The 40,514-nt window shown below is 58.5% G+C and carries 39 protein-coding genes, 1 tRNA gene and 2 pseudogenes; 14 read left to right on the top strand and 28 right to left on the bottom strand.

Annotated features, from left to right (window positions below; all coding sequences use genetic code 11):
• Positions 1 to 79 precede the first annotated feature (79 nt).
• The 4 genes and pseudogenes from EII23_RS07690 to EII23_RS13630 all read left to right on the top strand — a co-directional run.
• A complete protein-coding gene (locus EII23_RS07690; protein ID WP_221620376.1) occupies positions 80 to 286 on the top strand; it encodes a hypothetical protein in 207 nt (68 codons plus the stop codon).
• Positions 287 to 402: 116 nt separating this feature from the next.
• Positions 403 to 741, top strand: a complete 339-nt coding sequence (locus EII23_RS07695) for an N-acetyltransferase (RefSeq protein WP_124792809.1) — start codon at positions 403 to 405, stop codon at positions 739 to 741.
• Positions 742 to 763: 22 nt separating this feature from the next.
• Positions 764 to 1,414, top strand: coding sequence for an NAD(P)-dependent oxidoreductase (locus EII23_RS07700; protein ID WP_124792810.1), 651 nt, complete (start codon positions 764 to 766; stop codon positions 1,412 to 1,414).
• Between the two features lie 168 nt (positions 1,415 to 1,582).
• Positions 1,583 to 1,682: pseudogene (locus EII23_RS13630) on the top strand (IS5/IS1182 family transposase); the annotation flags it as partial.
• 56 nt (positions 1,683 to 1,738) lie between these two features.
• Here EII23_RS13630 and EII23_RS07705 read toward each other — a convergent pair.
• The 4 genes from EII23_RS07705 to rimI all read right to left on the bottom strand — a co-directional run bounded on the left by EII23_RS07705 (position 1,739) and on the right by rimI (position 4,530).
• Entirely contained in the window at positions 1,739 to 2,662 is a 924-nt protein-coding gene (locus EII23_RS07705; protein WP_124792811.1) for a Smr/MutS family protein, read from the bottom strand.
• Between the two features lie 77 nt (positions 2,663 to 2,739).
• A complete protein-coding gene (gene secG, locus EII23_RS07710; RefSeq protein WP_124792812.1) occupies positions 2,740 to 3,084 on the bottom strand; it encodes a preprotein translocase subunit SecG in 345 nt (114 codons plus the stop codon).
• 143 nt (positions 3,085 to 3,227) lie between these two features.
• The gene (gene tpiA / locus EII23_RS07715; protein ID WP_124792813.1) at positions 3,228 to 3,986 is read right to left on the bottom strand and encodes a triose-phosphate isomerase; all 759 of its coding nucleotides are present in this window, start codon (positions 3,984 to 3,986) and stop codon (positions 3,228 to 3,230) included.
• A 103-nt stretch (positions 3,987 to 4,089) separates the two neighbouring features.
• Positions 4,090 to 4,530, bottom strand: coding sequence for a ribosomal protein S18-alanine N-acetyltransferase (gene rimI / locus EII23_RS07720; protein WP_260424640.1), 441 nt, complete (start codon positions 4,528 to 4,530; stop codon positions 4,090 to 4,092).
• Here rimI and EII23_RS07725 point away from each other — a divergent pair.
• Complete coding sequence (locus tag EII23_RS07725; RefSeq protein WP_124792814.1) at positions 4,529 to 5,053, top strand: NUDIX hydrolase; 525 nt, start codon at positions 4,529 to 4,531, stop codon at positions 5,051 to 5,053. The genes rimI and EII23_RS07725 overlap by 2 nt on opposite strands.
• Here EII23_RS07725 and EII23_RS07730 read toward each other — a convergent pair.
• The 4 genes from EII23_RS07730 to EII23_RS07745 form a co-directional block, all read right to left on the bottom strand.
• Positions 5,027 to 5,812, bottom strand: coding sequence for an inositol monophosphatase family protein (locus EII23_RS07730; RefSeq protein ID WP_124792815.1), 786 nt, complete (start codon positions 5,810 to 5,812; stop codon positions 5,027 to 5,029). The two genes, EII23_RS07725 and EII23_RS07730, sit on opposite strands and share 27 nt — an antisense overlap.
• A gap of 7 nt (positions 5,813 to 5,819) precedes the next feature.
• Positions 5,820 to 6,845 (bottom strand): rod shape-determining protein, encoded by a 1,026-nt coding sequence (locus tag EII23_RS07735; protein ID WP_124792816.1) that lies wholly within the window; start codon positions 6,843 to 6,845, stop codon positions 5,820 to 5,822.
• A 2-nt stretch (positions 6,846 to 6,847) separates the two neighbouring features.
• A complete protein-coding gene (locus EII23_RS07740) occupies positions 6,848 to 7,882 on the bottom strand; it encodes a GAF domain-containing protein (protein ID WP_124792817.1) in 1,035 nt (344 codons plus the stop codon).
• Between the two features lie 130 nt (positions 7,883 to 8,012).
• Positions 8,013 to 8,813, bottom strand: coding sequence for an undecaprenyl-diphosphate phosphatase (locus EII23_RS07745; protein ID WP_124792818.1), 801 nt, complete (start codon positions 8,811 to 8,813; stop codon positions 8,013 to 8,015).
• Between the two features lie 184 nt (positions 8,814 to 8,997).
• On the opposite strand from EII23_RS07745, the gene EII23_RS07750 reads away from it, so the two are divergent.
• Entirely contained in the window at positions 8,998 to 9,183 is a 186-nt protein-coding gene (locus tag EII23_RS07750; protein WP_124792819.1) for a hypothetical protein, read from the top strand.
• 12 nt (positions 9,184 to 9,195) lie between these two features.
• Here the strand turns inward: EII23_RS07750 and metG are convergent, their stop codons facing one another.
• Positions 9,196 to 11,160, bottom strand: coding sequence for a methionine--tRNA ligase (metG, locus tag EII23_RS07755; RefSeq protein ID WP_124792820.1), 1,965 nt, complete (start codon positions 11,158 to 11,160; stop codon positions 9,196 to 9,198).
• Between the two features lie 101 nt (positions 11,161 to 11,261).
• Positions 11,262 to 12,323, bottom strand: a complete 1,062-nt coding sequence (locus EII23_RS07760) for a regulatory iron-sulfur-containing complex subunit RicT (protein WP_260424641.1) — start codon at positions 12,321 to 12,323, stop codon at positions 11,262 to 11,264.
• A 129-nt stretch (positions 12,324 to 12,452) separates the two neighbouring features.
• On the opposite strand from EII23_RS07760, the gene EII23_RS07765 reads away from it, so the two are divergent.
• From EII23_RS07765 to EII23_RS07790, 6 genes are all read left to right on the top strand, one after another.
• Positions 12,453 to 13,016 carry an HDIG domain-containing metalloprotein gene (locus EII23_RS07765; RefSeq protein ID WP_124792821.1) on the top strand — a complete coding sequence of 188 codons (564 nt, stop codon included), beginning with the start codon at positions 12,453 to 12,455 and terminating at the stop codon, positions 13,014 to 13,016.
• Between the two features lie 11 nt (positions 13,017 to 13,027).
• Entirely contained in the window at positions 13,028 to 14,341 is a 1,314-nt protein-coding gene (locus EII23_RS07770) for an ATP-dependent 6-phosphofructokinase (RefSeq protein ID WP_124792822.1), read from the top strand.
• A gap of 90 nt (positions 14,342 to 14,431) precedes the next feature.
• The gene (locus EII23_RS07775) at positions 14,432 to 17,677 is read left to right on the top strand and encodes an exodeoxyribonuclease V subunit beta (protein ID WP_124792823.1); all 3,246 of its coding nucleotides are present in this window, start codon (positions 14,432 to 14,434) and stop codon (positions 17,675 to 17,677) included.
• Between the two features lie 41 nt (positions 17,678 to 17,718).
• Positions 17,719 to 20,622: a PD-(D/E)XK nuclease family protein gene (locus tag EII23_RS07780; RefSeq protein ID WP_260424642.1), complete on the top strand. Its 2,904-nt coding sequence runs from the start codon at positions 17,719 to 17,721 to the stop codon at positions 20,620 to 20,622.
• Between the two features lie 140 nt (positions 20,623 to 20,762).
• A tRNA-Leu gene (locus EII23_RS07785) sits at positions 20,763 to 20,849 on the top strand.
• Between the two features lie 342 nt (positions 20,850 to 21,191).
• Positions 21,192 to 21,815, top strand: coding sequence for a nucleotide exchange factor GrpE (locus EII23_RS07790; RefSeq protein WP_124792825.1), 624 nt, complete (start codon positions 21,192 to 21,194; stop codon positions 21,813 to 21,815).
• Positions 21,816 to 21,883: 68 nt separating this feature from the next.
• Here EII23_RS07790 and EII23_RS07795 read toward each other — a convergent pair whose 3' ends face one another.
• The 6 genes from EII23_RS07795 to efp all read right to left on the bottom strand — a co-directional run bounded on the left by EII23_RS07795 (position 21,884) and on the right by efp (position 28,944).
• Entirely contained in the window at positions 21,884 to 22,402 is a 519-nt protein-coding gene (locus EII23_RS07795) for a hypothetical protein (RefSeq protein WP_124792826.1), read from the bottom strand.
• 292 nt (positions 22,403 to 22,694) lie between these two features.
• Complete coding sequence (locus tag EII23_RS07800) at positions 22,695 to 23,171, bottom strand: chemotaxis protein CheW (protein WP_124792827.1); 477 nt, start codon at positions 23,169 to 23,171, stop codon at positions 22,695 to 22,697.
• A gap of 170 nt (positions 23,172 to 23,341) precedes the next feature.
• Positions 23,342 to 25,225, bottom strand: a complete 1,884-nt coding sequence (locus EII23_RS07805; RefSeq protein WP_124792828.1) for a cytochrome c biogenesis protein CcdA — start codon at positions 25,223 to 25,225, stop codon at positions 23,342 to 23,344.
• A gap of 50 nt (positions 25,226 to 25,275) precedes the next feature.
• Complete coding sequence (gene lolA, locus EII23_RS07810; protein WP_124792829.1) at positions 25,276 to 25,953, bottom strand: outer membrane lipoprotein chaperone LolA; 678 nt, start codon at positions 25,951 to 25,953, stop codon at positions 25,276 to 25,278.
• A gap of 57 nt (positions 25,954 to 26,010) precedes the next feature.
• Positions 26,011 to 28,383, bottom strand: a complete 2,373-nt coding sequence (locus tag EII23_RS07815) for a DNA translocase FtsK (RefSeq protein ID WP_124792830.1) — start codon at positions 28,381 to 28,383, stop codon at positions 26,011 to 26,013.
• Between the two features lie 3 nt (positions 28,384 to 28,386).
• Positions 28,387 to 28,944: an elongation factor P gene (gene efp, locus EII23_RS07820; RefSeq protein WP_124792831.1), complete on the bottom strand. Its 558-nt coding sequence runs from the start codon at positions 28,942 to 28,944 to the stop codon at positions 28,387 to 28,389.
• A 153-nt stretch (positions 28,945 to 29,097) separates the two neighbouring features.
• Here efp and yihA point away from each other — a divergent pair, with 153 nt between their 5' ends.
• Positions 29,098 to 29,697: a ribosome biogenesis GTP-binding protein YihA/YsxC gene (yihA, locus tag EII23_RS07825; protein WP_124792832.1), complete on the top strand. Its 600-nt coding sequence runs from the start codon at positions 29,098 to 29,100 to the stop codon at positions 29,695 to 29,697.
• Here the strand turns inward: yihA and EII23_RS07830 are convergent.
• Entirely contained in the window at positions 29,670 to 31,154 is a 1,485-nt protein-coding gene (locus tag EII23_RS07830) for a cation diffusion facilitator family transporter (protein WP_124792833.1), read from the bottom strand. The two genes, yihA and EII23_RS07830, sit on opposite strands and share 28 nt — an antisense overlap.
• Before the next feature lie 243 nt (positions 31,155 to 31,397).
• Between EII23_RS07830 and EII23_RS07835 the strand changes: the two genes are divergently transcribed.
• A complete protein-coding gene (locus tag EII23_RS07835) occupies positions 31,398 to 31,925 on the top strand; it encodes an N-acetyltransferase (protein WP_124792834.1) in 528 nt (175 codons plus the stop codon).
• Positions 31,926 to 32,002: 77 nt separating this feature from the next.
• On the opposite strand, the gene EII23_RS07840 is transcribed toward EII23_RS07835, so the two are convergent.
• The 11 genes and pseudogenes from EII23_RS07840 to EII23_RS07890 form a co-directional block, all read right to left on the bottom strand.
• On the bottom strand, positions 32,003 to 32,734 hold the full coding sequence (locus EII23_RS07840; protein WP_124792835.1) for an outer membrane protein assembly factor BamD: 732 nt from the start codon (positions 32,732 to 32,734) through the stop codon (positions 32,003 to 32,005).
• Positions 32,727 to 33,653, bottom strand: coding sequence for a thioredoxin-disulfide reductase (trxB, locus tag EII23_RS07845; RefSeq protein ID WP_124792836.1), 927 nt, complete (start codon positions 33,651 to 33,653; stop codon positions 32,727 to 32,729). Before trxB ends, EII23_RS07840 begins: the two co-directional genes overlap by 8 nt.
• A complete protein-coding gene (gene trxA, locus EII23_RS07850; RefSeq protein ID WP_124792837.1) occupies positions 33,650 to 33,973 on the bottom strand; it encodes a thioredoxin in 324 nt (107 codons plus the stop codon). The genes trxB and trxA overlap by 4 nt, the downstream gene beginning before the upstream one ends.
• Before the next feature lie 121 nt (positions 33,974 to 34,094).
• Positions 34,095 to 35,192: a tRNA (adenosine(37)-N6)-threonylcarbamoyltransferase complex transferase subunit TsaD gene (gene tsaD / locus EII23_RS07855; RefSeq protein WP_124792844.1), complete on the bottom strand. Its 1,098-nt coding sequence runs from the start codon at positions 35,190 to 35,192 to the stop codon at positions 34,095 to 34,097.
• 98 nt (positions 35,193 to 35,290) lie between these two features.
• The gene (gene fbp / locus EII23_RS07860) at positions 35,291 to 36,295 is read right to left on the bottom strand and encodes a class 1 fructose-bisphosphatase (protein ID WP_124792838.1); all 1,005 of its coding nucleotides are present in this window, start codon (positions 36,293 to 36,295) and stop codon (positions 35,291 to 35,293) included.
• A gap of 72 nt (positions 36,296 to 36,367) precedes the next feature.
• Positions 36,368 to 37,849 carry a hypothetical protein gene (locus EII23_RS07865; RefSeq protein WP_260424643.1) on the bottom strand — a complete coding sequence of 494 codons (1,482 nt, stop codon included), beginning with the start codon at positions 37,847 to 37,849 and terminating at the stop codon, positions 36,368 to 36,370.
• 64 nt (positions 37,850 to 37,913) lie between these two features.
• Entirely contained in the window at positions 37,914 to 38,837 is a 924-nt protein-coding gene (locus EII23_RS07870) for a hypothetical protein (RefSeq protein ID WP_124792839.1), read from the bottom strand.
• Entirely contained in the window at positions 38,834 to 39,142 is a 309-nt protein-coding gene (locus EII23_RS07875; protein WP_124792840.1) for a septum formation initiator family protein, read from the bottom strand. The genes EII23_RS07870 and EII23_RS07875 overlap by 4 nt, the downstream gene beginning before the upstream one ends.
• A complete protein-coding gene (locus EII23_RS07880; RefSeq protein WP_124792841.1) occupies positions 39,142 to 39,396 on the bottom strand; it encodes a hypothetical protein in 255 nt (84 codons plus the stop codon). The genes EII23_RS07875 and EII23_RS07880 overlap by 1 nt, the downstream gene beginning before the upstream one ends.
• Positions 39,393 to 39,950, bottom strand: a complete 558-nt coding sequence (gene pgsA / locus EII23_RS07885; RefSeq protein WP_124792846.1) for a CDP-diacylglycerol--glycerol-3-phosphate 3-phosphatidyltransferase — start codon at positions 39,948 to 39,950, stop codon at positions 39,393 to 39,395. Before pgsA ends, EII23_RS07880 begins: the two co-directional genes overlap by 4 nt.
• Before the next feature lie 126 nt (positions 39,951 to 40,076).
• A pseudogene (locus tag EII23_RS07890) lies at positions 40,077 to 40,295 on the bottom strand (IS5/IS1182 family transposase); the annotation flags it as partial.
• Between the last annotated feature and the right edge of the window lie 219 nt (positions 40,296 to 40,514).

The following is a 40,514-nucleotide window of genomic DNA, read 5'->3' on the forward strand; positions in this document are numbered from 1 at the left end:
TCACAAATATCGTGTCGTCGATGTGCGCGCATAGCTTCTCCTGTCATGCAGGAAGAGGTGTTATCATACTATTCATAGTTTGACGACACTATCTAGAGCACGTATTATTCGCAGCGCGGTTGAGGGCGATATCGTATGGCTGCACGTCCATTCGGTGAATGATGAAAAGGATCGCGGCGAGGCTGTTCTTGATGTTTTTCGCGTGAAAGATGGTAAAATTGTGGAACATTGGGATGTTATTCAGGCCGTGCCGGAAACGGCGGAAAACAGCAACACCATGTTCTAACGCCGGAACGGGCTGTATATGATAAGGCAAATCGGTGTTGCGCTCGCCCGCAAGCTGGCTGAGGTAAAAACTGCCGCATTCAACGGCCCCCTGGAATGACTGCTGAACTCTGACCGATGCTGAAAAAAGTCTTCGCCGATCTGTCGGCAACAATGGGTTTTACGGGCTGTGTGTTGAAGATGACGGGCAGGTGGCAGGAACGTGCTTGGGCGGTTAGAACTGTTTTGCGATGGGATGCACATTTCAATGTACAAGAGCTTTGCATCGCTCCGGCGTTTCAACGAAAAAGGTTCGGGGCGATGCTGCTTGAAGAACTGAAACGGCGCTTGCCCGAAAAGGGCATTGTCAAAATACTCCTGATAACCGTCAACAATCCGTCCATATTGGATTTTTACCGCAATAACGGTTTTGAACCACTAACGGACGTGACCATTCTCGGTATGGAAATATCGTGAAGGCACCCAACAAGGCGAATGTATGAAAATCGTCATCATAGGCGCTACCGGCTTTGTCGGTACGAATATAGTGAAAGAGGCTGTAGAGCGGGGGCACCAGGTTCTGGCTCTTGCCCGCAATCCGCAAAAAATCACGCCGTCCGAAGCCGTCACGGCTGCGCGCGTTGATGTAAACGACAGTCAGGCACTGGCCGAGGCTATACGCGGCTATGACGTGGTAGTACATACCTTTGCCGCTCCCCGTTCGGACTCCGTGGAAGAACCCATAGCCAGGCAGACGGACGGCACCAAAAGCATTATCAGGGCCGTCAAGCAGACAGGCATACAGCGGCTGATTGCCGTGGGTGGCGCCGGTACCGCCGAGGTCGCGCCCGGAGTGCCGCTGATGAACAGCTACCTCTTTCCGCCCGAATATGAGGGCGGCGCACGGTCAACGTCGGTGATAAAAGATTTGCTGCAAAAAGAGGATTCGTTTGACTGGGTGTTCATCTCCCCGCCGAACTTTCTCGAAGACGGGGAGCGTACCGGCAAATACCGCACCGGCAAGGACAATCTTGTCATTGAGCTTGCCACCGGGCGCAGCTACATGAGCGTTGCGGATTACGCCGTCGCCATGCTGGATGAAATCGAAACGCCCAGGCATCACCGGCAACGGTTTACCGTAGGAACATGATTGTGTTCAGGTCGTGCCGTCAATTGGCTATCTGTATTTGTACCTATTGTTATTCCCGCAATATAAGAAGAATGAACGGTACCAACACATAGACGCCATGACATATCAGACAGGTTGTGGGAATTGTTGAAACCTCATTTGCCAGAGTGTAAAGGGGAAAGAGGCAGCAGTCAGAACATGGGGCGCACAAAAGGGGGCCAACTCAAAGATACATCTTGCCGTGGATGCGCATGGTATGCCGGTCAGAATGGCTATCACGTCGGGTACCGTTACGAATCACAGGCTGGATGTGTATGGCGGGGTTTGGGTTTTTTGAGCGCCCGCTCAGGCAAGGTCTGCATCCGCAGGACGGCGCTCCCAGAAAATGCGCCCTTTCTTGCGATGTCTGCGCAGCAGAACGTATGCGCTGCCCAAGCCACCGTCATGCGGCCTTGCGGTGCAGAAGGCCAGCACCACACGCTTGCAGGGTTCCTGAGTCAGCCACATTTGCAGCTTGGTCCGCAAAATTCCCATACCGTCCGGCGAGTTTCGCCCACGGCCGGGCACAATGAGCACAGTACGCAAACCCTTGTGCCACGCGTGACGCATGAAATCCCTCAGCGCCTCAAAAGCCTGGGCAACTGTCAGACCGTGCAAATCCAGATGCGCCTCGGGACTCAAGGCTCCTGCCCGCAGCTTGTTCATGACCATCGGGTCAAGGCCCACCACATGCCCTTCAAAATATTCGTCGGAGCAGGAAAGAGCAAACTCCAGTTTGCCGTCCAGCAGTTCCTGCAATGACAGCGCCCCCTCACGGGGTGACGGCCGCTGCTCCGGAACAGGGGTGACATCCCTGCCCTTTCCGGCCAACGGCTGCACACGGCCCACGCTCCGGAAAAAAATTTCGGCATCGCGCTCCGCCGGGGCGACGGACGGCAAAGAATGGGTATTTTGTTTGTCGTTCAAGACGGCTCCCTCCCACCGTGCGGGCAAAGACCGTTTTTCGAACAAAAGCCGTGTGCTCCCAGAAATGATTTTTTTGTCCAGAGCACACTGCTCTCCCAGCAGAAATCCCGATGTTTTTCCGGGCTTTCTGCCGCCCATGCGCTCCACTACCTGGAAAAAAAGTTCCGCATCCCTGTCGGCATGCGGTTCCTTTTCAGGCAGACAATGCTCTGCCCGGATACCCTCTTTCGCCCGATTCTTCTGCCCGGAAAATCCGGCTCCGGCCAAAAGGCGAAAAGGAGCATTGTCGAAAAAATCAGCCATGACAGCACCAACTCAGGCCAGCCGTGCGCACGAAAAACGCCACAGCAATGCTGTGGCGCAGTCCGGCACTTGCAAGGTTATTGCGCGCCCGGTGAGGGCTTTTCCTGGCTGCTTTCGCCGCCGGGGGGTGTTACAGGCGGTATTGCAGGCATGGAGTCTTCAATCTTGACGTCCAAAATGGCGGACTCTCCCCCGGACCGGGAACTGGAAACATATGTATAGCTCAACGAGGTAATGACAAAAATAACCGCCATCAGTGTTGTCAGCTTGGCAAGGATGCCCCCGGCTCCACCACTGCCGAAAACGGAACTGTTGCCCCCGCCGAAGATCACGCCCATGCCTTCCTTGCCAGCCTGCAACAGGACAAGGATAACAAGCAGTACACATACAATGATATGCAGAGTGAGAATGAGTGTCTGCACAAATTCCTCCTTGCGGCCCTGTGCGGTCGGGCTGGCTCTTTCGTCGAGAGCGCTCTGCAAAAAGCTCCCCGGCAAAAAACAGTATGGTCAAGCCGACTTGCAGCCGTGTCGCGCGGGCACAAACCCTCCGACAGCGATCCAAGTCAGGCACTGACAATTTGCAAAAAACTTTGCGGGTCTAAAGACGCTCCCCCTACCAGAAGTCCGTCCACATTGTCAAGGTGAACAATCGCCCCGGCATTGGCGGGCTTTACACTGCCGCCATAGAGAACCGGAATACGGCTTTCCCCCGCAAAACTTTCGAGAAGGCGGCGCACTACCGCGTGGGCTTCCGCCACTTCGGCCGTCCCGGCTACCTTGCCTGTGCCGATGGCCCACACCGGTTCGTATGCCACCGCAAAACGTCCGGCCAGAGAAGCAGCGTCAAGCTTTCCGGCGGCGGAAAAAACTGCGCCCAACTGCCTCTCAAGCACTTCGGTCAGTTTTCCAGCCTCGCGCTCTTCAAGCGTTTCGCCAATGCACAGCATGACCCGCAGGCCATGCTCCAGGGCAAACAGAACCTTTTGCGCCACCAGAGCATCCGCTTCCCCCATGATGTGCCGCCGCTCGGAATGCCCCGCCAGCACCCATTGCGCACCGGCATCGCGCAGCATCTCCACGGAAATTTCTCCGGTAAACGCACCTTCTGTTCCAGGATAAAAATTCTGACCGCCGACAGAGAGGGAAGGGTGCCCGGAAAATACCTGCGCCACAGCGGCGATGGCCGTTGCCGGAGGAAACACCAGCACAGAGCGCCCGGACAATCCCTGAGGTGGCAGAGCCTGTATCATGCTGCGCGCCCAGCTTTCCGCCTGCTCGCGCGTTTTGTACATCTTCCAGTTGGCAGCAAGAAGTTTTTGCATCAGGAAAACCCTTTCTCCACCGTTGCAGTGCAATGCGCGCCACGCGCATTTTGCGGCCAGACGCCGCCGGGTACCAAAGCCTTTGCCGACACAGTCCTCCACCTTACCGGAGAGAGCACACATAGATGTGCGCGTCCGTACCGTCGGCGTAATACTTGCGACGTATGCCTTCATACCGGAATCCGCAGGCAAGATAAAGACTGACCGCGGGGACGTTGTCGCTGCGGACTTCCAGAAATGCCTTTTCCATACCCAGTTTGCGGGCCAAGCGCAAGACCACGCGGGTCAAACGTCGGCCATGCCCGCGACGGCGCTCTTGCGGCAATACGGCAAGATTGAGTATTTCTATCTCGCGCGCCACATGGTACAGCGAAATATATCCCGCCAGCGCAGAGCCCCGAAACACGCCAAAGGCCGCAAAAGACTCCTGCCCCAATGCGGCGGCGCACTGCTCTTCCGACCAAGGCAAGGAAAAACACCAACGCTCTACCTGATGCATGCGCGCGGCGTCAGCAGACACAAGGCGCGCAATGGAGACACACATGGCACTGAACCTCTACCCGGCGCTGAAGGAAAATATCCTGGAGGTGATGGACGACGACAATACCCCACTGTGCCTCATGCCCGATCAGACAGTCATGCGCCAGAAACTGCGCCACAGGCGTGTCGCCCTGCTCCTTGGGGAGCGCACGGGAAAATACCTTCTTACATACCGGAATGCTGACGGATGGGGCCTGTCGTCCGTGGATGTGCTGCCTGCCGGCCGCTCCTGCATCCACCGGGCGGAAGAGCTTCTCCTGCGTGACTGGAGCCATGAAGGACGCCTCCGGCGGTACGGAACCCTGCCCGCCTGCCCGGAAACCGGTTTTGCCATTGTCGAGGTCTTCGGGGCGAAGCTTCCCGCATCACTGACCGGTTTCGCCCTCCGCACACCGGACAGGCACATGCTGGCGGATCCGCAGGAGCTGCATGGGCTGGACGCCCACTTTGGCGACCTGCTTTCTCCGTTATTGCGCATGACCATCCAGACATTTCTGCATTCAGCGTGTGGGGGCAAGCAGAGCTAACGCCTCCGCGTGCAGCCGTCCGTTGGTCGCCAGAAGCGTTTCGCCAAACCGCACGGGGTTTCCGTCCAGATTGCTTGCCGTGCCGCCGGCTTCCTCCACAAGCAGCACGCCTGCGGTAAAATCCCAGGGTTTGAGCCCTTCCTCATAAAAAATGTCCAGCCTGCCGCACGCCACATAGGCCAAATCCACCGAGGCCGCGCCCATGCGGCGTACCCCCTGTGCTCTGGGCAGGACACGCTGCAATCTTTCAAGAATACGCTCAAGCTTTCCGGTAAAATCGTACGGAAATCCCGTTCCCACAAGAGCATTTTCCAGGGCGGCGGCTGTGCTCACCGCAAGGGGAAGGCCGTTGCAGTGCGCCCCCATGCCCCGCGCTGCGCTGTAACACTCGCCCATCAGGGGCACATTGACCACGCCCAGTTCCACACGCCCCCCGGCCCACAGGGCAACGGACGTGCCCACCAGCGGGATATGGTGGACAAAATTCGTTGTGCCGTCCACCGGGTCAATGATCCAGCACAGGCCTTGCGGCTCATCTGCCTCCTGGCTGCTCTCCTCTGCAAGAAAAGCGGCTTCCGGCAGCAAGGCTCCCAGTTTTTCCTTCAGAAAGGCCTCGACGGCAAGGTCTGTCCGGGTGACAAGATCAATACGCCCCTTGTACCGCACGTCAGGGGGCTGCTCCCAGTGTTCGCGCACAATGTCGCCGCTACGGCGCACAATATCCACGCACTCATGCAGAAGGGACGCGGGATCAAACATATTGTTCCTAATTGATGAAGACCGAATGATACAACTGCCGGTCAAGCATGGCACGGGCCGTCCCGCGCAGGACAGTCGTGAGCGGCTCCCTGTCCACAACGACCTTGAGGCCCGTTGCCTGGGAGATAAAAGTATCCAGGCCCTTGAGCAGCGCTCCTCCCCCGGCCATCAGCATGCCGTTGCGGTGGATGTCCGCCGCCAGTTCCGGCGGGGTTTTTTCCAAAGCCCGCAACACAACATCAAGGATCGCCTGAACCGGCTCCCGCAGGGCTTCGCGCACATGCCCTTCTGTAAGCTTGATGACGCGTGGCGCTCCGCGCACCCTGTCCTTGCCGGAAACCTCCAGCACAGGCGCATTGGGCTGGGGCACTGCGGAACCGAGAATTTTTTTCACGTTTTCCGCAGTATTGTCCCCCACTTCCAAACGGAAAACATCACGGATATACCGCTGGACGGCAAGATTCATGGCGTCCCCGGCAACACGCACGGATTGGGAGTTGGCAACCCCCGAAAGGGTGATGACAGCGACTTCACTGGTGCCGCCTCCGATATCCAGCACAAGATTGCCCAGCGGCTCGTGAATGGGCAGATCCGCACCAAGGGCCGCTGCCATGGGTTCCTCCACCATGGAAACGCTGGAGGCTCCGGCCAGGAGTGCAGAGTCGATGACCGCACGTTTTTCCACCTGCGTGATGCCTGTGGGAATACAAATGACCATGGACGGCTTGACCAGACGCAGCCCCGTGATGGCCTTGCGGACAAAATAGGCTATCATTTCACGGGTTACGTCAAAATCCGCAATAACGCCGTCTTTCATGGGCCGGACAGCCCGGATGCGCTGCGGGGTACGGCCAAGATATTCCTTGGCCGCTGTGCCTACGGCCAGTACGGCGTTTTTCTGGGTGTCGATGGCCACCACCGAGGGCTCGTTGATGGCAATGCCGTGGGCGCGCGTATACAAAAGCGTATTGGCAGTGCCAAGATCCATGGCAATGTCTTTGGAGAGAAAGCGGAAAAAACGCCGAAAAAACATGGTCAGCAGTCTTTTGCCGAAGGTACGGGTGTGGCCGCGTCAGGATCGTGCGGGTGCGGCCCGTCACGGTGGATGCGCGCCTTGGGGAGCATATTGCGCAAGCGCATTTTCAGATAAAGATTCTCCAGAAAAAGCGCCAGTTGCTCCACGGACTGTTGCACAAAGCTGCGCATGGACTCATCAATATGGCGCGGGCTGGTATGCGCAAGGCAAAGAACCCCTCTGGTGCTCTTGTTCACCACCACAGGCACACAGACCGCCGCCTGAAAATCGGCCATGTCGGGCAGCTTGCCAAAAAGCACGGGAGAAGGAGAACCGTCCTCCCCTTCTGCCCAGACCGGCTGGTCATTGCGGAAGACCCAGCCCGCAATGCCGCTCCCCATGGGCAAAACAAGGGGCGCATCGCCGGAAAGAAGAAGCTTTGTCGATTCGCTTTCGATACAGTAGCTTTCTCCGGGAGAGTCCACCGAGGCGAAGGCCGCATAGTCGAAACCTGTGGCATCCACCACAACGCGCAGATAGTCGTGCAAAAACTGGGGCCAGCGTTTGTAGCGCAGGCGCAATTCCTGCACCATGCCCAGAGCGACAAAATAGCGGGGGATATCTCCGGAAAATTCCTGGCGGCTCATGGCTCCCTGCTGGCGCGCCGCCAGGTCGGCAAACATTTGCAGGAGCTTGTGATCCTTGTCGGAAAAGGAATACTGGCGCTTGCTGTCCACGCACAGCGCCCCGCCCGTGGGCAGGGGATATCCCATGAAGGCCTTGATGTGCGTCTCTTCCCCCTCGGCATAGTACCCGAGATTGCGCTGACGCTGATCAACATTGGGCAGAAGCAACGGCTGCCGGTTGCTGATGATCCAGCCCACAAGGCTGCCCGGCGCAACAATGCCGGGCACAATCTCGTCGCCAAGGCTGAAAGAGGCGGCAAGCCGGTATTCATCATTTTTCCCCGTGGGCAAAAAAAGAACGGCGGAATACGCGTCGAAAACACTGCATACAATTTTAACCAGGTAATTTTCAATGAAATTTGTGGTCATAGCGCAGGGGGTTTACGGCTGAGGCCATACAGGGACGCCGCGTGCGGCACATGCTTTTGTACCAAAGCGGAAGATGCGCCGCAATGTTTTTTGCTTGCGGGCAGCAACAGGCGCGGACGCATGCCGGGCATCACGGGTACACCATGAAATAAAATACCAGAGGGGCGATGAGAAGCCGGTATACGGCAAAAGGAACCAGTGTCATGCGCCCCACAAGAGCGACAAAGGCCTTGACCGCCAGCAGGGCCGAAACAAACGAGCCTGCCATGCCCACCAGAAAAAAGGGAATGTCGGCGGAAGAAAAGAGAGTCCAGCTTTTCCACAGATCGTAGGCGGTGGCGGCCACCATGATGGGAACTGCGGCGACAAAAGAATATTCTGCTGCCAGGGGGCGCTTTGCGCCCAGCAGCATCCCCCCCATGATGGTGGCGGCCGAACGGGAAAATCCCGGCCACAGGGCAAGACACTGAAAGCAGCCGATGCCCAGCGCCAGGCGCGGAGTGATTTCATCAAGGCTCATGCAGGTGGCGCGCATCTTCCGGCGCTCCACAAAAATCATGCACACGGCCCCGACAACCAGGGCGATGAGAACCGTCATCGGCTGAAAAAGGTGATTTTTTATGAAGGAGTGCAGAACCAGCCCAAGAATGCAGGCGGGCAGGGACGTAAGAGCCAGAAGAAAAATGCCGCGCATCCCGGCAAAGCGGACATACGGTTGCGGCCGCAACAGGCCGTAAAATCTTTTCCGGTACAGCACAACCACAGCCAGGATGGCGCCCAGTTGGATGACAACTTCAAAGGATGCCGCTTTTTCTCCCACAAAACCAAGCAGGTTTCCCGCCAGAATCAGATGCCCCGAGGAAGAAACCGGCAGAAACTCCGTCAGCCCCTCCACAATGCTCAAAAGAAGGGCCACAAACAGATTGTCCATAACAGCCTCGCCGTTTGGCCCGGAGCGCGTGCACAACGTGCAGTGCCTGTGCTCCGGTTGCAAAAAAGTGGCGCAATGCCTATATCACAGGCATCCAACTTCTCCCGGCGTCCGGCGGAAGCAGGGCTGCGGCAGGCGCACAACCGCAGCCATCGATCCGCATGCCGGAATCAGGGTGAACCATATGTCGACAATCATGCCGCAAGGCGAACTCGTCCGCAAGGCTGTGGCCTTTATTGCCGAACAGAGAGAACAGCACTCCGAAAAAAGCCTTACCTGCCTGCTGGATGAAGCGGGCATGCGCTTTAACCTGCCCCCTCTGGATGCCGCAGCCATCGAGCGGCTGTTCCAGAAAAAAGACAGCGCATGACGCAGCATCCGGTCAGTTGACGCTGCTCCCGTTGGGCACACTGTCCACAGTCAAAATCTTCTGGCAGGTATCGTCCCCCGCAGTCAGCACCATCCCCTCCGAAACAAGACCACGAATCTTGCGGGGGGCAAAATTCAGCACCGCGCAGACCTGCCTGCCCACCAGGTCTTCCGGCGCATACCACGCGGCGATTCCGGAAAGAATCTGCCGGGGAGTCCCCTCACCGAAATCAATTTCCAGCCGCAAAATCCTGTCGGCTTGGGGATGCTTTCCTGCGGTCAGCACTGTCCCCACACGCACGTCCAGAGCAGAAAAATGGTCAAAGTCCGCCTGTGCCTTTGCGGGAACGGCAGGTACTTTCGCGTCATCCACGGCTTTTGCTTCCTTGCCCCTCTCCTTGTTGCCTGCAGAGTTTTTTTTCCTCTCCTCCTTTTTTACCTCAATACGCGGAAAGAGGTTGGAGGTCACAGCCAGAGACGCTCCCGGTTCAAGCCCTGAAAAGGTTTCCGCTTCAACGGAAAAATCCACAAAACGGAGAAAGCCTTCTTCCGCCGACTGCCCCAGTTGTTCAAGCATTGTTTGCGCAGTAGCGGGCATGACGGGCCAGAGGCACAGGGCAACTTTGCGCATGGCCGTCAAAAGCACATGCAGCACGGTGGACAGACGCTCTGTATCTCCCTTCTTGTGCAGAGCCCAGGGGGCCTGTGCGTCCACATATTTGTTCAGCGCCCTCACCAGTTCCCACAGGGATTCAAGGCCTTGGGAAAACTGCACCGCAGCGAACGTCTGGGCAAAGTTGTGCATGACTGTGGCGCATAGTTCGGCAACAGATCTGTCGTCATCTTCCAGAACATGGGGCGAAGGAACACGGCTGTCACAGTACTTGGCGGCCATGGACAGCACACGGCTGAAAAGGTTGCCCAGATCATTGGCAAGGTCGGCATTGATGCGCACGACAAGCGCGTCTTCGGAAAAACCGGCGTCCGCCCCGAAGTGCATCTCGCGCAGCAAAAAATAACGGAAAGCGTCTGTGCCGAATCTCCGGCATATCTCACCGGGATCAATAACATTGCCCAGCGACTTGGACATTTTGGCATCCCGTACCAGCCAGTAGCCATGCACATCCAGATGCGTGAACAGCGGCAAACCCGCGGACTTGAGCATGGCAGGCCAGAATACCGCATGGGGCTTCAGAATGTCCTTGGCAACCAGATGCTCCCCTGGCCAAAAACGCCCAAAGTCTTCGCCATCGGGCCAGCCCAGGGCGCTGATGTAGTTGATGAGCGCGTCAAACCATACGTAGCAGACATAGTCGGCGTCAAAGGGCAGTTCGATGCCCCAGGACAGACGGGACTTGGGCCGGGAAATGCACAGATCCTCCAGAGCGCCGGATTCCAGCATGGCCAGAACTTCATTGCGATAACGCTCGGGACGGATGAAAGACGGATTTTTTTCAATATGCTCTGCAAGCCACGGCAGATATTTTGACATCCGGAAAAAATAGTTCTTCTCGCAGATAAATTCCGGCTTTGTCAGATGCTGTGGGCAAAGACCGTCGTCATTCAGCTCTTTTTCCGTATAAAAACGCTCGCATCCATAGCAATAGTGACCACCAAACTCGCCAAAGTAAATATCGCCCCGGTCATACACCCTTTGCAAAAAAGCCTGCACCGTCCTGACGTGTTGCAGATCGGTGGTGCGCACAAAGCGGTCATGGGCAACGCCGAGCACCGGCCAGAGATTCCGGAACCGGGCGCTGACTTCGTCCACAAAGGCTTGCGGGCTTTGGTTGTTTCCGGCAGCAGCCTGAACAATCTTGTCGCCGTGCTCGTCCGTTCCTGTCAGAAAAAACGTTTCTTCGCCAAGAAGCCTGTGGTAGCGGGCCAGAACATCGGCGACAATGGTGGTATAGGCATGCCCGAGATGCGGGCTGGCATTGACGTAATAAATGGGCGTGGTAACAAAAAAATTTTTCACACATGCTCCGTGAGTAGTCTTCTGATTCCGGCAAAGTGCCTTTCTGTCGCATGCGGGCGCACAGGCCCGGCTTCGGAGAAGCAGGCGGCCCGGAGCCGGAATCAGCCGCTTGCGGGCCTTTGCGGTTTTCGGCGTCCTTTCTTTCGGCTTCTGCCGGATCCGGTTTCCCTTTCCGGGCTGCCCCCCGGCTCTCTGGCTGCAAAAAGTGCACCCGAAGCCTGGGGCGTTTCCTCCTCCGCGCCTATCAGGTCAACCTGCTCCAAGGTATCCGGCGCAGCAAAAACGCAGAGCAGACCTTCTCCGGATGCCTGGGGAGCCTGCCGCACGGGCGCAGGCCCCGGTGGAGCTTCCGGCCTGTGTGGCGAGAGGGCCTGCCAGTCTTCAAGAGTCAGCTCCAGCATATCGCCGTTTTCGGCAAGCACCGAGAGGGAGTTGCGAAAAATATTGGCGCGCAGAACCTTCATCACCCCCCTGGTTGTCTGGTATTTTTTGCCCAAGCGGGGGCAGGAGCGGTGAAAATGGTCGTAGTTCTCCTGCTCGTAGGACAGGCAGCAGAGAAGACGCCCGCAAATTCCGGAAATTTTGGCAGGGTTGAGAAAAAGATTCTGTTCTTTGGCCATGCGGGTGGTGACCGGCACAAACTTCTGCAAATAGCGCCGACAGCAGCAGACCATGCCACAGTTTCCTACAGCCCCCACCATCTGTGTTTCGTGGCGTACCCCGATCTGGCGCAGTTCGATGCGGGCGCGGTATTCACGCACCAGATCCTTGACCAGATCACGAAAATCAATGCGTGACGGAGCGGTAAAATAGAAAACAAGCTTGCTGCGGTCAAAGTACACCTCGACATCAACCAACTTCATTTCCAGTTGCCGTTCAAGAATGCGATCCCGACAAAAATGGCGCGCCTCGTCCGCCAGACGCTCGTTGGCCTCACCCTGTTGCAGGGCCTGGGCATCAGCCTTGTGCAGAATGCACGGCAGATTGCCTCCCGCGTGCGCAGAGGATACAGGCATCGGCCCGGAAACGACCTCTGCCAGTGCTTTTCCCTGATCCTCCTCCACCAGCACCCTGTCGCCGGGAGCCAGACCAGGAGGCCCGGAGTGGAGCTTCGTCTGTCCGAACGGTTTGCGGCGAAGGCCATAGATGAATACTGATGTCACGACAGCACCCTGCTTGCGGTAAAGTTTTTCTTTTTGTCCATAAATCCCCGGCTGTCAATGGACGGGCAAAGCCGCCCTTGCCTTTGCTGCCGCGCTGCCGTACATTTGCGGCATGGGGAGGATACGGTCATGATCCAGCGTACAGAAGCCCTGCACCTGCTTGCGGAACAGGAAACTCCACCCGGCCTTTTGCAGCATGCTCTGGATACGGAAGCCGTCATGCGCGCCCTGGCCGGACATTTTGGCGAAGATCAAGACCTGTGGGGACTCACGGGGCTGCTGCACGATCTGGACTATCCGCAAACGGCAGAAAATCCTGCAATGCACGGGATTGAAGCGGCAAACGCGCTTTCCGGGCTTTTGCCCGAAGACGCGCTGTCCGCCATTCGGGCGCACAATGCGGAACATAACGGCTCCCTGCCCTCCACACGCCTTGACTACGCGCTTCGCTGCGGTGAAACGGTCACAGGGCTTGTCAGCGCCGCGGTTCTCGTCCGTCCCACGGGATTTGAAGGGCTGACCTCCAAAAGTATCAGAAAAAAAATGAAGGATAAAGCCTTCGCAGCCAGCGTGCAGCGGGACAACATCCGGCAATGCGCTGAAGCGGGGCTGGATTTGGACGCGTTTCTGGCTCTGACCATTGATGCCATGAAAACCAGGGCCGCAGATCATGGCCCGGTCAACCCGGAATAGGAATATTTTTCATGCAACAGTGTACTCTCCAGTCAGGCATACGCACCCTCGGCCCCTGCAAGCTCGACTCCGGCCTTCCCTACCGCACCTGGGCCGACAACAAGACCATACAGGTATTTGTTGACGAAGAAATCATGGAAGATGTCGAGGCGCCCTTCAGCCTCTGTTTCGAGGCCGCGGGGCCGCGCAGAAAACTCTATTTTGATTCTTCCCGCGCCAAATGCGCCATCGTGACCTGCGGCGGGCTGTGCCCGGGCATCAACGACGTGATCCGCGCCATTGTCATGGAGGCCTTTCATGCCTACAGGGTGCCCTGTATTCTGGGCATACCGTACGGTCTTGAAGGCTTCATTCCCCGTTACGGGCACAGCATCCGCGAGTTGACTCCCTCGACAGTGGCCGACATCCATCGCTTCGGCGGTACCGTGCTCGGCTCCTCACGCGGACCGCAGTCCGCAGAAGAAATCGTGGACACGCTGGAACGCAACAATGTCAATGTTCTTTTTGTGATCGGCGGCGACGGCACCATGAAAGCCGCTCTTGCCATCAGTGAGGAGGTGCAGACGCGCGGACTCAAGCTCTCCATTATCGGCATTCCCAAAACCATTGACAATGACATCAATTTCATTCCCCAGTCTTTCGGCTTCGAAACCGCGGTTTTCAAGGCCACCGAGGCCATTGAATGCGCCCACACGGAAGCCTGCGGCGCGCCCAACGGCATCGGTCTGGTAAAGCTCATGGGGCGGGAATCGGGCTTTATCGCGGCACGAGCCGCCCTTGCCCTCAAGGAAGTCAATTTTGTGCTCATTCCCGAAGCGCCCTTTGCCCTGGAGGGTCCGGGAGGCCTTCTGCCCGCCCTTGAGGAGCGCCTCCGGTCGCGGGGGCATGCCGTCATCGTGACTGCGGAGGGGGCCGGGCAACACCTGCTTGCCCAGCAAAGCGGCACGGACGCATCGGGCAATCCGGTGCTGGGCGATGTGGCTGATCTTTTGCGCACGTCGATAGCCGCTTACCTCAAGGGCAGAGGCATTGACCATTCCATCAAATATATCGACCCAAGCTATATCATCCGATCGGTGGCTGCCAACGCCAATGACAAGGTATACTGCGGTTTTCTGGGACAGTACGCGGTTCATGCCGCCATGGCTGGCCGTACAGACATGGTGGTGGGCAAAATACAGGACCGCTATGTGCACCTGCCGCTGGAAATGATTACCCGCAAACGGCGCAAGCTCAACATCTATTCGGACTTGTGGCGCGCGGTGCTGGAGTCCACCGGGCAGGGCATGCTTGCCGGCATGCTGCCCCCTGAGCCCGCCCGGTGATTGCGCTCGCCTGCACTGCCGTTCCTTGCCGGAGTGCGCGCAGCCAAGGCGGATATTGCGCTGTTGCAGATTTGTTCCGAAAGGCAAGCCATGTCTTCTCTTCTTCAGGTCAAAGCTTCGGCAGGTTCGGGAAAAACCTTTGAACTGACACGCCGTTTTTTGCAGCATATCGTGCGGTGCGAAGAACGCAGCCCCCGCTCGCCTGTCTGCCTGTCCTCCTCCGGAGGAGGACAGGCTTGGGGAGACATTCTGGCCATCACATTCACCAATGCCGCGGCCACAGAAATGCGGGATCGCGTTGTCGGGCAACTGAAGCGCGCCGCGCTGGGAAGCCCTGCACCCGGCCTTGATCTTTCCCCGGAGCACGGCAGGCTCTGGACAGACACCATTGTGCGCGACATGAGCGCGCTGAATATCCGCACCATCGACAGCCTGCTGCATCTTGTCGCGCGCACCGCCGCCCTGGATCTGGATCTGCCTCCGGACTTCCAACCGGTCTTTGCCACCGAAGAAGCCCTGACCCCCTATCTTGACCTTCTTTTTGAGCGCTCCCGGCATGACGAAAGCATGCGCACCGTGCTGCGCAGCGCCTTCACAGCCCTGGCCCACCGCGACACCGATACGGGATTTCTGGCAGGCGAAAAGCTGCTTGACCAGTTACGCCCTCTTTTTGATGCGGCCCTGCGGGAAGAGTTGGATGACCTCAGCTCTCCTGAAAAATTGCGCCAACGGCAGGAGGCCCTTTGCCGTCAGGCCATGCATGATGCCAACCATCTGCTGCGCATTGCAGAAAAACATGATCTTCCGTGGCAAAAAAAAGCTCTGGCGGCAGTGACCGCCGCCGCAAAGGGAGAGCACAAAAATTCCGCATATTTTTCCAAGGAAGCAGCTGAACAGCTGTTTCTGAAAAGGGCATCCATTCAAGACGATGTTCAGGAGGCTTTCCAAGCACTTGCGGCCTCCCAGCGGGACATGCAAAATGAAGTCCCCCTCCTGAAAAACGCACTGTGGCTTCACCCCTGCATACAACTCGCGCGGCTTCTGGCAGAGGCTTTCAAGGCCAATCGCCAGCAGGAGTCCGGCATTCCTGGGATGCTCGTTCCGCGCCTGGTCAGGCAGATTCTCGAAAGTGAGCACGGTGTGCCCACTGCCCTCTGCCGCATGGGCGTCCGGCTTACGCATTTTCTTGTAGACGAATTTCAGGACACCAGCCGCGAACACTGGACAGCCCTGCGCCCTCTTGTGGAGGAAGCTCTGGCTCACGGAGGTTCGCTGACCTGGGTCGGCGATGTGAAGCAGTCCATCTACAGTTGGCGTGGAGGGGATGCCGAACTTTTTGACAGCGTTTTTGATGACGCGCGCCTGACAGCCCTTGCTCCGCGTCCCCAGCGCCACGTGCTGCCCTCCAACTGGCGCAGCCGCCGTGAAATTGTGGAGTACAACAACCGCCTTTTCGGGCAACTGGACCAGAAAGACACAGCCCTGGCCGCCCTCACGGCCATGCTCCCCGGCCAGTTCCCGCAAGATCTTCTCCTGCAGGCTGCAAAAAGTCTGGCCCACGCCTTTTCCGAGGCGCGGCAAGGCTGCCCTGATACGACTCCGGACGGCGGCACTGTGCGCACAGAGCAGATTCGGGCCGAAAAAAGCACGGATCTGGGTGAGGCCGTTCTGGAGCGTCTTTGCGCCCTGCTACGCGACATTGCCCCGGAACGCCCGTGGGCGGACGTGCTCATTCTTGTGCGCAGCAACGCCAAGGCATCGCTGATCGCTTCACGACTGGCCGCAGAGCGCATCCCTGTGGTCACGGAAAACAGCCTGCGCCTTGCCGAGCATCCTCTGGTTGTGCAGACTGTGGCGCTGCTCTCTTTTCTGGACAATCCGGGGGACGACATCGCCTTTCTTGCCGTCATTGCGGGCTCCATTTTTCGCCAACATCCGGAAGCGCAGGAGCTTGCCGACACAAATCTGGAAGACTGGGCCGCAAGTCCGGGCACAGGCCCTCTGTTCCGGCGTTTCTGCCAACGCTGGCCTGCCGTCTGGCAGAGCCTGCTTGCCCCATTCCACAGCCATGCGGGACTCATGACGCCGTACGATATGGTTCTCGAATGGTTTTCCCGCCTTGATGTGGAGGCCCGCTTTCCCGAGGCGGACACGTTTTTGCGCCGGTTCATGGAAGTTCTGTACAGCGCCGAAGAAAAGGGGCAGGGCACTCTGGCCACATTCCTCGATCACTGGCACTCCAAAAGCAACGAAGAAAAAGTCCCCATGCCGGATCATATGGATGCCGTGCGCGTCATGACCATCCACAAGGCAAAAGGGTTGGAAGCCCCGGTTGTCATTGTGCCGTGGACGGACTTCCGCGCCCAGCCCTCCTCCTCTCCGGTCGTACTGGAGCGCGAAGGGCTGCGCATGGCTGTTCATAACAGAAAAGAAACCGGCACTGCCTATTTTGCAGAGATGATCCGGCAGGCTAAGGAATGCATCCACCTCCTCTATGTGGCATGCACCAGAGCCAGAGAAGCCCTGTATGTTTTTTGTACGGCAACGGACGGCAATAATGCCACAGCCAGCCAGGCTCTGGAACTGCTTTTGGAAAACGCCGAACTCCCCTTTGATCCAATGCCTCCTTCTGGTGGCAGAGAAGCACCCGATGCACCGGACGAACCAAAACCCCACCCCAAAGCGAACCCTGCCGCCCGGCCGTTTGACGCCTCTTGGCGTCCCATGGACTGGCTGCCGCGCCTGAAGATTTTTCGCAGCCCCCTGCGCGCCCTTGCCCGAGGCCGAACGCCACACGCATACGGAGCGCAGGGGCAAGAGCCATTTTTCAGCCCTGAAGAAAGGGGGCTTTTTTTCCACTTCTGCCTGGAGCATGTGCACTGCACAGGCGATGCCTGCGCGGATGCGCATGCTGCCGTGATCTTTGGCGTACGCCACTTTCCCCTGCCTGTGCCCGCAAGCGCGGCCGAAAGGTTGACCCGTTCTCTGGAATGGTTTCTTGCCCAGCCGCAAACCGCGCTCTGGCTGGAAAACGGCTGGCCCGAGCATCCGCTTCTGGATGCGGCGGGAAATCTGCTGCGCGTGGACATGCTTGTGCCGGAGCCTTGGGGCCCCCTCATTCTGGAATACAAGAGCGGTCAGCCAGACCCCGCCCACATTGCCCAGATCCGCAACTACCTTCTCTGCCATGACGCGGCCAAAAAAACGCTGTCCCCTCCGGCCAAGGGTCTGCTCGTCTATCTTGACCTGCAAAAATTCCAGATGGTGGACGCAGAGTCCGTTTCTGCGCTCTGCGACCACTGTTCCGTACCGCTGCCTCGGGAGGTGCGGCAATAATGCCTTCGCCTTTTCTGCTTTTTCCGTGGCAAAGAGACTTTTTGCCTGATCTGAAGGACTTTCTGAATATCCTGACCAGCGGCCAGCCGGGACGCGCTCTGGTGATTGTGCCCCACAACCGCCCGTGGCGCTATCTCAGCAAGCTCTACGCGGCAGACGGACATACGGGGCTGCTGCCGAAGCTCATGCCCCTTGACGCCCTGATCACAGCCTGGCGCGCCTGCACAGCGTCTGCAGCCGTGCAGACTGCCAACCAGCTTGACCGCATTGCCCTGCTGCGCCAGTGCGTCAGCGACCTGACGACAACAGATGCCGATCTGGCGGCGCGCTTTGCCGGTATGGACACCGCGCTTTTTCTGCCCTGGGGTTTTCGCCTGGCGTCCCTGCTGGAAGAAATGCTGACCCAGAATGTGCGGCCCACCGATATGCACCATGCGGAGCATGAGGTGGCAGCACCCGCCGCGGCTCTGCTGGGAGCTTTGGGGCGCATTGCCACCGCCTATCAGGAAGGTCTGCACCAGAAAGGCTGGACAACGCCCGGCCTGGACAGGCATGTGCTGGCCCACGATACCGCCCCCGTTCCCGCCCGCTTTCTCCCGACAGAAAACCGGCCTGTGGTGATTGCAGGCTTTTCTCTGGTCACCGGCAGCGAAGAGCTTATTCTGCGCCGCCTCTGGCAAGCAGGAGCGCATGTGTGCCTGCATACGGATCCGCAACTGGCGCAAGGAACAGGGCACTGGGCCTGTGACGGGCAGGCTGCCTGGATCCGCCGCTGGAAAGCCCGTGCACGCGCGGCCCTTGACCTTTCTGTGGCAGAGGCCGCGCACAGTCCGGAAATCTCCTTTTTTTCCGGCTACGACTGCCACTCGCAGCTCAAGGCCCTGCGCCGCGCCCTGTCTGAACCCGTGCCGTCCGGATCTTCCGCCAACCCTCCGTCTTCCGTAGTGGTACTGACAAACAATTCCCTGCTCATGCCGGTTCTGCACCACCTTCCCGACAGGGAGGTAAACGTCTCCATGGGCTACCCCCTGGCGCGGTCGCCCCTCAACCGGCTTCTGGAAGCCCTGCTGCAAATGCAGACCAACAGCGTGGAAGACGGACTGTACTACTGGCGCGATATTCTCCAATGCCTGCGACACCCTTACTGGGGCATGCTGCGTGTGGACACCGGGGGCGGAGAACCTGTTTTTCTGCGCCGGACGCTGCGCCGCCTGGAAAAAGCGATTCTTGCCGGAACGCGCTTTCAGGATCTGGATACGGTGCTTGAGCAAGTCCCGGACCTGCCTCTGCCGGAGCAAAAACTGCTACGTCGGACAATGGATGCCTTTGTCCGGAAGCCGGAGGCGGCCCGCACCCTGGACGACATGGCGGACTGCCTGAACGAAATATGTTCTGTCCTGTATGACCACGGAGCGGATATCTGGCGGCGCTTTCCGCTTGATGCCGAAGGCATATACCGGCTCGCGCTCCATATAACGCCCCAACTGCGGCAGAACAGCCTGGCCCGGATCCCCTTTCCCCGGCAGACGCTGTACGGCATTGTGCGCCATATCCTGCATGCGGAACGCATTCCCTTTGAAGCGGATCCCCTCACAGGCCTCCAAGTGCTCGGCATGCTGGAAACTCGCATGCTCCGCTTTGACCATGTGCATATTGTCGACGCCACTGACGACAACCTGCCCGGAAACGCCGCGCCGGATCCCCTCCTGCCCGATCCCCTCCGCCAGATGCTCGGCCTTCCCGATTCCCACAGCCGCGAACGCGCTGCGGCCCATACCCTGTACCGCCTGTGTGCAGGAGCCCAAAAGGTGCGCTTTTACTGGCAGGAGGGAATCCGGCGTTCCTCCCTGTTTGACGAAAAAAAATCTCGCAGCCGCTTTGTGGAACAGCTGATCTGGGAAGAAGAAAAAAAACAAGGAACACTGCTTGAACCCGGCAAAGGTTCTTTTGCAACCGCGGCCTGTACTGTTCACGCTTTTTCCCCGCCGACCGGAAACCTTGCCCGTGGACCGGGCCTGGCGCACAAAGTCCGCACATTTTTGCAAGGCGATCTTTCTGCCACAGCTCTCGACGTGTACCTGCAATGCCCCTTGCGTTTTGCCCGCCACTATCTCTGTGGCCTGCGCCAGCCAGGGGAGGTCAACGAGGGGGATGATCCGCCCGCTGTGGGCATATGCATTCACAAGACCCTGTATTCCCTCTATGCTCCCTACAAAGGCAAGACTGTCTGCCGGGGGAACATCAGTCCCCGTGATCTGCACACGGCTTTCCGAAAGGCCGTGCAGGAGCAGGAATTGCAAAAAAAACTGCCCCCCGCCAGTTTTCTCATGCTGGAAGAAGCCGCTCCCCTGCGCTTGCAGAATTTTCTGGACAAGCAGCCGGAAGGGGCGCTCATTCTTGACTTGGAAGCCCCCCTCACGGCTTCCCTGCTTCTGGCCGGTCGCCGCTATTCTTTCAAGGGCGTTATGGATCGATTGGATCAGCGCTCCGGTCGTGTGTACATTCTTGACTACAAGACCGGGCACATCAAGCCGTATGACCACACGCTCTGGACAGACCTGGATTTTTTTCAGCGGGTATCGGACTTGTGGAAACAGTGGGCACCCGACAGCATGCCGGATGCCGAAAAATATGCAGAACTGGAAGCTCTTTTTGACGCGCTGCGCCCCCGTCTGCCCAGCCTGCAACTGCCGTGTTACCTTGCCATGGCCGCTGCCGCAGGCATCGGCCCTCTGGAAGACGCCGCGCTGGTTGACCTGCGCTCTTCCGGCGAGGAAAAACTTCTCTTTGGCGGCCTTGTGGACAAAGACCTTGAAAAGGCGCTGGACTATTGCAATCTGGCGCTGGCGCTGGTGTTGCGACATATGGAGTTCGCGCCGTCCTTTCTTGCCAAGCGCGACAGGCATTGCACATGGTGCCCCTATGCCGCGCTGTGCGCTGTGTAGAGCAAGGAAGAATGCCTGCGCCGCAGGCAAAAACGCCTTTGACCGCGCATGCGGAACGGCATTTTTTTCTTGACGAAAAAGCACGGCATGCTCTACAAAGCATGCCGTGCCACACCAGGAAAAACGGGACTGGCAGGTGTGCCGGGATGGTGGAATTGGTAGACGCAGCGGACTCAAAATCCGCCGGGGGCAACCCCTTGCGAGTTCAAGTCTCGCTCCCGGTACCAGAATGATTTCAATCCCCTTGTGTCATTCCCGCAAAATCTGGAATGACACGGCATTTACATGACATGCGCAAGGCATTTGCCGGCTGGATGCGTATGTTGAGAATGTTCAAACCCCGCGCATGATTGATGACGATGCGCGGGGTTTTGCGTGTGTATGCGGTTGACCGCCACAAGAGAGCTGCCCATTTTGTCTTGACAGTACGGGGCTTGTGCTTATCTGGAAGCAGGGGAAACGCCGTGCCGCCCCAGCGAAGCACTTTCGCAAATCTCCGGCAGGCAGATTTGCCCGCGCGCAGACAGCCTGTGATACAGAAATTCCCGCAGGCCGCTTCAGGAGGAAACATGCACCGCCGCCATCCGTACCACCCGTATGAATCTGCAAACCTGCCCGGTGATGAAGAAGAAAATATTGTTTTCCGGGATGCGGAACCAGACGCTCCCGACCAGGCGCGAGCCGCAGAGGAGATGGCAGAACCCTTTCCTGAGGCGGAAGCGCAGGAACCGCTGTTTGGGCAGGACAGTCTGCGGGAGTTGGAAGAACGGCATCGGGCAGAAATGGCGGAACTGCATCTGCGCTCCGCTGCGGAAATGGACAATTTCAAAAAACGCCTGGCCCGCGAGCATGAAGAAAAAATGCGTTTTGCCGCAGAAAAGGTGCTCGGCGACCTCCTGCCCACGCTGGACAATTTTGATCTGGCCCTGCAGTACGGCAGCAAGGATGACGCCTGCAAAGACATGCTTCAGGGCTTGGCAGTAACCCGCAAGCTCATGCTTGAGGCTGTAGCCAGGCACGGGCTGAAGCCTGTGGGCGAAGAAGGTCAGGAGTTTGACCCCGCCGTCCATGAGGCAGTGGGGTTTGAGGCGCATTCGGACTATGCGCCGCAATCCGTGGCCCGCGTTCTCCAGTCCGGCTACAGGCTCAACGACCGTCTGCTGCGGCCCGCCAAGGTAATGGTGACGCCGTAAGCGCATGCGCTCACGGCGTCAGGAAGAAGTGCCCTTCGCACCGCACGGTCTGTTGCTGTGTTTTGGCCCTACTTGGGAATGTCCCCTCCGGGCACAAAGTGCCGTACGGCAAACTCCACAAACTTGTCATACTCCGCCCTGGCTTTGGCAGGATAGGTGAATTCCAGGGTATAGCATTCGCTGGGGCCGTAAAAGCATTTGATATAGCGGATCTTCCCATCCTCCGCATATCCGGAAAGCGCAAACCAGCATCCCTTGCGGTCAAGCTTTTCATACGTCACCTGCTTCAGAGATTCCCTGGCCTCGCTCATGGCATCCTCAATGGAGAGCTCGAAGGTGGCAGGGTCCATACCGCCATAGGCAAGCATGGTCAGCCCCTTGCCGTCCTTGACTGTGATACCGTCGCCATTGTCCGACTCCACAACGCTGTATTTGCCGGGAAGCCACTGGAGGGAAAACCCGTACCGGGAATTGGCGTAGGAAGGAGCCTTGGGATCATGGGGCACATCTTCCGCCCGGGGCACACTGGCACACAGCAGTATGAGGACAAGGCACAAGCCAAACGCCGCGCTTCTTCCTGTTTTCATCTTTTTCTCCCGAGATCTGGCACAGCGATCTTCACTGCGCCATCCCGCTTTTTGCTCATTGCAAAAAAAGCGTACACGCACCGCCATCCTGACCGCAGGCCGCATATACCTGTTTTGCCGAAAAGTGCACGGTCTTCAGCCCTTACAGGCGATCTTTCTCTGCGTGTCATTGCTCTGGGCGCGGGCAGGAAAATCCCGTCCGCGCCCAGACAACATCCGCCCTTGTGCGTCCGCACGGCAGACACGCATGCCAAACTTCCGAAGAAATCGAAAAAAATTCTTCGGGTTAGCTCTACATGGAGGTCAACAGTTCCATGTCATCGCTGGAAAGCAGCCGATCCAGATCAAGCATGATCAACAGGCGATCGGCCAGCTTGCCCACGCCGCTGATGTACTCGGAATCGACCCCGGCAACCACCGGCGGCGGCGGTTCCACCGTGCTGGCTGGTATGCGCAGAACCTCCGACACGGCATCCACCACAAATCCCACCACAATATTGGTGATTTCAATGACAATAATGCGCGTATTCTTGTCGTGCGCCTTGGGCTTCAGGCCAAAACGCCGCCGCAGGTCAATGATCGGGATCACCTTGCCGCGCAGATTGATGACGCCTTCCACAAACTCTGGGGCGCGCGGCACCTTGGTGATTTCCATACTGCGAATAATTTCCTGAACTTTCAGGATATTCACGCCGAATTCTTCGTCACCGATGCTGAACGTCACCAGTTGCAGCAGTTCGTCTTCCTGTTTTTTTTGACTCAAATCCATAAGCAGCTCTCCTTCCGGAACAGTGTGCGCCAACGCCCGGCAGATCCCCGTACGGCCACTACCGGCACGCGCGCGATCCCCCGCTGCAAAATCTTATCGGCGCCCCCCCCAAAAACCATAGGCCCGGTCTTTGCGTTGCAGGTGCATGCGCCCATATACCAGTGGGCACTTCATCTGGACGGAACAAACGCCTGCTCCAGTGCGCGCTCCAGAGTCTGCACGCTGTACACGTCACGCAGGACGAGCGGCTGCTGCGCTTCGTTTCCGGCAGGAAAAAGCGCTGTCAACGGAATGCTCTTGCTGCCGAGCCCCTCCAGAAGACGGGTCGCATAGGCATTGGCGCTGGTCATGTCCACCCGCAGAAAGGTTACGTTATACATGGCCTGCCATTTGCGCAAGCGTTCGTCCGTCAGCACCGTGGCTTCCACAAACTTGCAGTTGGGGCACCAGTCGGCAGTGAATTCCAGCAGCAGGGGCTTTTCGCCCAAGGAACGCGTGAACGTTTCCGGCGTAAAGTCCGCCCACCGGGGCAAGGGAGCCGCTGGACGCAAAATCCAGAAAACCGATCCCGCCAGCAACAGGACCACCAGCCCACCCACCAGGCGCCGCCGCAGAACAGGGGCGGCGATGCCGCAGTACTGCCCCCACAGCCAGACGCCCATAGCGGCCACAAGGAGGACGCACAGAACGTCCATGTGTTTTTGTGCCGGGAGGATGGAAAGCAGGTACAGGGCCGTTCCCAGCAGGCAGAAGCCTACAATGCGTTCAAAAGTGCGCATCCATGTGCCCGGCCTGGGCAGGATGCGGGCGAAATCGGGCCGGATGCTGAGCACCATGTACGGCAAGGCCATGCCCAGCCCCACGGCCCAGAAAACGATCACAATAATATACAGCGGCTGCGTGAAGGCCCACCCCAGAACCCCGCCCAGCAGAGGCCCGCTGCACGGCGTTGCCAGAAAGGTGGAAATGAGACCGGTAGCGTAGGCCTGCAAACGCGGACGTGAAGAATGGCTGCCCGCCTTGAGATCAATGACCGGAAGAGTGAAAACGCCCAGCATGGACAGTCCCATCAGAAAAACCACAAGCAGCATGACCAGAAGCACTGCCTGACTCTGGTACAGTTGCCCCCACATGAGATCTGCCAGACCAAGCAACATGGCCAACGCGCTGAACAGCGTCATGATGCCCGCAGCAAAAAAGAGGTTGTGCTCCCGAAAGCGCCTGATGCCTTCTCGACCGCAACCGTCGACAAGCAGCAGACCGCTGACCTTGAATGTCAGCACAGGCAGCACGCAGGGCATGAAGTTGAGCAGCAGACCAGCCAAGATCCCCAAAAGCAATGCTTTGCCCAAACCGGCAATTTCGAGGGATGCGTCCATAAAACGGGGCGAAAGCTGGACTGCAAAGGTATCAGGAGGCGGCAGAGCGGGACGGGACAAAGCGGACACGTCGGCTGCCGCCTCCTCACTTTCTTCTTGCGAAAGCACGGCTTCGCCGGAGGGAGTGCCTTCCCTGCTGGCTTCCCACAGGGCACGCCACGAGGTGTTTTCCACAGTGCCCTCTGCCTGCGGCACTATGCCCGTCACCCGTTCGTTGAGCGGCAGGCATTTGTGCCGGGAGCACAAAAGTATGCTGATATCCGCAGCATAGGGCTTTCCCGGAGCGTCCGGCGGCAGGAAAACAAAAAAGCTCACCGCATCTTCGTACACAAAAACTGTGGCCGAAGGATCATAATAATCGCGCTGCAAGGCTCCCTGCGGATAGCGGACGGGAAAAGCCGCGCCCCCCACAGAAAAATCGATGGATGTGGGCCTTCCGCTCTCCCCCGGATCGTGCCCGTAGGCGTGAAAGCCCGCAGGGATTGTCAGGTGCAGGGCCGCCACCAGATCTTCCCCCTGACGCGCCACTTCCAGACGGGGCTGGAGGTCTGCTGCCCAAGCCAGACAGGGGCACAGCACAAAAAAGAGGAAAAAGGCGGCAAAACCTCCAAACACGCGCCGCCACGCGCGGGGGGTGCCCTGTACACGGCTGCTATGGAGCATTTCGGAAAACATCTTCTTTCCGTCCCCAAAAACATCTTGCGCGTCGGCCCGCCGCAAGGCTTTTACCTGAAGAGCTCCCGCTCCTGAACACTGCTGCCTGTCCGGTCTTCCACCTCAACCCCCTGGGGGGGCTGAAAGCGGAACCGGGAAGGTTCAAGGGCGGCGTCAGGCTGAAAACGTATAAAGCGCACCTCATTGGTATTGCCATAAAAATCCACAAGCCGCGCCTGCCGGATATAGCCGGTTTCCGGCTCCACCCAGAGAAGGGCTTCCACCATTTGCGGGGCAGGTTCTTTGGGATACAGGCGCAGGCGCGTCAAGCCGTTTTCCCGTTCTTCCTGCCTGACGTCAAAATCTTTGGTCAGCGCGGCCTGCCCGGTGATGACCTGAATGATGCTGCGCGAATCCTGCACAAGCTCAAGAGGATAGCGGTAGACCACCGCCTCATCGGGGAGATGGTTCCAGATTTCCCGGTCAGTGACAACCAGCGTTTCTTCGTGTGGCCGGGCTGTCTCCCACCGGATCAACAGAGGCTTCCGGAAGAGCAGCGTGCCCTGCCGTTTTTCCACGGAGCCGCTCTCCTTGTGCGTGAGGGTCTGCTCGAACGTCGCGGAAAAAGAGCGCAGCTTTTCGTACCGCGCCTGAATGACAGAAACCGTGTCTGCGGCCTGGGCCGCAAGACTGCCCCACACGTAAAAACAGACGACAAAAATGCCGCAGGATACACTGAAGAAACGCATATGACCTCCGGGGCGGACTTCGCCCGTGGGATGTCGGCGCGGCAACGCGCCGGGGGTCTAGTTGAGCACCGCGCGGGGCTTGCTGCCGTCGGCCGGACCGATGATGCCGTCGTGTTCCAGTTGTTCCACAAGACGGGCGGCGCGGTTGAAGCCGATCTGGAAACGCCGCTGCACCAGAGAAATGGACGCCCGCCCCTGTTCCCGCACAAAATTTTGTACCTCGCCGTACAGGGGATCCTGGGCCGCATCTCCGGAGCCACCTCCGGCACCGCCGCCTGCGGACTCAAGCCCCCACTGTGCAAAATCTACCCTATAGGCCGGGCTGAGCTGCCGTTTCCAGTGGGTCACCACGGCCTGCACCTCCTCATCGCTGAGAAAAGGGCCGTGCAGGCGCTGCACACGCCCGCCGCTGGGCTTGAACAGCATGTCACCCCTGCCCAAAAGATGCTCCGCGCCCACCTGATCGAGAATAGTGCGTGAATCATGCTTGGAAGTGACCTGGAAGGAAATGCGGCAGGGGAAGTTGGCCTTGATCAGACCCGTGACCACATCCACGCTGGGTCGCTGCGTGGCCAGAATCAGATGGATGCCCGCAGCTCTGGCCAGTTGCGCGAGGCGGACGATGCTGGTCTCCACCTCACGGGAGGCTGTCATCATGAGATCGGCAAGTTCATCAATAACAATAACAAGATACGGCAAAGGTTCAAGGTCGGCAAAGTCCGGCGGCAAATCTTTTTTGAAGGCCGCCAGCTTCTGGTTGAAATCCGTCACCTTGCGCACCCCAAGGCGCGCCATGGCCGTGTAGCGGCGATCCATCTCGTGCACGGCCCAGTCCAGAGCGTTTTTGGCCTCGTTCATATCCGTTACCACGGGATGCACCAGATGCGGCTCATCGGCATAGACGGCCAATTCGATACGCTTGGGATCCACAAGCAACAGTTGCATGTCCTGCGGCTGGGTGCGGTACAGCAGACTGATGAGAATGCTGTTGAGGCAGACACTTTTGCCGGCCCCTGTGGCGCCGGCAACCAGCAGATGCGGCATGCGGGTCAAATCGGCCATGAAGGGCTTGCCCGCAATGTCCTTGCCAATGATCATGGTCAACGGGCCGCAGCCGTTGCGAAAAATCTCCGAGGCGGCAAGCTCCCGAAAGTTGACGGTCTCCCGGTTGTCGTTGGGAATTTCGATCCCCACGGTGTCCGAACCGGGAATGGGTGCCTGGATGCGCACGGCAATGGCTTTGAGAGCCAAGGCCAGATCATCGCTCAAATTGGCGATTCTGCTCACGCGGATGCCCGGAGCCGGGCGCACCTCATACATGGTCACCACAGGGCCGGGGGTAATGCGCACCAGCTCGCCCTGAATATCAAAATCCTTGAGGCAGGCCATGAGCGCCCTGCCTCTGGCTTCCCGGTCTTCGCGCACCGCCGGGGAGCCGGATTTGGAAGGAGCGGCCAAAAGATCAAGACCGGGCAGCGGAATGGCGGCTTTTTTCCGGGGTGCGGCAATACCTGCATTCCGCACGGCAACCGCCAGCGCCTCGCGCCTGTCTTCAGAGGCAAAGGGGGCGGCAGGGGGAGGAGCGGTCTGCTGTGCGGGATTTTCCGCCTCTTCCCGTTCCACAGCCAGCGGGACAATTTCTTCAGGTCGGCAGAAAGGCTCGTCGTCCGCAGGTTCCGGTTCCGGAGGATTTTTTTCATAAATATCGGGAATCTTCACCGGTGAGGGCCTGATGTTGCCCAAACGGTCGCGCATTTTCTCCCACCAACCTCCCCAGGCAGCGAACCAGCGGGACGCAGAAAATGCCTCCTGCGGCGTTTCCGGTTGTTCAGGCTGCACGGGCGAAACAGTGCTCCTTTCTCCGGAACGCGCCTCCAGTCTTTGGCGGATCCACAGGGCAAACTTTCGCGCGAGATGAAACCACGAAATATTGCAAGCCAGTTGCAGCCCCACAAGAATGACAAAAAACCACATCAGGGCGGAACCGCCCGGGCTCAGAAACCGGCTGGTATTGGCGTGCAGGGCACTGCCCACCATGCCCCCTCCCACAAGATCGCCGAGGGCAATATCCCAAGCTGAACTGACAGACAGAAGGCAGAGAGTCAGCAGAAAAAACCCGCACCAGCGCAGCCAGTGCAGGGCGTATGCGGGTGAAACGTAAGCAGCGCCCATGGCTCCGAAAAGCAGGGGGCACAAATAGGCACCGATGCCAAAAACATCGTTGAGAAATCCGGCGGTGTACGCGCCGAACAGTCCAGCCTTGTTTTGCACTTGAGCTGCCCCGCTGACCACATGGTTCAGGCTGGGATCGTTGGCGTCAAAAGTGAGCACGCTGAGCAGAAGAAGCAGCGCCCAAAAAATCAGAAAGAGGCCGAGAAGCTCCCGGCTGAAAGCATGGGTGTTCGTGGAATCGCCCTCCCCACTCTCCAGCGCCTATTCCCGCCCCAGGTATTCCCTGCTCCGCGTGTCCACCTTGATGCGGTCGCCCTCATTGACGAAAATGGGCACCTGAACCACAAGACCGGTTTCCAGTTTGGCAGGCTTGGTGACGTTGCTTACCGTGTCACCCTTGGCCCCCGGTTCTGTTTCCACCACTTCCAGAACAAGGCTTACCGGAATGTCAATATCAAGGGGAGCCCCCTTGTAGAGCAGCACCCGGCACTCCTGACCGTCCTTGAGAAAGCCCTCCTTGCCATCTGTTGTGTCGACATGCATGTGGAGTTGCTCATACGTGGTCAGATCCATGAAGATGAGTTCCTCGTCCTGCCGGTAGAGAAACTGCATGTCACGAGTTTCCAGGTCGGGTTTTTCCACCTTTTCGCCGGAGCGGAATGTGATGTCCTGCATGCGGGCAGTAAGAATGTTGCGCAGCTTGGTGCGGACCATTGCTCCGCCCTTGCCGGGTTTGAAGTGCTGGAATTCCACAATTTCATAGGGGATGCCTTCAACTTCAATTTTCAGGCCCTTGCGAAAATCAGTGGTGGAATACATGGATTCTCCTCTGCCGCGCCCAACTCCGTCCTGTCAAAAAATCCGGAGTACAGCCGCCGCGTATCGTAAAAATTCACATTGTCTCTGAATCTGTTATGTTCTCTCATAGAAAATGGCTTGTCAAGATACCGGGAAACCGGGTAGATTTTTTGTATGGATGCCCACCTGCACCTCGAAACAACCGCATATACCCTTGACCAGTTGACTGCCAGACCCGAAACGCAGATCGCTCTGGCCGGGCGCTCCAATGTGGGCAAGTCGTCACTGATCAACGCATTGGCTGGCAGAAGGCAGCTGGCCAAGGTCAGTTCCACTCCGGGCAAGACCCGTTCCATCAATTTTTACAGAGTTGAGCCGCACGGCTTCTATCTGGTGGATCTTCCCGGATACGGCTATGCCCGCGCCTCCCACACCGAGCGTGAAAAATGGGCGCATATGCTGGAAAATTACCTTGCCTCATGCCCAAGCCTCAAGGCCTTGGCTCTCCTGCTGGACTGTCGCCTCCCGCCGCAAAAGCTGGACAAGGATCTGGCGGCCTTTGCCCGCGCTGCCGGACGGGACATCCTGCCCGTGCTGACCAAGGCCGACAAGTGCAAACAGAACCAGCGCGCCACTGCCCAGCGGCAGTGGCAGGACCTTGTGGGCATCCGCCCTCTGCTCACCTCCGCCAGCGCGCGGACGGGCATTGACCAGTTGTGGCGTACCCTCATGGCTGTTGCAAAAAATCACCCGGTCGACAGAGGCGAAGGCTGAGTACTGACGACATCCGGACTGCTGCACGGCGGCTCCATATGGATGGTGATGCGGGCCAGCACCGGCACGGCGAGGCGCAACTGCTGCTCAAGGCGCTCGCTCACGGCATGTGCCTCCCGCACTGTGAGCCCCTCGCCCACCACGCAATGAAAGGCAACGCATATACCCTGCTCCGGCAGGGTATATGCGGAAAAACCGTGCGGATGCCGCACAAGCGGCTCACGAGCCGCCAAGACCTGAATTTCGTTCCAAGCCATTTGCAGCAGGGCCTCAGGCACAGGCCTTCCTGCCTCACCGTTTGTCAGCGCCAATTCCGGCTCCAAGTGACTGACGATTTCCGCCGCAGGCCATCGCGCGCGCAGCGCCTCCTCAAAAAGTCTGACGTCCTCATAGGCCTGGGCAAAGGCTTTCTCTCCCGGAAGCTCCACATGCAATTCCACGCGGGGCCCAGCGTCTCCCTGCAACAGCCGGATATGGTGCACAGACAGCCCGTGCGCCGATGCCGCAGTCTGTATGAGAAGAAAAGGATTTTTTTCTCCTCCGGCATCCCGGCTGCACGGCTCCACATGCACGGTAACATCAGCCCCCGGCAGAACATCCGTGACGGCCCGCTCCACCAGATGCGCCAGCCGGTGCCCCTCGCTGACGCGGATGCCAGAATCAACCCCAACGCTGAGATCCACAAAGCTTTGCGCGCCACTGCTCCGTACGCGCACACCGCCTACCGAGGCAATGCCGGGCACATTCCCCACCGCTTGGGCCACAGCCTCCCTCTCCCGCGCGGATCCGGAATCCATCAGGGTATTGACCGCTTCAGCCGCCATGCGCCAACTCGCCCGGAAAATGATCAGCGCCACCAGCAGGGCGGCCACCGTATCAGCTTGCACAAGAACGCGGGAAAGCGGAGAGGGAAGATGCAGAACCGAGGCCAACCAGACGGCAAGCACGCCCACCAGCACCACCGCGGAGGAAAGAATATCTGTAGAAAAATGCAGAGCGTCCGCCTCAAGCGCCTGACTTTTGTATTTGCGGGCCACACGCCGCAGAGAACGCACGCGCGAAATATCCACAACAATGGAAAAGGCCATCACACCCACTCCCCACAGGGAAGGGGTTACGGGACTTTCGCCTGCCATGAGGCGCTGGGCGGCCTCGTAGACAACCCAGAGGCAAATACCGAAAAGCAGAAGTGTTTGCGCCAGGGCAGAGAGACTTTCCGCCTTCCCGTGCCCGTAGGGATGGGAGGAATCGGCCGGGCGGGACGCAACGCGAACAGCCCCCACCGTCATGGCGGCAGCCAGCAGATCCAGCCCGCTGTGCAGGGCTTCGGACAAAACGCCGAGGCTGTTGGTATGGATGCCGACAAGCAGTTTTACCGTGGTGAGAATGCATGCCGCCAGCAGGGAAAAAAGGGCTGCCTGATATTTTTCCTGTTCGGCAGTGTATTCGGCAGCCATATGGCATCCCCCCGGAAAAGACTCCGCATCGGCGGCCGGGTCATGACTTGCCCACACCTTCCGCAGGTCTGGCTGCGGGCCGAAAGTTGACGAAAGGCCGCCGAACGGAGGAAAAAGAAACGGACAGCCATGATCTTGCCAAATTGGCGGCCAAAGGTCGAGCAAAAAGGCCCGCAAAATCCACTCTCCTGGAACCGGGTTGTGGCTGTCGAAAAACACGGACGGACGTGCGGAGGCGACGCTATGCTGAGACATGCCCTGGAAACGGATCTGGATCAGATTGAAGAAGGATACCGAAAGCATTTTGCGCACGAAAAAAAGTACGGAGCGTTCACTGTTTTCCGGGAAGGCATATATCCTACGCGGAAGGATGCGGAGCAGGCTCTGGCCACAAACTCCCTGTATCTCTGTGAGACAAGGGGGAAAATTTCGGGAAGCATGATTCTGAACAAAAACCAGCCCGCCGAATACGCAAGAGTGGCTTGGCCGAGCCGGGCTCCCGCAGAGAAAGTGATGGTGATCCACCTGATTCTGGTGCATCCGGACATGGCGGGCAGGGGCATCGGCTCCTCTCTCGTGCAGCATGCCCTGGAAACGGCGAAGCAGCACTCCTGCGAGGCCGTCCGGCTTGACACGGGCGCGCAAAACATTCCCGCCTGTTCCCTGTATGCCAAACTGGGTTTTCAGGTGGTGGAATCCGGTGTCATGAGCGTCGGAGGCATGATTCCTCACGACAGGCACCTTTTCTTTGAAAAAAAGCTCGACCTCTGAACCTCGCGTGAATTCGGCGCACCTGCCAACGAAAAATGAAAAAGCCCGCCGAAGCGGGCCTGAATCATGACGCGTGGCTACAGCCAGCGGAACCATTGCTTCCAGGAACCCTGGCGCTTTTCGCGCACTTCCCGTCCCTGTTCCTCGCGGTAGTTGTGGTATGCGGCCAGGCTTTTTTCCTGCGCGTGCTCCGCCACCTGCGGCACATCGGGGAAAGTGGTCACGATGTACTCATAGCGACGCCAGGCAGGGCCATATTTTTTCATGTGCCAGAACACATCGGCGATATACAGCTCGTGTTCGGCCATGAGCCTGCGGCAGGTGACCATGTGTTCTTCTGCGCTCTTGGCATAGGGGGAGTCGGGGTAGACCTGACGGAGGCGGTTGAAATAGTCGTAGGCCTCCTGCAATTCCGTTGTTGCCCGGTCAATGGAGCGGAACTGCTTCATGAGCGACATGCCCGTCTGGTACAAGACATAGGGAATCGCTTCGTGCCGCGGATGGAGCGATTCAAAGTCCTTGTAGGTCTCCGCAGCAAGCTCATACTCCGAATCAAGAAAGTAGGCATCGGCCAGCGAAAGCTCCGCATCGCGCGTGTACGGGCTGAAGGGATAGGTATCCCGCAGCTTGTTGTAGAGTTGCACCGCCCGCACGAAGTTCTTTTCGCTCATGGCATCGTTGGCAGCCTCAAAGATTTCCTGTGCGGTATCTTCCGCTGGCGGCAAATAGATCATGTCAATGATGCCGCAGCCGGAAAACATGAAAAGACTTGCGCCGATCAAGAGTATGCGAAGCAGTTTTTTACGCATGGAGCTGTTCCAGAAAAACAAAAGCGGCTTGGGCGGCCGTAGCGCCGTCACCGGCTGCAGTGATTACCTGGCGGCAAAGCTTGGAGCGGATATCGCCAGCGGCAAAAATACCGGGAATGCTGGTGCGCATTTCCGTATCCGTCACGAGAAATCCTTGGGCATCACAGGCAATGCCGTCGGGCAGAAAGCCCGTGGCAGGTTCGCTGCCCACATAGACAAAAAGCCCGTCCACAGCCAGAACCCGCTCATCGTTGGTCTTCAGGTTTTTGACGGACAGGCCTGTCAACTGGTTGTCTCCGTGCAGACCTGTGATGACCGAACTGCGAACAAGCTCGATTTTTCCGGACAGATGCATGATCTTGTCCAGATATATCTTGTGCCCGCGAAATTCGTCACGTCGATGGATGAGGTAGAGTTTGTCCACCAGTTTGGCGAGATAGAGGGATTCCTCCAGAGCGGAGTTGCCACCACCCACCACAGCGACAGTCTGATTGCGGAAAAAATTGCCGTCACACAGGGCACAGTAGGAAACCCCCCGTCCGCGCAGCCTGTCTTCACCCTCCAGGCCGAGTTGCCGGTGGCGTGCCCCCGTGCAGACAAGGACGACCTTTGCCGCATGTTCTTCTCCGCCCGCGCGGACGGAAAATTGGCCCGCATCCCCGGAAACAGACTCCACCGTTACCGCGGATCTGTCCACGCCCAGCCCTTCAAGGTGGGCAGTGAACAGATCCGCCAGTTCATATCCCTTGATGCCTTGCGGGAATCCAGGATAATTTTCCAGGGCTTCCGTTTGCAATATCTGCCCGCCCGTCGCCATATGCTCCGTCAAAAGCACGGAACAACCGGATCGCGCCAGATACATGGCCGCGGTAATGCCGGCAGGCCCTCCGCCTATGACAACGGCATCATAGCCCTTCATGCCAGAGCCTTGGTATCCAGAAGATCCTTCAGGGCGGCCTTGGTCACAGCCCCGGTTATCTGCTCCACGGTTTCGCCGTTCTTGAAAAGAACCAGCGTGGGAATGGCGCGGATGCCGAACTTCGTGGGCGTAGCGGGATTTTCGTCCACATTCATTTTCACAACCCGCACCTTGCCAGCGTATTCGGTGGCCAGTTCGTCAATCACAGGACCAACGGCGCGGCAGGGGCCGCACCAGGGAGCCCAGAAGTCAAGCAGTACCGGAAGATCCGATTTGAGGACAACGTTTTCAAAAGTGGCGTCAGTAACCTGCTCAGCCATAGCAATACTCCTTGCCTTTTCTTGTGGTCACGCGGAGCGTCATGCCCGCATTCCTGTGAACACGGTCAAAAGAGGACTGTACTCCTGCGTTTGAGGAGAGTAGATACCAATGGGACAACTGTCAAGATACTCTCCGGCCCGGCGTGGCTTGCCTCACCATGTCATCGGGAACTTTTCGCCCTCTCGGGATGGTTTCCATGCTCAACGGATGCGAAAACCCCTCCCGTCCCAACAGCCACCCGGCATAGGCGATCATGGCGGCATTGTCTGTACACAGATGTGCTGGCGGAATGCACGCTGTCCCTCCCCGCTCGCGCATGAGATCGCCCATTCTCTGGCGCAGCAGCGAGTTGGCGGCAACCCCTCCGGCGAGAACCAGCGTCTTCAGATCAGAATTTCTGTCAAGGGCGCGCCGTGCCTTGGCGCACAGTGTGTCGACCACCGCCAGAGAAAAAGACGCACAGCAGTCTCTCAGAGTCTGCATATTGTCTGCTGCGCCAGATTCCGCTTTTTCGCAAAGCGGCCCGGAAAGGGGGGGGGAGAGGACGGGATTCCGCGCCACATGGGCAGCGGCCGCTGTTTTCAGACCGCTGAAACTGAAGTCCAGATTGTCGTTATCCAGATACGGGCGCGGAAAAAGCCCCGGATCAGCCACCCCTTCCCGGGCCAGAGCGTCTATGGCGCGTCCGGCGGGATAGGGCAAGCCCAATATCTTGCCCAGCTTGTCAAAGGCTTCTCCAGCGGCATCGTCCAGCGTGCGGCCAATATCCACAAATTTCCAGGGAGATTCCATGCGGCAGAGATGCGTATGCCCGCCGGAAACCAGCACCCCCAGCGCCGGAAACGACAACTCCCCCTCCAATCCCGCCGCCAGCAGATGCGCGTGCAGATGGTTGACCCCCAGAAAGCGCGCCCCCAGCCCCAGCGCCAAGCCTTTGGCAAAGGCCACTCCCACCAGCAGGCTGCCCAAAAGGCCGGGGCCGCGCGCCACAGCGACCAGGTCAATGGCAGCGGCAGTTTTGCCGCTGCGGGCCATCAGCTCGTCAAACAGCGGCCCGACATACCTGTAGTGCTCGCGGGAGGCCAGTTCCGGAACCACCCCCCCGAAAAGGGCGTGCATTTTTGCCTGGCTGGCCAGCACAGACGCCACAAGAACGCCATCTTCCACCAGAGCGAGGGCTGTTTCGTCACATGATGTTTCAATGCCGAGACAAAGCATTTGCGCCACATCATCCTTGCATCGGGGCAAAAGTCTTTTTCCCGCAGCCTGCGGCACAAAGCGGAAAAAATTGGCAGTACCGTCCCGGCTTTCGCCGATTACCGGGCATGGCCAGCGTACATTTTTTCCACAGCTTCCACATCCACAGGCGAACCGATGAACAGGGGGGTGCGGGCGTGCAGGTGGGAGGGAATGCGCTCAAGAATACGGCCACGGCCGTCACTGGCCAGACCACCCGCCTGCTCCGCCAGAAAGGCGAGCGGGTTGGCTTCACACATGAGCCGCAATTTTCCCTCGGGTTTGCGCTTGTCCGGAGGGTACATGTAGATGCCGCCGCTGAGCAGCGTCCGGTGAAAATCGGCAACCAGGGCGCCCACATAGCGGGCCGAGTAATTTTCTCCCCCAGGGGTCTTGCAGGTGTGAAACCACTCCACGGCCTCCCGCGTTGGCGCGTCCCAGTTTTCCCTGTTGCCTTCGTTGACGGAATAAATGCTGCCCTGCCGGGGAATGCGCATGTCGGGATGCGACAACAGAAACTCGCCCACGCCGGGGTCAAGGGTAAAGCCGTGCACGCCCTGTCCCGTGCTGAGCACCAGCATGGTGGAAGGACCGTACAAAATATACCCCGCACCCACCTGCCGGGTTCCCGGTTGCAGAACTTCCTGAATGTCCACATCCCCGCTCCGCCCCTCCGGGCGGCGCAGAATGGAAAAAATGGTACCCACATTGATGTTCACGTCAATATTGGACGATCCGTCCAGGGGGTCAAAAATAAGAATGTAGTCACCGCGCGGAAATTCCGGGCTGACGCGGATCAGGTCAACCTCTTCCTCCGAGCTCATGGCGCACAGGGCGCCGCACCGCTCCATGCGGTATTTCATGATCCGGTTGGCAATGGCGTCCAGTTTCTGCACATTCTCGCCCTGCACGTTCACCTCGCCGGTTCCCCCCAGAATATCCAGCAGGCCGGCCTTGTTGATCCGGCGGGAAATGCTTTTCCCGGAAAGAATGAGGTCGTGCAGGAGTCCCGTGAACTGTCCCGTGGCCTGGGGGGTGCGCTTTTGATGCAAAAGCAGATGTTCCGTTACCGTAACGTCTGTCATGGCGGACTCCTTGCGATTTGAGCCTGTCCCGCAAAAAACCCGCGCCGCCGAAAAAGCGGCGCGGGCATCACATCAGTCTCTCGGCCCGAAGGGGCTGGGACGCCCATCGGGCAATGTGGCTGGCGGCTCTGGCGCGGGTGCAGATTCCCCGGCCATATCACTGGCGGCCTTTTCTCTGGCCGCGCCGCTTTCCGGAGTATCTCCGGACGGTTTCGGAGTTTCTTCTCCGGGGCCAAAGGGGCTGGGACGCCCGCCGGGCAGCGTGCCCAGGGCCGGGGTATTTTCAACATCCTGACCACGGTCAGCATCCGGAATCGGCCCTCTTTCCCCGGCAGGAGCGCTGGAAGCGCTGTCGTCACGCGGTCCGAAAGGACTGGGACGCCCGCCGGGCAGCACGGGCATGTCCGGATCTTCCGGCAGGCTCAAGCCTGTCGGCGGTGTGGCCCTTTCTCTTTTGGGGGAGCTTGCCGGCCGCGCAACGCGCCGCGCGGGCACGTTTTCACCTTCCAGTCGCCGTTCGGGCGTTCCGGCTTTTTCTCCCCTGCCCTCGCGCAGGAGCACACTGTCCCGGCTACCGGGCCGGATCTCGTGCGCCGGGCCGGACGCCCGAACCATCGGGGCTTCCCCGGCCGGAGCAGAACTGTCCGGCATGTCCAGGCCCAAAGCAGTCATATCGGGTTTTGGCGCACGCTCCGGCTGCGGAGGCGGCGGCAGCTTTTCGCGCTCTGCGGGGAAAAAGGCAAGCCCCTGCGCCACATCCCCGCTTCCTTCGGGGAAGCTTCCCGACTGGGGCACCGCGAAAACCAGCGGCAGATTGCCCAGATACCGCACAAGGTAGTAAAAGGTGCCCGCAGCATTGGTGCACGTTCCGGACGAACTCTTGAGCACCGTTTCTTCCCAGTTGACTCCGGCCAGCGGCGTGGACGCAAAATCGTACTTGCCGGGCCAGAGAAGGGCGTACGGAGACAGGATGACAATATCTTCCGGCGTGCGGGAGTACTGCATGAGGGTGCGCATGTCAAAATGCGCGACCACAACCCCCAGAAAATCCACCCCATCGTACAGGGGGGATGCCAAAAGCACTTCCGGCCCCAGAGGCGTATTTTGCGCATCCGCGCGCAGGGCGCGGGTGCTCTGCTTTTTGTCTTCATACAGCAGGGGGATGAAATCCAGCTGCTTGAGTGAACCGGCAGGCTCCTGCCCGAGGATCGTCCCGTCGTACTTGACTCCGGCAAAACCGCTCAACCAGGGAAACGAACCAAGAAAACCGGAAACCCATTCCTGGGTCGGGGGCTTGTCCGCATTGAGCATGGCCCGCTCGAGTCGACCAAGTTCCACATCAATGCCCATCATGCCGTGCGTCAGGGCAAACCCCTGCGGAGAAAGATTGCCCTTTTCCTCAAAATCCACACTGGCCGGAGGGCTGACATAGGTATTCCACAATTCCTTGGTGCCCTTCCAGACGTTCTTGGTCGGCTGGTACGAACTGCAGCCCGCTGTCAGGACAACGCACAACATCAGGGAAGACAAAAACCGCACGCATGATTTTACCACTACACATCTCCCTCACGAAAAAAGCGCAGCCACAGACTGTCCGACAGGCCGCGCAAAAAAATCCTTATGTCTGTGCCCTGGCTTCCACCCGTTCGGCCAGTGCCTCCAGCATGCTGATGAGCTTGTCCTTGCCGCTTGACGATGCCTGAAAGGGATCCGGGGCCTGCTCGTCCGCAGAGTTGCCCAGGCGGGCGTTCAGCGTCGTGATGCGTTGACGCAGATCCGCATTTTCACCGGGATCCACCGCCGCTGCTGCCAACTCATGATAAATATCCAGAGCGCCCCGAATGTCGCCCTGCTCCGCCAGGACTTCCGCCATGGAGCGGGTACGCAGGGAGAAATTTTCTTCCCCCTCATCCCCTTCTGCAGATCCTTCCCCGTCGTCCCCGGCAGCCTCCGGCACAACAATGGCTGCGGGCGGAAAAATTTCTTCCTCCTCCGCGCATTCCATGCCGCCTGCTGCTCCCTCGGCTTCCGCAAACGGCGCTGCGGGAAAGGCGTCGTCCGACAGGAGGGGCACGGCATCGGTCTGCATTTCTTCAGGCGCTGGGCACGGTTCCGGAGACAGCGCTGGCGAAGGCGGCATGCTGGCCGCAATGCCCCGCTCAAGAACCTCGTGCAAGGCAACAGGCCCGCGCGAAAAACTCAATGCCAGAAAGCGCAGAACTGCCGCAGCGTCCGGGGAGAGGCCGGAGGCATTCAGGCAGGCAGCCCATGCCTGCCAGAATCCGGCATAGGAGGCAAACATGGTTCCCAACCGGGCGACCTGCGCATCGCAGGCCTCCCGACGCCCCAAGCGGTACAGAATGTCAATGAGAAAAAGACGGGCTTCCAGAAATTCTTCGTGACGCACAAGCCCTTGCTCCAGAACGGAAATTGCCTCGTCTTCCCTGTGCTCTTCAACCAGAAGCCTGGCCAGTGGAAAAAAAATCTTGGAAGCGGGCTCCAGGCTCAGAACCTCTTTGTACCATTCAATTTTTTCCGTCATAGATCAGGGCTCCCAACGGGTTTTGCCGTAGTGCCAAAAAGATACAGGATTTCATTGTCCCGTACATAGTGCAGACGCTGACGAATGACCCTTTCCATATACCGACTGTCCGACTGCAAGAGCCGGATTTCGCGGCTCAAGGCCAGATTGTCCCTGTCAAGGTCGGCAATTTCCTTTTCAAGCCCGGCATGCTGGGCCTTGAGCGTGCGGTACTCCACAAGGCCGGTGGGCCCCCAGACCATCCGCCCGAAAAGAACCACGTTGATGAGCGCCACAACAATGAGCAGAAGAGATCGCCAGAACATCACTGCAACAATCTCTTGGGGCAGACATTCTCTTTGCGGACAACCCGCAGTTCTGCCAGAAAGGTGTCGGTGGCGCTTTCCATCCGGCGCACATCGTCCTCGTGCAGCGCCATCCGTTCAACCTGCGCCAGATACCCCTCAAGGGCGCGCATTTCCGGGGCAAAATGCCTGCGCCCGTCGTGGGAGATTTCTTCCGGCTCCAGTTCCAGAATGGTCTGGATACAGTTTTTGAGGCGAATCTGCAGGGCATTCATGGCGCATTTCCACCGGCAGGGCGTGTGCTGCCATAAAAATCATAACAATATCTGCCGCCGGAGAAAAGCGCGAGCAACAGGGCAAGATAGAGCAGCACTTCCCCCAGAAGACGCAGATCCATCCCCCACAGCGGATAGTGCAGCATCAGGGGAACCACGGCGAACATCTGCAAAACGGTCTTTGCCTTGCCCACCCTGTCGGCGGCCAGCACAATGCCCTCGTCCATGGCAATGGCCCTGAGGCCGGTGACCACCAGCTCGCGGCAGACAATCACAATAACCACCCAGGCCGGTGCCCAGCCCAGCTTGACGAGCATGATGAGCACGGAACAGATGAGCACCTTGTCCGCCAAAGGATCAAGAAACTTGCCCATGCTGGTGACCGTATTGGAGCGCCGGGCAACATACCCGTCCGCCCAGTCCGTGACAGAAGCAAAAATGAAGGCCAGCGCCGCCAGCACACAGGTGACCGGCCCCTCAAAGTACAGCAGCAGAACCACCAGAGGAGTCATCAGGATGCGCAAAAGCGTCAATTTGTTCGCAAGATTCCACATCGTTTCGATCATCTGGCCTTGTTTTTTCAATCTGCGTAACACATATTTTTGTTTGCCTATCATAAAAGAAAAAGAGAGAAAAGAAGAAAATCATGAAGTTCCGTAACGAGCGTCTAGATAGTGTCATCAAATTGTTGTTGCCCACAATGAGATGCACCTGATTTGCACGGCGGCAAGGAAGGAAAGGCTTCGTTTTGCGTAGCGCGTAGCGATGCCGCGCCATCTCTTGAGGTAAGGAAAGGCATTCTCGACCAAGTGGCGTACACGGTATAGAGCTTTGTCATAGTCCCGCTGCTCCTTGCGATTTTTTCCGGGTGGGATGACGGGCTGACAGCCGGACTCAACAACCTTGTCTATAATTTGAATTACTACAGGTGACTCAAATCCAAAATCCCCTTGTGTGTAAGAGGTTGTGCAACATCTTCATACCACAACTCGCGAAAATTTTGGACTTTTTTCTTACTCCTTAGATAGTGTCGTCAAACTATGAATAGTATGATAACACCTCTTCCTGCATGACAGGAGAAGCTATGCGCGCACATCGACGACACGATATTTGTGACA

Source organism: Desulfovibrio sp. OH1186_COT-070 (assembly GCF_003860215.1).
Taxonomy (GTDB): domain Bacteria; phylum Desulfobacterota; class Desulfovibrionia; order Desulfovibrionales; family Desulfovibrionaceae; genus Desulfovibrio.

Bases quoted from the DNA above. Each gene is read 5' to 3' on its own strand.
- EII23_RS07695 (WP_124792809.1), top strand. From the start codon at position 403: ATGCTGAAAAAAGTCTTCGCCGATCTGTCGGCAACAATGGGTTTTACG.
- EII23_RS07700 (WP_124792810.1), top strand. From the start codon at position 764: ATGAAAATCGTCATCATAGGCGCTACCGGCTTTGTCGGTACGAATATA.
- EII23_RS07705 (WP_124792811.1), bottom strand. From the start codon at position 2,662: ATGGCTGATTTTTTCGACAATGCTCCTTTTCGCCTTTTGGCCGGAGCC.
- tpiA (WP_124792813.1), bottom strand. From the start codon at position 3,986: ATGCAAAAACTTCTTGCTGCCAACTGGAAGATGTACAAAACGCGCGAG.
- EII23_RS07725 (WP_124792814.1), top strand. From the start codon at position 4,529: ATGGCACTGAACCTCTACCCGGCGCTGAAGGAAAATATCCTGGAGGTG.
- rimI (WP_260424640.1), bottom strand. From the start codon at position 4,530: ATGTGTGTCTCCATTGCGCGCCTTGTGTCTGCTGACGCCGCGCGCATG.
- EII23_RS07730 (WP_124792815.1), bottom strand. From the start codon at position 5,812: ATGTTTGATCCCGCGTCCCTTCTGCATGAGTGCGTGGATATTGTGCGC.
- EII23_RS07735 (WP_124792816.1), bottom strand. From the start codon at position 6,845: ATGTTTTTTCGGCGTTTTTTCCGCTTTCTCTCCAAAGACATTGCCATG.
- EII23_RS07740 (WP_124792817.1), bottom strand. From the start codon at position 7,882: ATGACCACAAATTTCATTGAAAATTACCTGGTTAAAATTGTATGCAGT.
- EII23_RS07745 (WP_124792818.1), bottom strand. From the start codon at position 8,813: ATGGACAATCTGTTTGTGGCCCTTCTTTTGAGCATTGTGGAGGGGCTG.
- EII23_RS07750 (WP_124792819.1), top strand. From the start codon at position 8,998: ATGTCGACAATCATGCCGCAAGGCGAACTCGTCCGCAAGGCTGTGGCC.
- EII23_RS07765 (WP_124792821.1), top strand. From the start codon at position 12,453: ATGATCCAGCGTACAGAAGCCCTGCACCTGCTTGCGGAACAGGAAACT.
- EII23_RS07770 (WP_124792822.1), top strand. From the start codon at position 13,028: ATGCAACAGTGTACTCTCCAGTCAGGCATACGCACCCTCGGCCCCTGC.
- EII23_RS07775 (WP_124792823.1), top strand. From the start codon at position 14,432: ATGTCTTCTCTTCTTCAGGTCAAAGCTTCGGCAGGTTCGGGAAAAACC.
- EII23_RS07790 (WP_124792825.1), top strand. From the start codon at position 21,192: ATGCACCGCCGCCATCCGTACCACCCGTATGAATCTGCAAACCTGCCC.
- EII23_RS07795 (WP_124792826.1), bottom strand. From the start codon at position 22,402: ATGAAAACAGGAAGAAGCGCGGCGTTTGGCTTGTGCCTTGTCCTCATA.
- EII23_RS07800 (WP_124792827.1), bottom strand. From the start codon at position 23,171: ATGGATTTGAGTCAAAAAAAACAGGAAGACGAACTGCTGCAACTGGTG.
- EII23_RS07805 (WP_124792828.1), bottom strand. From the start codon at position 25,225: ATGTTTTCCGAAATGCTCCATAGCAGCCGTGTACAGGGCACCCCCCGC.
- lolA (WP_124792829.1), bottom strand. From the start codon at position 25,953: ATGCGTTTCTTCAGTGTATCCTGCGGCATTTTTGTCGTCTGTTTTTAC.
- efp (WP_124792831.1), bottom strand. From the start codon at position 28,944: ATGTATTCCACCACTGATTTTCGCAAGGGCCTGAAAATTGAAGTTGAA.
- yihA (WP_124792832.1), top strand. From the start codon at position 29,098: ATGGATGCCCACCTGCACCTCGAAACAACCGCATATACCCTTGACCAG.
- EII23_RS07830 (WP_124792833.1), bottom strand. From the start codon at position 31,154: ATGGCTGCCGAATACACTGCCGAACAGGAAAAATATCAGGCAGCCCTT.
- EII23_RS07835 (WP_124792834.1), top strand. From the start codon at position 31,398: ATGCTGAGACATGCCCTGGAAACGGATCTGGATCAGATTGAAGAAGGA.
- EII23_RS07840 (WP_124792835.1), bottom strand. From the start codon at position 32,734: ATGCGTAAAAAACTGCTTCGCATACTCTTGATCGGCGCAAGTCTTTTC.
- trxB (WP_124792836.1), bottom strand. From the start codon at position 33,653: ATGAAGGGCTATGATGCCGTTGTCATAGGCGGAGGGCCTGCCGGCATT.
- trxA (WP_124792837.1), bottom strand. From the start codon at position 33,973: ATGGCTGAGCAGGTTACTGACGCCACTTTTGAAAACGTTGTCCTCAAA.
- tsaD (WP_124792844.1), bottom strand. From the start codon at position 35,192: ATGCTTTGTCTCGGCATTGAAACATCATGTGACGAAACAGCCCTCGCT.
- fbp (WP_124792838.1), bottom strand. From the start codon at position 36,295: ATGACAGACGTTACGGTAACGGAACATCTGCTTTTGCATCAAAAGCGC.
- EII23_RS07870 (WP_124792839.1), bottom strand. From the start codon at position 38,837: ATGACGGAAAAAATTGAATGGTACAAAGAGGTTCTGAGCCTGGAGCCC.
- EII23_RS07875 (WP_124792840.1), bottom strand. From the start codon at position 39,142: ATGTTCTGGCGATCTCTTCTGCTCATTGTTGTGGCGCTCATCAACGTG.
- EII23_RS07880 (WP_124792841.1), bottom strand. From the start codon at position 39,396: ATGAATGCCCTGCAGATTCGCCTCAAAAACTGTATCCAGACCATTCTG.
- pgsA (WP_124792846.1), bottom strand. From the start codon at position 39,950: ATGTGGAATCTTGCGAACAAATTGACGCTTTTGCGCATCCTGATGACT.